This is a genomic window from Methylobacterium sp. J-048, from assembly GCF_022829515.1.
Classification (GTDB): Bacteria; Pseudomonadota; Alphaproteobacteria; order Rhizobiales; family Beijerinckiaceae; genus Methylobacterium.
This window is the reverse complement of the sequence record NZ_JAKSYL010000105.1, coordinates 54833-111169: the sequence shown is the minus strand read 5'-3', so window position 1 is coordinate 111169 and position 56337 is coordinate 54833. Positions and strand designations below refer to the sequence as shown.

At 69.3% G+C, this 56337-nt stretch carries 51 protein-coding genes (2 of these 51 only partly in view); 27 read left to right on the top strand and 24 right to left on the bottom strand.

All coding sequences use genetic code 11. From position 1 onward, the window contains the following. The 4 genes from MKL09_RS08445 to MKL09_RS08430 all read left to right on the top strand — a co-directional run. Positions 1–385, top strand: the 3' portion of a protein-coding gene (locus MKL09_RS08445) for a 3-deoxy-manno-octulosonate cytidylyltransferase (RefSeq protein WP_244019485.1). It extends 359 nt beyond the left edge of the window; the window shows 385 of its 744 coding nt (coding positions 360–744); its start codon lies off the left edge, out of view; it ends in the stop codon at positions 383–385. 12 nt (positions 386–397) lie between these two features. Beyond that, the gene (locus tag MKL09_RS08440; protein ID WP_244019482.1) at positions 398–1255 is read left to right on the top strand and encodes a prephenate dehydratase; all 858 of its coding nucleotides are present in this window, start codon (positions 398–400) and stop codon (positions 1253–1255) included. Between the two features lie 66 nt (positions 1256–1321). Further along, positions 1322–1618, top strand: a complete 297-nt coding sequence (locus MKL09_RS08435) for a BrnT family toxin (protein WP_244019480.1) — start codon at positions 1322–1324, stop codon at positions 1616–1618. Positions 1619–1631: 13 nt separating this feature from the next. After that, positions 1632–1904 (top strand): BrnA antitoxin family protein, encoded by a 273-nt coding sequence (locus MKL09_RS08430; RefSeq protein ID WP_244019478.1) that lies wholly within the window; start codon positions 1632–1634, stop codon positions 1902–1904. Between the two features lie 3 nt (positions 1905–1907). Here the strand turns inward: MKL09_RS08430 and MKL09_RS08425 are convergent, their stop codons facing one another. Then, positions 1908–2633, bottom strand: coding sequence for a tyrosine-protein phosphatase (locus MKL09_RS08425; protein WP_244019476.1), 726 nt, complete (start codon positions 2631–2633; stop codon positions 1908–1910). A gap of 214 nt (positions 2634–2847) precedes the next feature. Here MKL09_RS08425 and MKL09_RS08420 point away from each other — a divergent pair, with 214 nt between their 5' ends. Then, positions 2848–3354 (top strand): GNAT family N-acetyltransferase, encoded by a 507-nt coding sequence (locus MKL09_RS08420; RefSeq protein ID WP_244019474.1) that lies wholly within the window; start codon positions 2848–2850, stop codon positions 3352–3354. Positions 3355–3465: 111 nt separating this feature from the next. After that, complete coding sequence (gene ppa, locus MKL09_RS08415) at positions 3466–3999, top strand: inorganic diphosphatase (protein ID WP_147856529.1); 534 nt, start codon at positions 3466–3468, stop codon at positions 3997–3999. A gap of 44 nt (positions 4000–4043) precedes the next feature. Here ppa and MKL09_RS08410 read toward each other — a convergent pair whose 3' ends face one another. Beyond that, positions 4044–4577 (bottom strand): gamma carbonic anhydrase family protein, encoded by a 534-nt coding sequence (locus MKL09_RS08410; RefSeq protein ID WP_244019472.1) that lies wholly within the window; start codon positions 4575–4577, stop codon positions 4044–4046. 133 nt (positions 4578–4710) lie between these two features. Between MKL09_RS08410 and MKL09_RS08405 the strand changes: the two genes are divergently transcribed. After that, entirely contained in the window at positions 4711–4989 is a 279-nt protein-coding gene (locus MKL09_RS08405) for a hypothetical protein (RefSeq protein ID WP_244019471.1), read from the top strand. Between the two features lie 173 nt (positions 4990–5162). Next, complete coding sequence (locus tag MKL09_RS08400; protein WP_244019470.1) at positions 5163–5348, top strand: hypothetical protein; 186 nt, start codon at positions 5163–5165, stop codon at positions 5346–5348. Between the two features lie 38 nt (positions 5349–5386). On the opposite strand, the gene MKL09_RS08395 is transcribed toward MKL09_RS08400, so the two are convergent. Continuing rightward, a complete protein-coding gene (locus MKL09_RS08395) occupies positions 5387–5551 on the bottom strand; it encodes a hypothetical protein (protein ID WP_244019469.1) in 165 nt (54 codons plus the stop codon). A 313-nt stretch (positions 5552–5864) separates the two neighbouring features. Further along, positions 5865–6383: an META domain-containing protein gene (locus tag MKL09_RS08390; RefSeq protein WP_244019468.1), complete on the bottom strand. Its 519-nt coding sequence runs from the start codon at positions 6381–6383 to the stop codon at positions 5865–5867. A gap of 226 nt (positions 6384–6609) precedes the next feature. Between MKL09_RS08390 and MKL09_RS08385 the strand changes: the two genes are divergently transcribed. The 4 genes from MKL09_RS08385 to MKL09_RS08370 all read left to right on the top strand — a co-directional run bounded on the left by MKL09_RS08385 (position 6610) and on the right by MKL09_RS08370 (position 9261). Then, on the top strand, positions 6610–6933 hold the full coding sequence (locus tag MKL09_RS08385; protein WP_243963539.1) for a multiprotein-bridging factor 1 family protein: 324 nt from the start codon (positions 6610–6612) through the stop codon (positions 6931–6933). Between the two features lie 152 nt (positions 6934–7085). Then, positions 7086–7823, top strand: coding sequence for a PIG-L deacetylase family protein (locus MKL09_RS08380; RefSeq protein ID WP_244019467.1), 738 nt, complete (start codon positions 7086–7088; stop codon positions 7821–7823). Next, positions 7820–8413 carry an SAM-dependent methyltransferase gene (locus MKL09_RS08375; protein ID WP_244019466.1) on the top strand — a complete coding sequence of 198 codons (594 nt, stop codon included), beginning with the start codon at positions 7820–7822 and terminating at the stop codon, positions 8411–8413. Before MKL09_RS08380 ends, MKL09_RS08375 begins: the two co-directional genes overlap by 4 nt. Beyond that, complete coding sequence (locus MKL09_RS08370) at positions 8410–9261, top strand: glycosyltransferase family 2 protein (RefSeq protein ID WP_244019464.1); 852 nt, start codon at positions 8410–8412, stop codon at positions 9259–9261. Before MKL09_RS08375 ends, MKL09_RS08370 begins: the two co-directional genes overlap by 4 nt. Positions 9262–9342: 81 nt before the next feature. Here MKL09_RS08370 and MKL09_RS08365 read toward each other — a convergent pair whose 3' ends face one another. The 8 genes from MKL09_RS08365 to MKL09_RS08330 form a co-directional block, all read right to left on the bottom strand. Next, positions 9343–10314 carry an HpcH/HpaI aldolase/citrate lyase family protein gene (locus MKL09_RS08365; protein WP_244019463.1) on the bottom strand — a complete coding sequence of 324 codons (972 nt, stop codon included), beginning with the start codon at positions 10312–10314 and terminating at the stop codon, positions 9343–9345. Positions 10315–10498: 184 nt separating this feature from the next. Next, positions 10499–13261, bottom strand: a complete 2763-nt coding sequence (locus MKL09_RS08360; protein ID WP_244019461.1) for a phosphoenolpyruvate carboxylase — start codon at positions 13259–13261, stop codon at positions 10499–10501. A 220-nt stretch (positions 13262–13481) separates the two neighbouring features. Beyond that, on the bottom strand, positions 13482–14372 hold the full coding sequence (gene sucD, locus MKL09_RS08355; RefSeq protein ID WP_243963547.1) for a succinate--CoA ligase subunit alpha: 891 nt from the start codon (positions 14370–14372) through the stop codon (positions 13482–13484). 14 nt (positions 14373–14386) lie between these two features. After that, positions 14387–15565: a malate--CoA ligase subunit beta gene (locus MKL09_RS08350; protein WP_243956589.1), complete on the bottom strand. Its 1179-nt coding sequence runs from the start codon at positions 15563–15565 to the stop codon at positions 14387–14389. Between the two features lie 239 nt (positions 15566–15804). Next, positions 15805–16446, bottom strand: a complete 642-nt coding sequence (gene fchA / locus MKL09_RS08345) for a methenyltetrahydrofolate cyclohydrolase (RefSeq protein ID WP_244019459.1) — start codon at positions 16444–16446, stop codon at positions 15805–15807. 12 nt (positions 16447–16458) lie between these two features. After that, positions 16459–17319, bottom strand: a complete 861-nt coding sequence (locus tag MKL09_RS08340; RefSeq protein ID WP_244019457.1) for an NADP-dependent methylenetetrahydromethanopterin/methylenetetrahydrofolate dehydrogenase — start codon at positions 17317–17319, stop codon at positions 16459–16461. A gap of 206 nt (positions 17320–17525) precedes the next feature. Then, the gene (locus MKL09_RS08335; RefSeq protein ID WP_244019456.1) at positions 17526–18470 is read right to left on the bottom strand and encodes a D-2-hydroxyacid dehydrogenase; all 945 of its coding nucleotides are present in this window, start codon (positions 18468–18470) and stop codon (positions 17526–17528) included. Between the two features lie 103 nt (positions 18471–18573). After that, on the bottom strand, positions 18574–19782 hold the full coding sequence (locus MKL09_RS08330; protein WP_243962667.1) for an aminotransferase class V-fold PLP-dependent enzyme: 1209 nt from the start codon (positions 19780–19782) through the stop codon (positions 18574–18576). 535 nt (positions 19783–20317) lie between these two features. Between MKL09_RS08330 and MKL09_RS08325 the strand changes: the two genes are divergently transcribed. From MKL09_RS08325 to MKL09_RS08315, 3 genes are all read left to right on the top strand, one after another. Next, a complete protein-coding gene (locus MKL09_RS08325; protein WP_244019500.1) occupies positions 20318–21133 on the top strand; it encodes a UDP-2,3-diacylglucosamine diphosphatase in 816 nt (271 codons plus the stop codon). 11 nt (positions 21134–21144) lie between these two features. Continuing rightward, positions 21145–22191, top strand: coding sequence for a glycosyltransferase family 4 protein (locus MKL09_RS08320; protein ID WP_244019455.1), 1047 nt, complete (start codon positions 21145–21147; stop codon positions 22189–22191). A gap of 65 nt (positions 22192–22256) precedes the next feature. After that, entirely contained in the window at positions 22257–22871 is a 615-nt protein-coding gene (locus MKL09_RS08315) for a ribonuclease HII (RefSeq protein WP_244019454.1), read from the top strand. Between the two features lie 143 nt (positions 22872–23014). On the opposite strand, the gene MKL09_RS08310 is transcribed toward MKL09_RS08315, so the two are convergent. The 3 genes from MKL09_RS08310 to MKL09_RS08300 form a co-directional block, all read right to left on the bottom strand. Further along, entirely contained in the window at positions 23015–25372 is a 2358-nt protein-coding gene (locus tag MKL09_RS08310) for a membrane-bound PQQ-dependent dehydrogenase, glucose/quinate/shikimate family (protein WP_244019453.1), read from the bottom strand. 813 nt (positions 25373–26185) lie between these two features. Beyond that, a complete protein-coding gene (locus MKL09_RS08305; RefSeq protein WP_244019452.1) occupies positions 26186–28318 on the bottom strand; it encodes a methyl-accepting chemotaxis protein in 2133 nt (710 codons plus the stop codon). A 390-nt stretch (positions 28319–28708) separates the two neighbouring features. Beyond that, positions 28709–29824 (bottom strand): PA0069 family radical SAM protein, encoded by a 1116-nt coding sequence (locus MKL09_RS08300; protein ID WP_244019451.1) that lies wholly within the window; start codon positions 29822–29824, stop codon positions 28709–28711. A 130-nt stretch (positions 29825–29954) separates the two neighbouring features. Between MKL09_RS08300 and MKL09_RS08295 the strand changes: the two genes are divergently transcribed. Then, positions 29955–30485 (top strand): hypothetical protein, encoded by a 531-nt coding sequence (locus tag MKL09_RS08295; protein WP_244019450.1) that lies wholly within the window; start codon positions 29955–29957, stop codon positions 30483–30485. Between the two features lie 138 nt (positions 30486–30623). After that, on the top strand, positions 30624–32078 hold the full coding sequence (locus tag MKL09_RS08290) for an amino acid permease (protein WP_244019448.1): 1455 nt from the start codon (positions 30624–30626) through the stop codon (positions 32076–32078). Here the strand turns inward: MKL09_RS08290 and moaB are convergent. Beyond that, entirely contained in the window at positions 32068–32625 is a 558-nt protein-coding gene (gene moaB, locus MKL09_RS08285; RefSeq protein WP_244019447.1) for a molybdenum cofactor biosynthesis protein B, read from the bottom strand. The two genes, MKL09_RS08290 and moaB, sit on opposite strands and share 11 nt — an antisense overlap. Positions 32626–33512: 887 nt before the next feature. Here moaB and MKL09_RS08280 point away from each other — a divergent pair. From MKL09_RS08280 to MKL09_RS08260, 5 genes are all read left to right on the top strand, one after another. After that, positions 33513–34418: an aspartate/glutamate racemase family protein gene (locus tag MKL09_RS08280; protein ID WP_279605741.1), complete on the top strand. Its 906-nt coding sequence runs from the start codon at positions 33513–33515 to the stop codon at positions 34416–34418. 105 nt (positions 34419–34523) lie between these two features. Beyond that, on the top strand, positions 34524–35171 hold the full coding sequence (gene maiA / locus MKL09_RS08275) for a maleylacetoacetate isomerase (RefSeq protein WP_244019445.1): 648 nt from the start codon (positions 34524–34526) through the stop codon (positions 35169–35171). Positions 35172–35323: 152 nt separating this feature from the next. Continuing rightward, positions 35324–36655 (top strand): NAD(P)/FAD-dependent oxidoreductase, encoded by a 1332-nt coding sequence (locus MKL09_RS08270; protein WP_244019444.1) that lies wholly within the window; start codon positions 35324–35326, stop codon positions 36653–36655. Positions 36656–36707: 52 nt separating this feature from the next. Next, a complete protein-coding gene (locus tag MKL09_RS08265) occupies positions 36708–37019 on the top strand; it encodes an EthD family reductase (protein ID WP_244019443.1) in 312 nt (103 codons plus the stop codon). Then, positions 37016–37318, top strand: coding sequence for a hypothetical protein (locus MKL09_RS08260; protein WP_244019442.1), 303 nt, complete (start codon positions 37016–37018; stop codon positions 37316–37318). The genes MKL09_RS08265 and MKL09_RS08260 overlap by 4 nt, the downstream gene beginning before the upstream one ends. A 7-nt stretch (positions 37319–37325) precedes the next feature. Here MKL09_RS08260 and MKL09_RS08255 read toward each other — a convergent pair whose 3' ends face one another. The 4 genes from MKL09_RS08255 to MKL09_RS08240 all read right to left on the bottom strand — a co-directional run bounded on the left by MKL09_RS08255 (position 37326) and on the right by MKL09_RS08240 (position 43797). Next, positions 37326–40646, bottom strand: coding sequence for a GAF domain-containing hybrid sensor histidine kinase/response regulator (locus MKL09_RS08255; protein ID WP_244019441.1), 3321 nt, complete (start codon positions 40644–40646; stop codon positions 37326–37328). A gap of 80 nt (positions 40647–40726) precedes the next feature. Then, entirely contained in the window at positions 40727–42028 is a 1302-nt protein-coding gene (locus MKL09_RS08250) for an O-antigen ligase family protein (RefSeq protein WP_244019440.1), read from the bottom strand. Between the two features lie 109 nt (positions 42029–42137). Continuing rightward, complete coding sequence (locus tag MKL09_RS08245; protein WP_244019438.1) at positions 42138–42629, bottom strand: hypothetical protein; 492 nt, start codon at positions 42627–42629, stop codon at positions 42138–42140. A gap of 166 nt (positions 42630–42795) precedes the next feature. Continuing rightward, the gene (locus tag MKL09_RS08240; protein ID WP_244019436.1) at positions 42796–43797 is read right to left on the bottom strand and encodes a CobW family GTP-binding protein; all 1002 of its coding nucleotides are present in this window, start codon (positions 43795–43797) and stop codon (positions 42796–42798) included. A gap of 293 nt (positions 43798–44090) precedes the next feature. Between MKL09_RS08240 and MKL09_RS08235 the strand changes: the two genes are divergently transcribed. The 3 genes from MKL09_RS08235 (at position 44091) to MKL09_RS08225 (ending at position 50248) form a co-directional block, all read left to right on the top strand. Beyond that, the gene (locus MKL09_RS08235; RefSeq protein ID WP_244019434.1) at positions 44091–45404 is read left to right on the top strand and encodes an efflux RND transporter periplasmic adaptor subunit; all 1314 of its coding nucleotides are present in this window, start codon (positions 44091–44093) and stop codon (positions 45402–45404) included. 15 nt (positions 45405–45419) lie between these two features. Then, positions 45420–48569 (top strand): efflux RND transporter permease subunit, encoded by a 3150-nt coding sequence (locus MKL09_RS08230; RefSeq protein WP_244019432.1) that lies wholly within the window; start codon positions 45420–45422, stop codon positions 48567–48569. 143 nt (positions 48570–48712) lie between these two features. Then, positions 48713–50248, top strand: a complete 1536-nt coding sequence (locus MKL09_RS08225; protein WP_313901174.1) for an efflux transporter outer membrane subunit — start codon at positions 48713–48715, stop codon at positions 50246–50248. 16 nt (positions 50249–50264) lie between these two features. On the opposite strand, the gene MKL09_RS08220 is transcribed toward MKL09_RS08225, so the two are convergent. The 4 genes from MKL09_RS08220 to MKL09_RS08205 form a co-directional block, all read right to left on the bottom strand. Continuing rightward, on the bottom strand, positions 50265–51056 hold the full coding sequence (locus tag MKL09_RS08220) for a flagellar hook basal-body protein (RefSeq protein ID WP_244019429.1): 792 nt from the start codon (positions 51054–51056) through the stop codon (positions 50265–50267). A gap of 105 nt (positions 51057–51161) precedes the next feature. Continuing rightward, positions 51162–51629, bottom strand: a complete 468-nt coding sequence (locus tag MKL09_RS08215; protein ID WP_244019427.1) for a secondary thiamine-phosphate synthase enzyme YjbQ — start codon at positions 51627–51629, stop codon at positions 51162–51164. Beyond that, complete coding sequence (locus tag MKL09_RS08210; protein WP_244019425.1) at positions 51626–53497, bottom strand: cisplatin damage response ATP-dependent DNA ligase; 1872 nt, start codon at positions 53495–53497, stop codon at positions 51626–51628. Before MKL09_RS08210 ends, MKL09_RS08215 begins: the two co-directional genes overlap by 4 nt. Next, positions 53494–54549 carry a ligase-associated DNA damage response exonuclease gene (locus MKL09_RS08205; RefSeq protein WP_244019423.1) on the bottom strand — a complete coding sequence of 352 codons (1056 nt, stop codon included), beginning with the start codon at positions 54547–54549 and terminating at the stop codon, positions 53494–53496. The genes MKL09_RS08210 and MKL09_RS08205 overlap by 4 nt, the downstream gene beginning before the upstream one ends. A gap of 122 nt (positions 54550–54671) precedes the next feature. Here MKL09_RS08205 and MKL09_RS08200 point away from each other — a divergent pair, with 122 nt between their 5' ends. Continuing rightward, positions 54672–55619 carry a methyltransferase domain-containing protein gene (locus MKL09_RS08200; protein WP_244019421.1) on the top strand — a complete coding sequence of 316 codons (948 nt, stop codon included), beginning with the start codon at positions 54672–54674 and terminating at the stop codon, positions 55617–55619. An 81-nt stretch (positions 55620–55700) separates the two neighbouring features. Next, positions 55701–56337, top strand: the 5' portion of a protein-coding gene (locus tag MKL09_RS08195) for a YoaK family protein (protein ID WP_244019419.1). Its footprint extends 158 nt past the window's final position; only the first 637 of its 795 coding nucleotides appear in the window; its start codon is at positions 55701–55703; the stop codon falls past the right edge of the window.

Genomic DNA, 56337 nt, shown 5'->3' with positions numbered 1-56337 from the left:
CCGCACAGTCGATATCGTCACGCTCTGCGCGCCGATCACCGACGCGCACGAGGCCGACAATCCCAACGTGGTCAAGCTCGTGGGCCATCAGGTCGGCCCGGGCCGCCTGCGGGCGCTCTACTTCACCCGTGCCCGCGCCCCCTGGGGCGAGGGTCCGCTCTGGCACCATATCGGCCTCTACGCCTATCGCCGCACGGCGCTGACCCGCTTCGTCGCCCTGCCCCCCGGAGAACTGGAGACCCGGGAGAAGCTCGAGCAGCTGCGCGCGCTGGAGGCCGGCATGCGCATCGATGCCGTCATCGTCGACGACCTGCCGCTCGGCGTCGACACCCCCGCCGACCTGGAGCGCGCCCGCGCCCTGCTCCAAACCCGCCGCCTGAACTGAACCGCAATCCCGATGACCGACCGCACAATCTCGTACCAGGGCGAGCCCGGGGCCAACTCGCACATCATCTGCGCCGAGGCGTTTCCAGACTGGACGCCCCTGCCCTGCCCGACCTTCGAGGACGCCTTCGCGGCGGTCACGGAGGGCCGGGCGCAGCGGGCGATGATCCCGATCGAGAACTCGATCGCCGGCCGGGTGGCCGATATCCACCACCTGATCCCGACCTCGCCCCTGCACATCGTGGCCGAGCACTTCCTGCCGATCCATTTCCAGCTGATGGTCCTGCCGGGCACCGCCCTGGAGACCGTGCGGACCGTGCACAGCCACGTCCACGCGCTGGGCCAGTGCCGGCGGATCGTGCGGCGCCTGGGCGTGAAGGCCGTGGTCGCCGGCGACACCGCCGGGGCGGCGCGCGAAGTCGCGGAGATCGGCGACCCAAGCCGGGCGGCCTTGGCGCCCGCACTGGCCGCCGAGGTCTACGGCCTCGACATCCTGGAGCGCGACGTCGAGGACGAGGCACACAACACCACCCGGTTCGTGGTGTTCTCCCCCGATCCCGAGCCGGTGGAGGCCGGGACCGGACCCTGCGTGACCAGCTTCGTGTTCCGCGTGCGCAACATCCCGGCCGCCCTCTACAAGGCGCTTGGCGGCTTCGCGACCAACGGCGTCAACATGTCGAAGCTCGAGAGCTACATGATGGACGGCGAGTTCACCGCCACGCAGTTCTACGCGGAGGTGGACGGTCACCCCGAGGATCCGGGCCTCGCCCGGGCGCTGGACGAGCTCGGCTATTTCTCCCGTGAATTGCGGGTGGTCGGCACCTACCCGGCCAATCCGTTCCGCGAGGCGGCGCGGCCGGCGGCGGAATAGCGGGCTTTGCAGTTCAGGCCTGTTATCGCAGCTTGCGGTAACAACAATCCGTAACTACGCTTCGCCATGGGCTATCAATGGGATCCCGAGAAGGATGCAGCCAATCAGGCCAAGCATCTCATCGGATTCCGACAGGCTGCCGATATCTTCCGCGGCTTTCGGCTGACGCGCGAAGACCTGCGACGCGACTACGGCGAACGCCGGTTCATTAGCCTGGGCCTGTACGACGGGGCGGTGTTGCGGGTGGTGTACGTTCAACGTGACGGCGACATCCGCATCATCTCGGCATGGAAGGCGAGCCGCCATGACAGGAAAGTCTACGCCGAAGCGCGTTCGAGAGCGGGCAGCGACCGTCCGGTATGAAGGCTTTGCCGACATGCCCGCGGCGGACCCGTTGAGCCCGGCCTTCAAGGCCCTGGACGATGCCGAGATCGAGCGACGCGCCGCCGCAGATCCCGATGCCGGCCTGATTCCGCCGGGCTTCTGGGACGAGGCCTCGCCGGCGTCCGTCGAGACGAAGGAACAGATCACGCTGCGCCTCGACGCGGACGTGCTGCGGCATTTCCGGAGCGCTGGAAAGGGTTATCAGTCGCGGATCAACGCGGTGCTCAAGAGCTACGTGACGGCGCAGGAGAAGCGGCGGTCGTGAAGGTCACTCTCGCCGCAGCACCCTATCGACGGCCAGATCCGACCAGAACCCCGGCCGAAAATCCCGCTTGAGTGCCTCCGGATCGTAGATCGTCTCGACCCAGGTCAGGAAATCGATGCCCTTGGCCTCGCCCTCCACCCGGTAGCGGGCGAAGAACGCGTCGAGGATGCCGGTCTTGGCGAAGCGGAGATGGCCGTAGCGTGCCGAGAGCTGGCGGGCGGCCTCGGCCACCGGGCGGTTCTCGTGCAGGATCAGGTAGAGGGCCGAGGCGAGCCCGGCCCGGTCGGCGCCCGACTTGCAATGCATCACCGCCGGGTACTGGATACCGGCGAAGAAGTCTTTTGCGGCCAGCAGGGTGGCGCGGTCGGGGGCCTCGCGGGAGCGCAGGACGAACTCCACCAGGGTGAGCCCGTGCCGCTCGCACGCCTCCCGCTGCAGAGGCCAGGAGCCGTGCTCGCGCCCGCCGCGCAGGGAGATGATCGTGCGCACGCCCTCGGCGCGGAAGCGCGCGAGCTGGTGCGGCCCCGGCTGGGCCGAGCGCCAGAGCCGGCCGGTGCCGACCCGGTGGCGGTTGAGATAGGCCAGCCGGAACACGCCGTGATCGATCAGCAGCATGTTCGCCCAGGCCTTCAGCCGGTCGCCGGGCCCGGCGATCGGCCGCTCGAAGCGGGCGATCCGGGCCATGCGGCGCGCGTAGCGCGTCTCGGGCTTGAGGAAGCGGTTGAACACGATCGGGGCTGCCGCGGAATCGGGAGCCGGCTCTAACAGCCGTCCGGAAGCCCGGCAATTCGCCTGTCGGGCCGGCAGCGACTGAGTTTTACCACCCACCACCGGAAAGTTCCAAAAAGCCGGCGCCGATCTTGCCTTCACTCTGCCCGGATCGGGATCGAACCTGGGCGGGCCGCGCGGGTTATCCGACGGTCGACGGGGAAGGCCGAAGCCCATGAGCACGCGCACCACGAGCATCCGCCGGGCTCGCGAGGCCGATCTCGGCAGCCTGTCGACGGTGTTCGATGCCTCGTGGCGCGAAGCCTATCGCGGCATCATCCCCGGCGTGGCCCTGGAGCGTCTGATCGCCGGGCGCGACCGTGCCTGGTGGCGCAGCGCCCTGCGCCGGGGCCGCCCGATCGCCCTGGTCGAGACCGGCGAGCGGGTGGTCGGCTACGCCGCCTACGGGCGAACCCGCAGCCGGGCGCTCGGGACCGAGGCGGAGATCGACGAACTCTACCTGCTGCCGGAATATCAGGGCGTCGGCCTCGGGCGCCGCCTGTTCAAGGCGGTCCGCAACGACCTCGCCGATCACGGCCTCACCCAGCTCGGCGTCTGGAGCCTGGAGGACAATGCCCGGGCCGGCGCGTTCTACGAGGGCCTCGGCGGCCGGGCCGGGCCGCGGGTGCTGGACCGGGTCGCGGGGGTCGCGCTGCCCAAGGTCGGTTACCTGTTCAGCTAACGTTTCTTGGGACTCGTCGCTGGCCTCGCGCCGATACTGATTTGCATCGTGGAGCCGGACATCTAAGAGGTCGGGGAAGCGGTGCAAGCCGCATCCCGGAAGCGATACGCCATGAACATCGACGCCATCCCGCTCGGCAAGAAGCCCCCGCACGACGTCAACGTCATCATCGAGGTGCCGCTGGGCGGCGAGCCGATCAAGTACGAGATGGATAAGGAATCCGGCGCGCTGGTCGTCGACCGGTTCCTCTATACGCCGATGTTCTACCCCGGGAATTACGGCTTCATCCCGCACACCCTGTCCGGCGACGGCGATCCCTGCGACGTGCTGGTGGCCAACACCCGCGCGGTGCTGCCCGGCGCGATCATCAGCGCCCGCCCGGTCGGCGTGATGGTGATGCAGGACGAGGGCGGCGAGGACGAGAAGGTCATCGCGGTGCCCTCCCGCCACCTGACCAAGCGCTACGACCGGGTCGAGAACTACACCGACCTGCCCGATATCACGATCCAGCAGATCCAGCACTTCTTCGAACACTACAAGGATCTTGAGCCCGGCAAGTGGGTGAAGTTCGTCCGCTGGGGCGACAAGGAAGAGGCCCACCGGCTGATCGAGGAAGCGATCGAGCGGGCGAAGAACAAGAAGTAAGGTTTTCAAGCAGGCCGCTCCCATCCCGGAGCGGCCTGTCGCGCTCAGCCGTCGATGCGGCGCAGGCCGGCCTTGTAGCGGCGGGCGTTCTCGACGTAGCGCTGGGCCGCTTGGCGCAGGCCCTCCACCGCCTCGGCGTCGAGGGTGCGCACAGCCTTGGCCGGCGCGCCGACGATCAGGCTGCGGTCGGGAAATTCCTTCCCCTCGGTCACCAGCGCGTTGGCGCCGATCAGGCAACCTCGGCCGATCCTGGCGCCGTTCAGCACCGTCGCGCCCATGCCGATGAGGCTGCCGTCGCCGATGGTGCAGCCATGGACGATGGCGCCGTGGCCTACCGTGACGTCCGTACCGATCACCAGCGGGAAGCCGGGATCGACATGCATGATCACGCCTTCCTGCACATTGGTCCGGTCGCCGATGCGGATCGGCTCGTTGTCGCCGCGCAGAGCCGCGCCGAACCAGATGCCGACATCGAGGCCGAGATGGACCCGGCCGACCACCTGGGCGTCCGGGGCGATCCAGACGCGGTCGGGATCGGCAAGCTGCGGCACGTGATCGTCGAGGGCGTAGAGCGGCATGGCTGGCTTCCGTCCCGAGGCTGATCCGTCGGCGTCGAGGCCGACGATGGGCATCGCCTGTCGCCGGAATGGCACAGGTCCGGCCCGCCTGCCAATGCTAGGCTGAGCCCCCGACCGGACGCGAGGTGCAGGCGTGAAACGGATCACGGCATCGATCGGCCTCGTGGGCCTGCTGCTGGCGCAAACCGCCTCGGCGGCAGATTGGCAGGATCGGCCGCGGGTCGGCGGATTCCGAGCCACCTGCGAGGATCTCGCCACCTTCTGCTTTGCCGATGCCTGCGGGAGCGATCAGATCGAAGCGGCCGAGACCTGCCGGGCGCGCTGCCCGAGCGCCGTGATCCTCGACGTGCTTCCAGCGGCCTGCCGGATCCCGGCTGCCCCGACTGGGCCCGTGCTTCGGCGGCGCGGTTGAGATCTCGAAATGATCCGGTCTGGCCCCGAAGACGGCCCGATCAATCTCTGCGAGAAAAAATCCTCGGTCCTGCGGCAACAAAACGCGGGGCGCAGCATTGAACCTGCTCCAACGGCTCAACAGCAAGCACGTCAACACGGACCGTTGCTCGCACAGGCGCGAGACCGGAAGCCATGAATATGATCAAAGACGATCTGAACCCGCCCCGTGTGGGCTTGAACGCGCATCCTATTCTTTACGGCGTTGCCGCCGGTCTGGCGGCGCTGTTCCCGCCGGTCATGTCCCATGCCCAGGCCGCGACCGATCAGGATCCGGCGCCTGACGCAGACGAGGAGCAGGACTCGCGCGACGGGGAGTGATCCGGCCCCGTCGCGCGGTGCTATCCATCACCCGATCGTCAGGCGGCGAGCCGCGCAATCAGCAGCAGCGTTGCCACGGCCGGCACGGCGGCGGCGAACCAGAGCGCGGGCGCGTGAAACGCGGGCGGCGCGGTGAAGCGCACGGGCCGCGATACGCCGGGGCGCAGACTCTCCTCGCGTCCGAAACCGATCCCGATGGCCATGCACGCCTCCTCGATGCCCGAGGAGAAAAGGCCGGCGGCCCTCAAGAGCGTCTGAATCGGGGGCCGGGTTCGCGCGGCGTGGTGAACCCGTCCTTAAAGCGGCGGCTGCCTGACCACCCCATCCCACCCTCGACCGCATCCTGACGAGCGTCCGCAAAGCGGAAGCCTCGAAGGAGCCCTTCAGGCGTCTTCGACGAACCCTGAAGTCCTCCTTCAGGGCTGCAGCGCGCGCTCTCAAGGTGAGAGGAGAGATGTCGAGGCTTGCGGCGCCCCTAGCCGTCCCGCAACTGGGATCATGCAGTCAACCGAGCGCTCAAAGCGCCCGGTCGAACTTCAGTTCGCCGTTCGGGCTCTTCAGCACCAGCTGGGAGCCGACGAGATCCCACACCGCCGCCGTGCGGAGAGCGACGAAGAAGGCCTGCTCAGTGGCCGCGAGGCCCTTGTCGCAGCTCTTCTTGGTGAGCGCGAGCGGGCCGACCGCGAGGTGCTGGTCCTTCAGCGGGAAGGCGGTGGCCGCGAAGGTGTTGCAGCCGCCGTAGCCGCGGGCGCGGTACTGCTTGTCGATGATGAAGCTCGGTCGGTCGCCACCGGAAAACGGCTTGCCGTTGAGGCTCACCGCCGTCCAGGTCGAATCGAGCGGGAAGATCTTTTCGCTCGCCTTGGTGCCGGGCACGTATTGCGGCTTCTTCTCTTCCTCGCCGCCGGGGCGGCGGTTGCCGCGGCCGAAGCCCGTGGGCGCGCCGCCGCCCATCTGGGCCTGGGCCTGCGTCGCTGCGGTCAGGTCCACGGCCATCACGGCACAGGCCAAGGTGGCGATCAGCACCGCTCTCATCGTTCTGCCCCTCAAACGCGCGCACGGCGCTCAGCTCATCGTCCATCCGGGACGGCGCATGCCGGCCCGACGCCCATGATTCGCGCGTCGAGACCGCCCCGAACCCATACGCCCCCGCGGATGCGACCGAATTTCAGCACAATTATGGTCGCCGCGCATCGTGCGGCGCCCGGAAACGATCGGCGGCCGATATCGTTGTCGATCTTTGCACGGAATGGAGGACGACGTGGCAGGATCAGACGAGGGCGGCCAGGCCGGGGCGAGCGCGCCTGCGATGAGCCCGGCGCAATCGCGGGCGGCCCGGGGGCTGCTCGGCTGGTCCGAGGCGGAGCTCGCCGCCAAGGTCGGCCTCGACGAGCGGTTCGTGCGCGACTTCGAGAGCGGCTACGGCGACCCGCCGAGCGGTCAGATCGAGGCCCTGCGCAGCGCCCTGTGCGCGGCGGGCGCAGTGTTTGACGATGCACCGAATCCCGGCGTCCACTTGGCAGCGCAGGCCACGGCCGACGAGGGCGTCCGGCTCGGCGCGCTCACCACCGAGAACGATCGCTAGCAGGAAGCTCGGCACGCCGCTCATGACGCGTTCAGCCGCCGAGGCCGATAGCTGGGGGGCTCGATCTGCCCGCCGTCCCAGGAGCGATCCGTGACCCTTCTCCTCGACCGCTCGATCCGCACCGGTGCGCAACCCGCGACGGGTGCACGCTGATGCGGGCCGACGCCTTCCTGGCAGCAGCCGACGCGCTCCCGGTAGCGGATTTCGGCCACTTGGTGGAACGGGGCGGCCTCGTGGTGGTGGCGCCCCATCCCGACGACGAGAGCCTGGGCTGCGGCGGCCTGATCGCGGCGGCGCACACCGCCGGTCGGGACGTCCGCCTCGTGGTGGTCAGCGACGGCTGCGGCTCGCACACCCATTCCCAGCTGTACCCGCCGGACAGGCTGCGCAGCCTCCGCGAGGCGGAGACGCTCCGGGCGGTGGCGGTCCTCGGCCTCGCGGCGGAGGCCGTCACCTTCCTGCGCATGCCCGACGCGCATGTGCCGAGCGAGGGCGCCGAGGCCGAGGCAGCGGCCCATGCCGTGGCGCAGGCCGCGACCGCCTGCGAGGCCGGCGCGGTGTTCGTGACCTGGCGGCACGATCCCCATTGCGACCACAAGGCATCGGCTGCCATCGTCGGGCTCGCCCGACCCCAGATGCCCGGCGTTGCGGTCTACGAATACCCGGTCTGGGGCTGGACCCTACCGCCGGAGACCGAGGTCGGGCCGGCGCCGGACGGCCTGCGCCTCGACGTCTCCGCCTACCGCGAGGCCAAGGCCCGGGCGGTCGCGGCCCATGAATCGCAGACCACCGACCTGATCTCCGACGATCCCACGGGCTTTCGGTTGGAGCCCGCGATGATCGACCGGCTCTGCGGACCCTACGAGTGCTTCGTCAGGATCCCCGCATGAGCCGCGCGACCGAGACTTTGCCGGTGGATTACTTCGCCGGCATCTACGCCAGTGACCCGGATCCCTGGCAGTTCACGAGTTCGGCCTACGAACGCGACAAGTACGCGGCGACGCTGGCCTGCCTGCCGCGGCCGCGCTACCGTGCCGCCTTCGAGCCGGCCTGCGCGATCGGAGTGTTCACCCGCGCCCTGTCCGAGCGCTGCGACCGCCTCCTGGCGAGCGACTTGGTGCCGGCCGCCGTGGAGGCCGCCCGGGCCCGCTGCGCCGACCGGCCGACCGTCGAGATCCGCCAGGGCGCCGTGCCGGCGGACTGGCCGGAGGGCCGGTTCGACCTGATCGTGCTGTCCGAGTTCCTGTATTTCCTCGCCCCGCCCGACCTCGCCGAGCTTGTCCAGCGCGTCGGCGGCGCCATCGAGCCCGGCGGCGACATGGTGCTGGTGCACTGGATCGGCGAGACCGACTACCCGCAATCGGGCGACGCGGCCGCCGAGAGCTTCATCGCGCAGGCCGCCCCGTTCGCGCGCCTGTTGCATCAGGACCGGACCGACAAATACCGGCTCGACGTGCTGCGCGCCGGAGCCTCCCTGTGAGCACCACGGTCATCACCCTCAACAAGGGCCGCGGCGCGCATCTCGCGCGATTGCTCGAAGGACTGGGGCGCGGCACGCCGCCCGAGGCCTGCATCGTCGTCGAGATCGGCGGTGATGACGCCCCGCTGCCGGACCTGCCGTTCCCGGTCGCGCGCGTGCCGTTCCCGCGGGACGGCCTGCCGCTGGCTGCCGCGCGCAATGCCGGGCGCCGGGCCGCCCGGACTGACACGCTGATCTTCCTCGATGTCGATTGCATCCCCTCGCGCGGCCTGGTCGCCGGGCTATCGCGGGCGGTGGCCGAGCACGATGCCCTGATCTGCTGCGAGATCGGCTACCTGCCAGCCGGCGCCGTCCAGGATGGCTGGCAGGAGGCCGAGCTCGACCGGCTCGGCCATCCGCACCCGGTGCGGGCCTTCCCGCCCCCCGGCCTAGTGGCGCCGGCACCGCAGCCCGGCCTGTTCTGGTCCCTGGCCTTCGCGGTGCGGGCCGCGACCTACGACCGGACCGGCGGCTTCGACGAATCTTTCTCCGGATACGGGGCGGAGGATACCGACCTGGCGTTCCGGGCCGACGTGGCCGGCGTGCCGATCCTGTTCCTCGGCGGCCCGCGGGCCTACCACCAGCACCATGCGAGCCACGACCCGCCGCTCCAGCATTTTCGCGATATCGTCGCCAACGCCGCCCGCTTCCACGCACGCCACGGCCTCTGGCCGATGGATGGCTGGCTCGACGGCTTTGCCCGCCTCGGCCTGATCGCGGCCGACCGGTCGAACGGGATCGTGGTCCACCGCGACCCGACGCCCGCCGAGATGGCGGCGGCGCGGCTGCCGGATGCGCGGCCGTTCTGAACGGATGGCGTCGCGACCGGTGATTCCGGCCGCGACGCGAACCTGACCCGCCCCTCCCCGCAGAGGGAAAGGCGAAACCCCTCACGCCTTCATCGCATCCGCCTTCTCGATCAGCGCCTCGGCCATGCGGATCGAGGCGATGTCGATCAGGCGGCCGTCGAGGGAGACGGCGCCGCGGCCGGCCTTGGCGGCTTCCTGCATGGCCTCCAGGATGCGCCGAGCCTTGGTGACCTCGGCCTCGGACGGCGTGAACACCTCGTTGGCGAGGTCGATCTGCGAGGGGTGGATCGCCCACTTGCCCTCGAAGCCCAAAGCCGCGCAGCGCTTGGCCGCCGAGCGGTAGCCGTCCGGATCCGAGAAATCGCCGAACGGACCGTCGATCGGGCGCAGGCCGTAGGCGCGGCAGGCCACCAGCATGCGGTTCTGGGCGAACAGCCACGGATCCTGCCAATGGGTCTGGCGATTGCCGGCCTCATCCTTGTCGGTGAGCACCGAGAAGTCCGGGTTCACGCCGCCGATCACCGTGGAGCGGGCGCGGGTCGAGGCGGCGTAGTCGGCGACGCCGAAGGACATCGCCTCCAGGCGCTTCGACGACTGGGCGATCGCCTCGACATTGGCCATGCCGAGGGCGGTCTCGATCAGCACCTCGAAGCCGATCTGCTTGTCGCGCTTCTTGGCCTGCTCGATCTGGGTGACCAGCACGTCGATGGCGTAGACGTCGGCTGGCACGCCGACCTTGGGGATCAGCACCATGTCGAGCCGCGGACAGGCTTCGACGATGTCGACCACGTCCCGGTACATATAGTGGGTGTCGAGACCGTTGATGCGGATCATCATGGTCTTGCTGCCCCAATCCAGGTCGTTGAGCGCCTGGATGATGTTGGTGCGGGCCTTCTCCTTGTCGTCCGGAGCGACCGCGTCCTCGAGATCGAGGAAGATCACGTCGGCGGCCGACGACGCCGACTTCTCCATGAAGGTCGGGTTGGAGCCCGGGACGGCGAGTTCGGAGCGATGCAGGCGCGGCTTGGCCTGCTGGATCAGGGTGAAGCTCATGGGTGTTTCTCTCTCCTGGTAACGGTTCTGGTGCCGCCGTCGGGCTGGACACGCCCGGCGGTGGAAATGGCGCGCGTTAGGCTTCGCGACAGAGCGAGGATCCGTGTTTCAAGCCGATCCACCGGGTCGAGACGCCCGCGCTTTTCTCCCTCCCCCGCAGAGGGGGGAGGGAAAGTTGCCTCCCCTATCCCGTCGAGCCGAAGCCGACCGCGATGCAGTTGATCGACAGGAGCAGGGCGGATTTCACCGCCTCGCGCCGGTCCTCGTCGGTCTCGGCGCGGTAGCGGGCCAGCAGCTCGACCTGCTCGCGACCGACCTGGTTGATGGTCGGCAACCGGCCCTTCAGCCGGTCGCGGAACAGCGGGAAGCGCTCGGCCAGCTCGGTTCCGCCGCTGACCCGCAGCACCATCTCCCGGGTCAACGCGTACTCGGCCTCGATCATCGAGAAGATGCGGTCCCGGACACCCGCGTCGGGGACGAGGCCGGCATAGGCGCGGGCGATGTCGAGATCGACCATGATCAGGGTCTTCTCGACCTCGTCGAGGACCAAGCGGAACACGCGTGATTCCTGGAACAGGCGCTTCAGGGTCGCCTCGCCGTCCCGGCCGCGCACGTCGAGGAAGCTCGCGAGCCCCGAGCCGACCCCGTACCAGCCGGTGACCACGTGCCGGTTCTGCGACCACGCGAACACCCAGGGGATCGCCCGGAGATCCGCGAGCGAGCGGGCGCCGAATCGGCGGGCCGGGCGCGAGCCGATGTTCAGGAGCGCGATCTCGTCCAGCGGGCTCGCCGACTGGAAGTAGTCGACCAGGCCGTCGGTCTGGAGCAGCCGGACGTAGGCGGCCCGCGATGCGCCGGCGAGCGCCTCCAGGGCGTCGTCGTGGCCGACACTCGCCCGCTCGCCGTCGCCCGCCAGCGCATGCTCGAACACCGAGGCGGCGAGCAGCTCCATCTGGTAGGCGGCGGTGCCGCGGTTGGCGTATTTGAATGAGACGACCTCGCCCTGCTCGGTGGTGCGGAACCGGCCGCGGATCGAGCCCGGCGGCTGGGCCATGATGCCCCGGTGGGTCGGGACGCCGCCCCGGCTCACCGAGCCGCCGCGCCCGTGGAAGAACGCGATTCCGACGCCGAGTTCCTGGCCGAGCCGGGTCAGCTTGCTTTGCGCCTTGTACAGCTCCCAATTGGCGGCGACGAAGCCGCCATCCTTGTTGGAATCGGAATAGCCGATCATCACCTCCTGCACCCCGCCCTGCCAGCGGGTCGAGCGGCGCACCACCGGCACGGTGAGGAGCTCGCGCATGATCGCCGGGGCGGCACGCAGGTCGTCGATGGTCTCGAACAGGGGCACGATCGCCAGGGGGCAGATCTCGGGGCGGATGTCGGGGCCGGCGGCGTCGAGGAACACGCCGGCCTCCTTGGCCAGCAGGTAGGCGCCGAGCACGTCCTCCACCGAGCGGGTCATCGACAGGACGAAGGCGCCGAACGCCTCCCGGTCGAGGGTCTCGCGCATCTCGGCGACGAGCGCGAAGGTCGCCAGGGTCTCGCGGGCGGCGTCGGGCAGGTTCTCGAAGGACCGCTCCGGGTCGCGGGGCCGGACCAGCTCGGCGTCGAGCCATTGCCGCCACGCCGCCGAGCCCAGCGCCGGGGGCTCGCCCTCGCCGTTGCGCTGGCGCCAGAGCGCCTGGAGCGTCTCAGTGGTCCGGGTGGTGTTTTCGCGCAGGTCCAGCCGGACCGTCGAGAACCGGAAGATCTCGACCATGCGGCGGACCGGCCGGACCAGGTCGCGGCCGAGCGCGCCGCACTTGGCGTCGTCCAGCCCACGCTCCAGCACGCGCAGGTCCTCGATCAGGCCGTCGGCGCTGGCATAATCCGGCCCGGACGGGTGCTCGCCCTCGTTGCGGGCGATGGTCGCGTCGAGCTTGCGCAGGACGCAGGTGAGATACTGGCGATACGGCTCGCCGGGATTGCGCCGGGCGATGGCCCGGGCCTGGCCGCTCTCGGCGAGCTGGCGGTCGAGTTCCTGGCGGAACGTCTCCGGCAGCGGCAGCGCCCGCTCGGTGAGCGAGAGCGTCCGGCCGAGCTCGCGCACGCCGTCGCGGTAGCGGTTGAGCGAGGCCAGCGCGTTGCGATGCAGGGCCTGCCGGGTAACCGCGGCGGTGACGTAGGGATTGCCGTCCCGGTCGCCGCCGATCCACGAGCCGAACTGGAAGAACGGCGGCACTTGGAACGGCGTGCCGGGATAGGCCTCAGCCAGGGACTCCTCCAGGGTGTCCATGGTCTCGGGCAGCATCTCGAACAGGGTCTCGTCGAAGAAGTGCAGCCCCCAGGCGACCTCCCGCTCGACGGTGGCCTTCTCCAGGTGCAGCTCTCCCGTCATCCAGACCAGCTCGATCTGGTCGCGCAGCTCGTTCATGAGCCCGTTGCGCTCGCGGTCGGTCCAGCGCGGCATCTCCAGCTCGCGCAGCACCAGGTAGATCCGCCGGAATTTTTCCAGCACGGTGACCCGCTTGCCCTCAGTCGGGTGCGCGGTCAGCGTCGGTCGGATGCGCAGGTCGCTGAGCAGCGCCTGGATTTTTTCCGGCGGAATGCCCTGGGCGCGCGCGTCGGCAAACACCTTCGCAAACGAGCCACTCAAGGCCGCCCGCCCCTCCGTGCGCTCGACGTGGCGGCGGCGGCGCATCGCGGCGTTCTGCTCGGCGATCGAGATCAGGTGAAACCAGATGCCCTGCACCTGGAGCGCGCGGGCCAGCATCTCTGGCGAGAACCGCGAGATGTCGGCGGTGCCGTGCAGCACCGCCTCGAGATCGGGATCGTGGCGGCGCGCGACGTCGAGCAGGGCCTGGAACAGGATGTCGAGGGCCTGCTCGGCCGAGGTGCCGGTGATCACCGGCGGCGCGAAGGCGCTGGCCTCGGCAAGGGCAGGCGATGCGTGGAGGGTACGGGTCATGGAGCCACCTCGTGGCGCACGTTTTTGAAGAAGCCGCCGCGATGTCCCCTCCCCCCTCTGCGGGGGAGGGTGGCCCCTGCGTCAGCAGGCGTCGGGAGAGCGGAGCGACGGTGCCGGAGAGGTCGCCGACGGGCCTTGCATCCTGAAGCGTCGCGCTGCCCCTCTCCCGCCCCGCATCCGCGGGGCACCCTCCCCCACAGAGGGGGGAGGGTTGAGACAGCTACGCCGCCCGGGCGAGCACGTCGGCCACGGTCTGGCCGAACGAGCCGGGATCGGGCGCCACGGTGAGGCCGTAGGAGCGCATGATCTCGGCCTTCTCGGCGGCGCTGTCGCCGGCCGCCGAGATGATCGCCCCGGCATGGCCCATGCGACGGCCCTTCGGGGCGGTGAGCCCGGCCACGAACCCGATCACCGGCTTCGACATGTTGTCCCGGATCCAGGCCGAGGCCTCGGCCTCCTGCGGGCCGCCGATCTCGCCGATCATCAGCACCGCGTCGGTATCCGGATCGGTCTCGAACAGGGCGAGGTGATCGAGGAACGACGAGCCGTTGATCGGGTCGCCGCCGATGCCCACCGAGGTCGAGATCCCGAGCCCGAGTTCCTTGAGCTGGGAAGCGGCCTCGTAGCCGAGCGTGCCCGAGCGCGAGATCACCCCGACATTGCCCTGGAGGTAGATGTGGCCGGGCATGATGCCGAGCATCGCCTTGCCGGGCGAGATGATGCCGGCGCAGTTCGGGCCGACCACCATGGTGCGGCGATCCCGCGGGTAGCGCATCAGGTAGCGCTTCACCCGCATCATGTCCTGGGCCGGGATGCCGTCGGTGATCGAGCAGACCAGCCGCAGCCCGGCATCGGCCGCCTCCATGATGGCGTCCGCCGCGAAGGGCGGCGCCACGAAGGTGATCGACGTGGTGGCGCCGGTGGCGGCGACCGCCTCCTTGACGGTGTTGAACACCGGCAGGCCGAGATGGGTGCGGCCGCCCTTGCCGGGGGTGACGCCGCCCACGACGTTGGTGCCGTATTCCAGCATCTCCTTGGCGTGGAAGGTGCCCTTGTCGCCCGTGATGCCCTGGACGATGATCGGGGTGGTCTCGTCGATGAGGATGCTCATGGCGTGGTCTCCCCTCAGCGATTCTTCTTGGCGGCGTCGCAGGCTTCGACTGCCTTGCGCGCCGCGTCCGACAGGGTGTCGGCGGTGATCAGGTCGAGGCCGCTCTCGGCCAGGATCTTCTGGCCGGCCTCGACGTTCGTGCCGGCCAAGCGCACCACCAGGGGCACGTCGATCTTCACCTCCCGGGCGGCCTGGATCACGCCCTCGGCGACCCAGTCGCAGCGGTTGATGCCGGCGAAGATGTTGACCAGGATCGCCTTGACGTTGCGGTCCGAGAGAACCAGCCGGAACGCCGTCGCGACCCGCTCGGGCGAGGCCCCGCCGCCGACATCCAGAAAGTTCGCGGGCTCACCGCCCGCGTGCTTGATCATGTCCATGGTCGCCATGGCGAGGCCAGCGCCGTTGACGATGCAGCCGATCTCACCTTCCAGCCCGATATAGCTGAGGTTGTGCTCGGCGGCCTGCGCCTCGCGGGGATCGCCCTGCGACGGGTCGTGCATGTCGGCGATGCCCGGCCGGCGGAACATCGCGTTGTCGTCGAAGGACATCTTGGCATCGAGAGCCAGCACGCGGTCGTCCTTGGTGACGACCAGCGGGTTGATCTCCAGCATCGTGCCGTCGCAGTCGCGGAACGCCCGGTAGGCGTTCATGATGGTCTTCACCGCGGCCGAGACCTGCTTGATGTTCAGGCCGAGCTGGAAGGCGATCTCCCGGGCCTGGAACTGCTGCAGGCCCACCGCCGGCTCGACCACCACTTGGATCAGCGCCTCGGGCTCGTTAGCGGCGATCTCCTCGATATCCATGCCGCCGCGCTGGCTGGCGATGACGCGCACGCGCTCGGCCTTCCGGTCCAGCACGTAGCCGAGGTAGAGCTCGCGCTCGAACGGGTCGGCGGTCTCGACGTAGACCCGCTGGACCGGCTTGCCCTCGGGCCCGGTCTGCAGGGTGACGAGGCGCTTGCCCAGCAGCTCCTTGGCGGCGTCGCGGACCTCGTTGTAAGTCCGGCACAGCTTGATCCCGCCGGCCTTGCCGCGGGCGCCGGCATGGATCTGCGCCTTCACGGCCCAGAACGAGCCGCCGAGTTCGGTGGCAGCGTAGACTGCCTGGTCCGGGCTGAACGCGATGGCGCCCTTCGGGACCGCGACACCGAAGCTCGCGAGCAGCTCCTTGGCTTGGTACTCGTGGACGTCCATTCGGCGCCTCCTCCGCGGTCGTTGCCGCCGTCTGACGCTGTCTACTTTAGTTGAATGGGAAGATTACGCCCGTCAAATTTTTTGATCTGTCGGTTTAGGTCACCTTTTTCGCGGGTGCGGCAGATTTTGTACCGAATATTGCAATGCAGCATCGCAGAAAAACAGCGAGGCCGGGCGCGCGATGCACCCGGCCTCGATTGTCGATCCATTTGCGTCCGCCGCGGCGGATGCGGGGTGCCTCAGTTCACCTTGGCCTTCACCACCCCATAAACCTTTTCGGTGAGCGCCCCGGCCTCGCCGAGCAGGCTTTCGAGTTCCCGGAGCCGTTCGTCGGCGAACTCCCGGTCCTCGATCCCCTTGGCGTTGACGTAGACGTTGAGCGCCGCGCTGCGCAGGCCGGCATAGGCCGAGAGCACCGCCACGCCGGCATCCGAGACGACGTTGAGGTTGCCCTTCTCGGCGGTGATCACCGCGAGGTCGATGACCGTGCGGCAGGCCCGGCAGCAGGACAGCGGCACGTCGGTGGCCGTCTTCAACGCGGCCTGGATCGCCGCGGCCCGGGCGGACTTCTCGTCATCGGTAGCCTTGGGCAGGCCGTAGGCGCCCATCACGGCGTCGAAGGCCTGGACATCCTCGCCGATCATGCCGGTGAGCACGACCCGCAGGCCCTCGGACCGGGCGAGCACGTCCTTCAGCTCGGCCTCGACCTCCACGTACTTCTTCTTGCCGATGGTCAGGTTGCAGACCATCGACACCAGGGCCGCGCCCATGGCGCCGGAGATCGCCGCCGCGCCGCCGCCGCCGGGGGTCGGGGCGGCGCTCGCCAGCTCCGTCAGAAACTTATCGATGCTGTCGGTCTCGGGGGGACGTGTGTCGGTCACCGGCGCCTCCCCTCAGGCCATGGACTTGGCGAGCGCGTAGATCTCCTCGGCATCGAGCACCTGCTCGGTGCTCTCGAAGAGCTGGCCGACGCAGGCCCGGTGCAGCTTGAGCTTCAGGCCGCCGATGCCGAGCGCGCCGAACGCTTTCTTGCCGTTGCGGTCCTTGCCCTTGTCCATCACCTCGATGCCGCCGATCCCGGTCGGGGGCTGGGCGTTGTAGTCCGCGACGATCTCGACCGCCGGGTCCTGGGCCCAGGCGGCCTCCGGCAGCAGCTCGACGCCGATGGCGCCGGCCGTGAAGATGAGGTTCTTGCCCTTCACCAGGGCGATGCGCGAGGCCTCGTCCGGCGTCGCGGCGGCCTTCACCGAGACCTTGAAGCGGGCGTTGATCGCGTCGGCGGCGGCCTGGGTCTTGTCGAGCGCGCGGCCCGCGATGGTCACGTCGGCGCCCTCGCCGGCCAGCAGCGCGGCAGAGCGCATGCCCACCGGGCCGGTGCCCGCCAGCACGACGGCACTCTTGCCCTGGAGCGAGCCCGCGGCCTTAGCCACCAGGGCGACGCCGGCGGCGGCCGTGGTGTTGGACCCGTTGGAATCCAGCATGCACGAGACCCGGAACGGGCCGAAGAACCGCTTCTTGACCGCGGCGAACAGCTCCTCGCCGGCCGCCATGCTGCCGCCGCCGACGAAGATCGCCGTCGACTTCTTCTCGGAGCCGCCGCGGGTGTAGATCGTGCCGTCGACCAGCGCGCCGACATTGTCCGGATTCACGCCGCCGTAGCCGGTGATGTGGTCGGCGCCGCCGTCGTAACCGACTACCGTGTCGAACACGTTCGGCATCGCATCGGTGTCGAACAGGAACAGCAGCTTTTTCATTTCTTTTTTGATCCTTGTGTCGCGCCTGGCGGCGCTGTCGCTGATTGTCGTTGGCGCCGTGGCGCCGATGGGCGCGCCTCTCCTCCCTCTTGCGGGGAGGAGCCGGAGGTGGGGGTGGTTCCGGAAGGACCGGAGCGTTGCCGTCTGCACCACCCCTAACCCCTCCCCGCAAGGGGGAGGGGAACGCGCCCTCCAAAATCCCGCCGCTAACCCTCGACCACGTTCTGCGGCTTGCCGGCGACGAACGCCTCGACGTTGTCGACGAGCTGGTCGGCGAGGATCTGCATCGCCTCCTTGCTGGCCCAGGCCACGTGCGGGGTGACGATCAGGTTCGGCAGATCGGCCTCGCACAGGATGTTGCCGTCCTTGGGCGGCTCCTGCGCGACCACGTCGAAGCCCGCGCCCGCGATGGTGCCGTCCTTGAGCGCGGCCAGCAGCGCCGCCTCGTCCACCAGCCCGCCCCGGGCGGTATTGATCAGGATGGCGCTCTTCTTCATCCGCTTGAGCTCGGCGGCGCCGATCATCCCCTTGGTGTCCGGGGTCAGCGGCACGTGCAGCGTGATCACGTCGGATTGCGTCAGGATCGTCTCGAAATCGACCAGGCCGTCCTGCGGGAACACGTCGTAGGCCAGGACCTTCATGCCCAGCGCCTCGGCACGCTTGCCGATCGACTTGCCGAGCGCCCCGTAGCCGACGATGCCCAGCGTCGAGCCGGCGATGTCGTAGATCGGGTAGTCGAAGTAGCAGAACTGCGTGGACTTGGCCCAATCGCCGCGCCGCACCGAGTTGGCGTAGGGCACGATCGCCCGGCGCAGCGCGAACATCAGCCCGACGACGTGCTCGGGCACGGTGTTGAACGCATAGTTGCGGATGTTGACGACCGTGATGCCCTGCGCCTTGGCCTGGGCCTTGTCGACCACGTCGGTGCCGGTGGCGGCCACCGCGATCAGCTTCAGGTCGGGGAGTTGCTTCAGGGTCTCGGCCCGCATCGGGACCTTGTTGATCAGCGCGATCTCGGCGCCCTGGAGCCGGGCGACCGTGTCCTCCGGCGTCCAGGTCGAGTCGTGCTCGACATACTCGTGCGGGAAGCTGAACGGCCGGACCGTCGCGTCGAGGGACTCACGGTCCAGGAACACGATTTTCTTCGTCATGGATCCCCTCTCGGGCGACGGGCGGTTTCCTCGGGATTCTTTTTGTTATTTGCCTGCCGAGGCGGGAGCGGCAAGCGGCTCCCGCCTCGGTGGTCCGCGCGATTTACGCCTTGTGCAGCGGATTCTCGCGCAGGTAGCTCGACGCAGCGGCGACGCCGGAGCCGGGCGTTACCTTCACGCCGCAATCGATGAGCGCCATCTCGGCGCCCGCGATGCCGCCGAGCAGCGACAGCTCGTTGAGGTCGCCGAGATGGCCGATGCGGAACACCTTGCCGGCGACTTTCGACAGGCCGGTACCCAGCGAGAGGTTGTAGCGCTCGTAGGCGTGGCTGATCACCTTGGCGGCGTCGACCCCCTCCGGCACCACGATCGCCGTGACCGTGTCGGAGTTCCACTTGGGCTCCTTGGCGCAGGGCTTGAGGCCCCAGGCCGCCACCGCCTGACGGGTCGCCTCGGCGAGCACGTGATGGCGGTGGTAGATGTTCTCCAGCCCCTCCTCCTTCACGATCGTCAGGGCTTCGCGCAGGCCGTAGAGCAGCGGCAGGGCCGGCGTGTACGGGAAGTAGCCGGTGGCGTTGGCGGCGAGCTGGTCCTTCCAGGCGAAGTAGGCGTGGCCGAGCCGGTCGTTGCGGCCGGTGCCGCCCTCGGCGATCTTCAGCGCCTTGGGGCTGATGCAGATCAGGCCGAGGCCGGCGGGCAGCATGAAGCCCTTCTGCGAGCCCGCGATGGCGCAGTCGACGCCCCACTCGTCCATCTTGAACGGCAGCGAGCCGATGGACGAGATGCCATCCACGAACAGCAGCGCCGGGTGGCCGGCGGCGTCGAGCGCCTTGCGGACCGCGCCGATATCGCTGGTGACGCCGGTGGCGGTCTCGTTGTGGACCACCATCACGGCCTTGATCGCGTGGTCCTTGTCGGCCCGGAGCGCCTCCTCGATCTTCTGCGGATCTGCGCCGGCGCCCCACTCCTCCTCCTGGACGATCACGTCGAGGCCGAGGCGCTGGGCCATGTCGACCCAGAGATGGCTGAACTGGCCGTAGCGGGCGGTGAGCACCTTGTCGCCGCGGCACAGGGTGTTGGACAGGGCCGATTCCCAGATGCCGGTGCCCGAGGACGGGAACAGGATGATCGTCCCGGCGGTCGAGCCGAACACGATCTTGGAATCCTGGAGCAGCGGCTTCACCAGCTCGGGGAAGCTCGGCGAGCGGTGATCCTCGGACGGCACGTGCATCGCGCGCAGGACGCGATCCGGGATGTTCGTCGGACCCGGGATGAAGAGATGGTTGCGACCGGGGCGCCGGGTTGCGGCCATGGTGTTTCCTCCAAAAAATCTGTTGCGCGCGGGCGGACCCGCGCCGGTTCATTCGAGCGCCTTGGCGGCTGTGCCGGGCATCCTGCGAGGGGCGACGGCAGCCGCGGCGCTGGCCGCGGATCCTCGAACGCCATCCGCATCATCCGTGGATCGGGGGGCTCAGCGGAGCGGCAGGCGGCCTCGTGCCGCTCGCGTCGCGGCGCGCCCCCGCGCGCCGGTCGCCTCCGAAATGCCGTCCCGTTCTACGGTGCCTCGTCTCAAGGCACCCTGGCCGCCTTCCAGTACGCATCCGGCCCGGCTCATGCCGAGCCACCGGTTCCTGGTATTATGAGGCGGCGAAGCTGGGAAGCAAAACCGGAAAAACTTCGGGATCGTGGCAAAAAAATTTTTTGTGCGGCGCAACGTCAGCTATTCGCGCTTGAGGACTTTCCCCGCACTGCACCAAGACACCCCACAGCGATCGGGGCCCGCGTCATCAAACTGAGACGTGATCGCGCTCTGGATCCCGGCACCGTTCGACCGCCGGGAGGATGACGTGGCCGAGGATGAGGAGATGCCGGTCCGGGTCCGGACGCTGTTCCTGTCCGACCTGCATCTCGGCACGCGCGGCTGCCAGGCCGGCATGCTGCTGTCGTTCCTGAAGGATTACGACGCCGACACGATCTACCTGGTCGGGGATATCGTCGACGGCTGGCAGCTGCGCTCGGGCTGGTACTGGCCTCAGGAGCACAACGACGTCGTGCAGAAGCTCCTGCGCAAGGTGCGCAAGGGCACCCGGATCGTCTACCTGCCCGGCAACCACGACGAGTTCCTGCGCGACTATGTCGGCACCAATTTCGGCGGCATCGAGATCGCCGAGACCGCGATCCACGAGGCCGCCGACGGCCGGCGCTATCTGGTGATCCACGGCGACCAGTTCGACATGGTGGTGCGCCACTCGCCCTGGCTCGCACATCTCGGCGACGGCGCCTACACGCTGGCCTTGACCCTCAACACCGTGATCAACCGGGTCCGGCGGCGGGTCGGCCTGTCCTACTGGTCGCTCTCGGCCTGGGCGAAGTTGCGGGTGAAGAACGCCGTCAGCTTCATCGGCCGGTTCGAGACGATCCTGGCCGAGGAAGCGCGCCGCCAGGGCGCGAACGGGGTGATCTGCGGCCATATCCACCACGCCGCCGACCGGGCGATCGGCGACCTGCGCTACCTCAACACCGGCGACTGGGTCGAATCCTGCACCGGTCTGATCGAGCATTACGACGGCCGGATCGAGGTGCTGCACTATCCGAGCATCCTGCGGGCCCGCGAGGCCGAGGCCGCGCCGCGGGCGGTGCCGGGCCGGCGCGCGGTGGCGTGAGGATCGGCTCGGTGAAGCTCCTGATCGCCAGCGATGCCTGGCACCCGCAGGTCAACGGCGTGGTGCGCTCCCTGGAGCAGATGGTCCGCCGCGCCCCCGAGCACGGCTTCGATACGGCCCTTCTGTCGGTGGCCGATTTCCGCTCGCTGCCGCTGCCGGGCTACTCGGAGATCCGCTTGGCCTTAGCCGGGCGGGACCGGGTGGCGGAGCGCTGGGCCAAGGAGCGGCCGAGCCATGTCCACATCGCCACCGAGGGGCCGATCGGCTTCGCCGCCCGGCGGCACTGCCTGGCCAACGGGCTGCCCTTCACGACGAGCTACCACACCCGGTTTCCCGAATACCTCGCGGCCCGGCTGCCGGTGCCGGAGGCGTGGTCCTACGCGTATCTCCGCCGCTTCCACGGCGCCGCCCGGGGCACGATGGTCAGCACCACCTCCCTCCAGGCGGAACTGGAGGCCAGGGGATTCACCCACCTGATGCGCTGGACCCGCGGGGTCGACACCGAGCGGTTCCGGCCGGCCGCCCCCGGCGAGCTGCCGCCGGCGGATCTCGCCGGGCTGCCGCGGCCGCTGTTCCTGTATGTCGGGCGGCTCGCCGTCGAGAAGAACCTCGCGGCCTTCCTCAGCCTCGACCTGCCCGGCACGAAGATCGTGGTCGGCGATGGGCCGGACCGGGCGCGGCTCCAGGCGCTGGCTCCGGACGCGCGCTTCCTCGGCACGCGGACGGGGGCGGCGCTCGCCTCCGTCTACGCCGCCTGCGATGCCTTCGTGTTCCCGAGCCTGACCGACACGTTCGGCATCGTCCTCCTGGAAGCCATGGCCTGCGGCCTGCCGATCGCCGCCTTCCCGGTGCCGGGCCCCAACGACGTGCTGAGCGGGACCCGGGTCGGCATCCTGGACCAGGACCTGCGTGCGGCGGCGCTGGCGGCGCTTCGCCTGTCCCGGCCCGAGTGCAGGCAGGAGGCCCTGCGCCGCGGCTGGGATGTGAGCGCCGACCAGTTCTTCGGCAACATCATCGAGGCGCATGGCGGCGAGCGCGGGACCCGGAACGCCGCCTGAACCGTGACGGCGGCCCCGCGGGATGGCAGGACGGCACCATCGTACCTGTTCAGAAACCGCCGCCCGTGAAGCGAACAACACCCGCCCTCACCCCGCCCTTCGACCCGACCCGGGCCGCCGAATACCCGGCGGTGATCGGCTGCGACGAGGTCGGCCGCGGCGCCTTGTGCGGACCGGTGGTGGTCGCGGCGGTCTGGTTCGACCCGACCGCGATCCCCCCTGACCTGCTGGCCGCGCTCGACGACAGCAAGCGCGTGCCCGAACCGATCCGCGCGCGGCTAGCGCCGCTGATCCGGGCCCATGCCCGCGTCGCCGTGGCGGCGGGCTCCCGGGCGCTGATCGACCGGATCAACATCCGCGCCGCGACCCTCGACGCCATGCTGCGGGCGGTGTCCCGCCTCGGAATCGCGGCGCCGGTCCTGGTCGACGGCCGGGACGCCCTGCCCGGTCTGCCGGGCCGGGCGGTGATCGGCGGCGACGGGCTGGTGCCGCAGATCGCCGCCGCCTCGATCGTCGCCAAGGTGTTTCGCGACGACCTCATGCGCCGCCTCGCCGAGCGCCATCCGGGCTACGGCTGGGAGCGCAACGTCGGCTACGGCACGGCGCTCCATCGAGCCGGCCTGACCACACTCGGCCGAAGCCCCCACCACCGCCTCAGCTTCACCCGCGGGTTCGGGTAGGTTTCAAAAGGTCGAGACCTTTTGCGGGTGCAGGGCAGCGCCCTGCTGTCGGGCTTCGACCGATGCATCCAGGGGCTCCGCCCCTGAACCCCGCCAAAGGGCTTGCCCTTTGGGAACCCCAGTTTTGCCGTCTTCGAGCCGGATCACTTCGATCCAGCTTCGGGCGGCAGCGCGTAGGCGACCACGTAGTCGCCGCGGTCGGGCGATTGGCGGGCGCCGCCGGCGGTGATCACGATGTATTGCCGGCCGGTCTTGGGCGACCGGTAGGTCATCGGTGCGCCCTGGCTACCCACCGGCAGGCGGCCCTTCCAGATCTCGCGGCCGGTCGCGGCCTCGAACGCCCGCAGGTAGTAATCCTGCGTTCCGGCGAAGAAGATCAGGCCCGAGCCGGTCACCAGCGAGCCGCCGAGCGAGGGCAACCCGATCGGGATCGGCAGGTGCATCTTGATCCCCAGCGGCCCGGTATCCTCCACCGTGCCGAGCGGGACCTGCCAGGCGATGCGCCGCGCCTTCAGGTCGATGGCCGTCAGCGTGCCGAAGGGCGGCTTCTGGCACGGGATGTTCAGCGCCGACACGAAGCGGTTGCGGACGGAGACGTAGGGCGTGCCGCGCATCGACGACATGCCCATCTCGGTGCCGGTGGCCTTGCCGGTCTCGACCTGCTCCCGCGCGATCAGCCGGTTCCACAGGCCCAGCCGCATGTCGTTCACGATCAGGTAGTCCCGGGTCATGTCGATCGCGGTGCTGCCCCAGTTCATGCCGCCGAGCGAGCCCGGCATCTGGAGGGCGGTGTCGAAGCCCGGCGGGGTGAAGGTCCCCTCGTGGCGCATGCCCTTGAACTGGATCCGGCACAGGAGCTGGTCGAACGGCGTCGCGCCCCACATGTCGGCTTCGGTCAGGGTCTCGGTGCCGATCGACGGCATGTCCGAGAACGGCTGCGTCGGCGCATAATGCTCGCCCGGCACGCTGCCCTGCGGCACGGGCCGCTCGGTGACCGGCGCGATCGGCGCCCCGGTCGCGCGGTTCAGCAGGAAGATCTGGCTATGCTTGGTCGCCGCGATCAGCCCCGGCAGGGTGCCGCCCTGCCCGTCCGGCACGTCGTAGAGGGCCGGCTGGGCCGGTACGTCGAAGTCCCACAGGTCCTTGTGCACCAGCTGGACGTGCCAGCGCGGCCGGCCGGTCGCGGCGTCGAGCGCGAAGATCGACGAGTTGGTGGCGTCGTCCTCCGCAGTCCGGTGACCGCCGACGAAGTCGGGCGTCGCGTTGCCGGTCGGCGCGTAGATCAGGCCCAGGCCCGCATCGTAGGCCATGCTGGTCCAGACGTTGGGCGTGCCGCGCGTATAGGTCTCGCCGGGCGGCGGCAGGCGCGTGGTCGCCGGGTTGCCCGGATCCCAGGCCCAGCGCAGGTCGCCGCTGGCGACATCGTAGGCCCGAACCACGCCGCCGGGCTCCCCGGTCTCGATATTGTCGGCGACCCGGCCGCCGACCACCACGAGATCGCCGGCGATCAGCGGGGCGGCGGTCTGGGTGTAGTAGCCGGGCTTGATCTCGCCCATGTCGGTCTTGAGGTCGACCGTGCCGCCGTCGCCGAAATCGGTGCAGGGCTGGCCGGTGGCGGCGTCCAGCGCGATCAGGCGCGCGTCGATCGTCGCCAGCAGCAGGCGGCGGGGGCAGACCTTGTCACCGGCTGAAGCGCCCGCGTCGTGATAGCCGAGCCCGCGGCACCGCTGCCATTGCGGGGCGCTCGCCTTCGGGTCGTAGCGCCAGCGCTGGGTGCCGGTATCGGCGTCGAGGGCGATGACGATGTCGTTCGGCGTACAGACATAGACGGTGTCGCCGATCTGCAGCGGCGTGGTCTGGTCCTCGGCGCCAAAGCCGTTGCTGATGGCGATGTCGCCGGTGCGGAAGGTCCAGGCCGGCTGGAGATTGGCGACGTTGGTGGCGTCGATCTGCGTCAGACCGGCGAAGTGGGTGCCGCCGTTGGTGTTGCCCCAGGCCGCCCAATCGACCTGCGGCGCCGCCTGGGTCGCCGGATGCACCGCCGGGATCTCGGTCGCGGCGATGATCGGCACCGGCTGGAACGCCCGCAGCGTGGTCGCCACCAGGGCGAGCGCCAGCGCGATAGCGATGCCGAGGGAAGCCCGGCGCCACACGCTGCCGCCGGATCGATCGAGCAACGGGGCGAACAGGGCGACCACGCAGGCAAGCACCGCCAGGGCGAACAGCCGCGACACCAGCGGCCAGAACGCGAACCCGACCTCCCAGACCGCCCAGATTCCGGTCAGGACGAAGGCTGCCCCGTAGAGCAGCGCCCCCGCGCGTCGCCGCTGGGCGACCAGCACACCCGAGATCAGCATCGCGGCGCCCATGACCGCGAAATACAAGCTCCCGCCGAGCCAAGCCAAATAAATACCGCCGGCAGCCAATGCTAAACCGATCAGAACCAGCACGATCCCGAGCAGGATCAGCACGACATCGGCAAGCGTTTTGGTTCGATGCATCGGACAACCTCAACCGTGCGATATGGGCGCCTCTTTATCTTGAGTCTCGCTTCGGTCAACGACATTTTTCTATGTTTTTACCATGCATCATTTTGCAGGGTGTCGATTATTTATTTTTATTCTGCTGTGGGTCTGCGATTTTGCGTTCGATCCATTGCATAGCGGGGCCAGGCTCTATCATCGCCGCGGGACGACGCTCTGGTTTCCCGATGGGATCAGGTCGAGAAGGAAACGACCGAACGCGAACACGCCCGAAGCCAGCACACGACAGGCGACACGGGCTTGCACGGCGGGCACGGTCACCCTCATCGCCCGCAGATGGTGCGGGCTCCGGTGCGGGCTGCGAGGTTCACACGTCTCAGGGCGAGGCGCGGGTCCCCTCGCCCCGCGTGCGGGGAGAGGCCCGCACGGACCTCGTCGTCCGTGCGGGAAGCGAGAGGCGAAGCCGGAGCGGCGGTGAGGGCGCGGCTCAGAGTGAGGCGCGCGTTCTGAACCGCCCCCTCACCCTCGGCTACCGCCTCGCTCCGGCGACATCTCAAGTCGGGCTTGCCCGACTTGGGCAACAAAGATCGGATCTTGGACAAGCCCGAGATCCGTGGTCGCCGGAGCCCTCTCCCGGCACGCGGGGCGAAGGGATACCCGCATCAACGCCTGAGCCGAAGCGCAGGCCGCCGCGCAAAAGGGCCGATCCTTGAACATCGTAGCTCCTGCGGGAGACGGGACGCGTCGAGCCCAGCAAGAGCGATGACGCCCCGAACACGACTCGCCCGCAGGCCGGCACGATCGAGCGGCATCGCGAAAAACGATCCGCGCTCAAGCGGCCCGCACGGTGGTGAGGAAGCGATCGACCTCGGCGGCGAGCTGCTCGGACTGGCGCGACAACCCGGTGGCGGACGCCAGAACCTGCTCGGCCGCCGCGCCGGTCTGCTCGGCGGCCTGGGCCACGCCGGCGATGTTGCCGGTGACTTCCTGCGTGCCGGCCGTCGCCTGGGTGACGTTGCGGACGATCTCGCGAGTCGCCGCCCCCTGCTGCTCCACCGCTGTGGCGATCGTGGTCGCGACCGTGTTGATCTCCCGGATGCGGCCGGTGATCGTGCCGATCGCGCCCACCGCTTCGCCCGTCACGCCCTGGATCCGGCCGATCTGGCTGGCGATCTCTTCCGTCGCCTTGGCGGTCTGCCCGGCCAACTCTTTGACCTCGGTCGCCACCACGGCGAAGCCCCGGCCTGCCTCGCCGGCGCGGGCCGCCTCGATCGTCGCATTGAGCGCCAGCAGGTTGGTCTGGGCCGCGATCGACGCGATCAGTTGCACCACATCGCCGACCCGGGCGGCGGCGGCGCTCAGTTCGGACACGAGGGCGGCGGTCTGGTCGGACTCGCCCACCGCCCGCTGGGCGAGGATGGTCGAATCCTGCACCTGCCGGCCGATCTCCTCGACGGAGCTGCCGAGCTGCTCGGCGGCGCTCGCCACGGTGTTGACGTTGGAGGCCGATTGCTCGGCCGCCGCCGCCACCGTGCCGGATTGGCTGGCGGTCTCCTGGGCGCTCGCGGTCATCTGCCAGGCGGTGGCCTGCAACTCGGTGGCGGCGGACGAGACCTGGGTGACGATGCCGGACACTGCGGCCTCGAAGGCCTCCGCCATCTGCCGCGTGACCGCCCGGCGCTGCGCCTCGGCATTGCGGCGCGCCTCGTCCGCCTCGGTTTCGAGCTGGCGAGTCCGGAGCAGGTTGTCCTTGAACACCTGGACGGCGGCGGCCATGGCGCCGATCTCGTCCCGACGCTCCTGGGCCGGGACCGCGACGGTGGCGTCGCCGGCCGCCAGCGCGCGCATGGCCTGGGTCATGCGGCGGATCGGCCTGAGCACCCGGCGGACCACCACCAGCATGCCGGCGCCGGTCAGCAGGATCGCGGCGGCGAGGAACAGCGCGGTCCGCAGCAGGGTGGCCTGCGCCTCCGCGGTCAGCGCCTGGGCGCGGTCGACCAGGGCGACGAGGGCCGCGCTCGCTAGGTCGGCGATCGTGTTCACCTCCGCAGTCTGGCGGGTGCGCAACGCGTCGATGGACAGGCCGGTCGGTCGGCCCTGCGTGAGCGCTTCCGTGGCGGCTTGGCGGCGCGCCGTCGCCTCGCCTTCGAAATTGTCGACCTTGGCCTTGCGGAAGGCGGCCTGGACCGTGTCCGACGTCTCGTCGGCGGCAGCCCGGACCACGCCGTCCCAGGCGGCGGCCAAGCGGCCGCGTTCCTCGGATGCCGCGACGATATCGGCCTGCGACCAGGGGGTGCCGGCGGCGACAGCGAGCTCGATGCGCACGACCACGCCGCCGGCCAGAGCCCGCGACAACCACGCCGCGCGCTTGAGGTCGAGGTAATGGGCCAGGCTCGCGTCGCCGCGCGGGATCACGGCGTCGACCGCGTCGTTCGCCGCCATCAACGCATCGAGCAGCGTCTGAGATGCCTCCGCGAAGGCCGGCAGCGTGCCGGCGGATCGCTGCGGCCCCGGCACCGCCAGAGCGGCATCGATCTGCGAGCGCAGCGCGAGCAGGGTTACGTAGGCGCGCTGGGCCGCCTCGGCCTTCGCCAGAACCGACGGCGCGTCGACCTCGCGGGCCAGGGTCACGAGGCGATCGACACCGCCCGCGAGGGTCGCGCGCTGGGTGGCGATCAGCTCCGCATCCTTGGCGGGAATGGACTCGGCGGCCTTCAGGGCCTGGAGCGTGCGGCCGCGCTCCATACGGATGGCGAGCAGATCCTTGAGAAACGTCCGGCTCGCCTCGGTCAACGCCACCACGCGGTGGCTCCGGTCCGCCTGCACCTGGGCGTCACGCAGGGTCGAGACCCCCGAGGCAATCAGCATGACGCTCATCGAGAACAGGGTCGCACACAAGATCTTACCGATCGTCAGGGTCGTGAGCTCGAATCCAGCGAACGTTAAGGGGTGCCCACGCGACATTGGAGTCGACTCCGTCAAAACTGAGTTTTTAGGTTGCTCTGTCGATTTGATCTAGAACAAATTCAAGACATTTTTCAGAAAAATATTCTCTCGCGTCGAGTTATAGCGTTTGTAACGCATATTTATGACGACGAATATGAATACACGACCGCCGCTCAAGATTGATTTGCTTAAAATCATTGAACTACATCCTGACATGTGGGGATTCAGGGCGAGGCTGCGATCTAAATCCGGGGCGCCCAGATCTGATCCTCATCGCCATTCGAGTGTCATGAACGGCGCCTGGTCATCCGGGGCGGAGCGCGACAAACGCATCCCAGCTGCGCGAGTCATGCAGGATTGCCGATCCACATCGGGGCGAGAGGCGCCATCGGCGCAGCTTCGCTGGCCTCAGAACAGCGCGAGCTGCGCCCCCGGCTTGCGGAACGCCCCGCGGTTCAACGCCATCCGCCCGAACGCGAAACCGAGCCGGCCGCCGGCGAGACGCACCCGCTGGCTGATCATCTCGGCATAGGCCCCCTCCCCGCGGAAGCGATGGCCGAACCGGGGATCGTTCTCGCGCCCGCCCCTTGCCTGCGCCAGCAGCGCGAAGGCCCGGGCCCGGCGCTCGGGGTAGTGCTCGGCGAACCAGTCGGCCACGAGGTCGGCGACCTCGCCGGGCAGGCGCAGCAGGGCGTGGCCGATGCGGCTGGCCCCGTGCTCCCGGGCCTGCGCCAGGATCGATTCGATCTCGTGATCGGTCAGGCCCGGGATGATCGGCGAGACGTTGACCATCACGGGCACGCCGGCCTCGGACAGGCGCCGCATCGCGGAGAGCCGCTTTTCCGGCCGCGGCGCCCGTGGATCGAGCAGCCGGGCGAGGCGCGGGTCCAGCGTCGGCAGAGAGACTGCCACGAGCACGAGGTTGTCCGCGGCCATCTCGGCCAGGATGTCGAGGTCGCGCAGCACGAGGTCGGACTTGGTGGTGATGCCGACGGGGTGGCGCGCTTCCTGGAGCACCTCCAGCACCGCACGGGTGATTCGGTGCTCGCGCTCCACCGGCTGGTACGGATCGGTGGCTGTCCCCAGGGCGATCGTCTCCGGCGCGTAGCCCGCGGCGGCGATCTCCCGCGCCAGGAGCTTGGCCGCGTCGGGCTTGGCGAAGATCCGCGATTCGAAATCGAGCCCCGGCGACAGCCCGAGCCAGGCATGGGTCGGGCGCGCGTAGCAGTAGATGCAGCCGTGCTCGCAGCCCCGATACGGGTTGACCGACCGGTCGAACGGGATGTCCGGCGAGGTGTTGCGGGCAATGATCCGCGCGGCGCGCTCCAGCGTGACCTGCGTGCGCAGGGGAGCAGGCGCATCGGTTTCCCAATCGGGGTCCTGAAACACCTCGCGCCTGGCCGCTTCGTAACGGCTCGTAGGGTTGGCGGTAGCGCCGCGGCCGCGCCGGGCCTCCGGGGGCAGCATGCTCGAACCGAGCCGCACGGGCGCCGCGGGGCTGGAGCCGTTCCGAATCTCAGCCATCGCGCCCCGCCCCGTGTTTCACCTGGAACATAGCGCGAACAAGAGATCCGCCAACGCCTCAATTTCAGGCAAACGCCGCCGAGCCCGGTCGAGACATCGCGCCCTGGTTTACCGCTGCGCAAAATCGTCTATGGGCGCGCACATGCTCTCCGCGGTGACCTACCTGGCCGACCCGGCCGATCCGGATGCGATCGATCGCCTGGCCGACACGCTCAGCGTGCTGGTGTCGGGCGTGGCCGGCGGCCTGGTCGGCGACGCCGTGATCGTGACCGGCCGAGAGAGCGAGGCGGCGGCCGCCATCGCGGACGCGACGGGGGCGGTGCTGGTGCTTCACCGGGGCGGGAACCCCTACGGGGCGGGCGCCGCGGAGGCCCGGCGGGACTGGGTGCTGTGCCTGGAGGCGGGCGATGTCCCGGCCGAGGGCTGGATCCGGACCCTCGACCGCTTCGTCGGCACCGCCCGGCCGGAGACCGGGCTCGGCCGCCTGCACCGCCCGGCCGCGGGCTGGAGCGGCCGCCTCGTCGGCCGGATCGAGGCCTTCCTGGGCGCCAGGCAGGCGCGGGCCGGCGACGTGGTGCGGCGGGAGGCGCTGCGGGCCGGCGCCGTGTTCGCGCCGCGCCTCAAGGTCCGGCCGCTGATTGCCCGGATCGACAGGCCCTGATCGACAGAATGTCGCAACTCGACTGAGTGATATCGACTGAATATCCGCCGAAATTTCTGGCGTGATGGCAGGAAACTTGCTGAATTGGAGGTTGTAGCCGAGCGCCGCTCCCGTGGCGCGGCGAGGAAGGATACGCTGATGGACTCCTCGGGCCTGATGGGGCGGAAGTCCGTCGACGACATCCTGAAGAGTGGCGAGGGCGAGGAACAGCTCTCGAAATCGCTCGGCGCGCTCTCGATCACCGCCATGGGCATCGGGGCGATCATCGGCGCCGGCATCTTCGTGCTCACCGGCACGGCAGCCGCACAATATGCCGGGCCCGGCATCATGCTGTCCTTCGTGCTCGGCGGCATCGCCTGCGCGTTCGTCGGGCTGTGCTATTCCGAGATGGCCGCGCTGATCCCCGTGGCCGGGTCGAGCTACACCTACACCTACGCGACGCTCGGCGAGTTCTTCGCCTGGCTGATCGGCTGGGACCTGATCCTCGAATACGCCATGGGCGCGGCCACGGTGGCGGTGGGCTGGTCGGGGTACGTCACGAGCCTCTTGAAGGATGTTGGCATAGTGATCCCGGCCCGGTTCGCGCACGCGCCGGGCACGGCGATCGACGGCGGCGGCACCGCCCTGTTCAACCTGCCGGCCGTGGTGATCGTGGCCCTGATCACGCTCCTGCTGATCCGCGGCACCAAGGAATCGGCGCGGTTCAACAACATTATGGTGGCGGTCAAGCTCACCGTGGTGGTCGCCTTCATCGCCCTCGGCTGGGGCCATGTCGACACGGCGCATTGGAGCCCGCTGATCCCGCCGAACGAGGGCAGCTTCGGGCAATACGGCTACAGCGGCATCCTGCGCGGGGCCGGCGTGGTGTTCTTCGCCTTCATCGGCTTCGACGCGGTCTCCACCGCCGCCCAGGAGGCGCGCAAGCCGCAGAAGGACATGCCGATCGGCATCCTCGGCTCGCTGATCGTGTGCACGATCCTGTACGTGCTCGTGGCCGCGGTCCTGACCGGGCTGGTGCCCTACAAGGACCTGAACGTCCCCGATCCGATCGCCAAGGGCGTCGACGCGATCGGCATCGGCTGGTTCGCCGTGCTGATCAAGCTCGGGGCGATCACCGGCCTGACCACGGTGATCCTGGTGCTGCTCTACGGCCAGAGCCGGATCTTCTTCACCATGGCCAATGACGGGCTGCTGCCGAAGCTGTTCGCCCATGTCCACCCGACCTACCAGACGCCCTATCGCAGCCAGATGCTGATCGGGGCCGTGGTCGCCGTGGTGGCGGCTCTGGTGCCGATCAACATCCTCGGTGAGATGGTCAGTATTGGGACACTGGCGGCCTTCATCCTGGTCTGCGGCTCGGTGATCTATCTGCGACGGAGCGAACGCCACATGAAGCGCCCGTTCCGGGTGCCGGCGGTGCCGGTGGTGCCGATCCTCGGCATCCTGTTCTGCCTGCTGCTGATGGCCGGGCTGCCCCTCGATACCTGGCTGCGCCTCGTGATCTGGATGGCGATCGGCCTGGTCGTTTATTTTTTCTACGGCCGCAAGCACTCGGTCCTGCGCCGCAAGGACGGCAACGCGGTCACGCCGTGATGCTGGCGCCCCGCCGGAGGTGCTCGTCGAGCCGCGGCATGATCTCGACGAAGTTGCAGGGCCGGTGCCGGTAATCGAGCTGCTGGGCCAGGATGCCGTCCCAGGCATCCCGGCACGCCCCGGGCGAGCCCGGGAGCACGAACACGTAGGTCGCCTGCGCGACCCCGGCGGTGGCCCGGGATTGCAGGGTCGAGGTGCCGATCTTGTCGTACGAGATCCGGTGGAACACCGCGGAAAAGCCGTCCATCCGCTTCTCGAACAGCGGCTCCAGCGCCTCCGGAGTCACGTCGCGACCGGTGAAGCCGGTGCCGCCGGTGCTGATCACCACGTCGACCGCCGGATCGCGCAACCACGCCTCGACCTGCGTGCGGATCGCCGGGACCTCGTCCGGCACGATCGCCCGCGCCGCCAGCCGGTGGCCGGCCTCGGTGAGGCGCTGGCTCAGGGTGTCGCCCGAGCGGTCGTCCGCGATCCGGCGGGTATCCGAGACGGTGAGCACCGCGATCCCGAGGGGGATGAAGCGGCGTAGCTCAGGCTGATCGGCCATCGTGAGGGCTCTCCAAGACAGACCCGGGATATGGGTCGGCGGCCCTCCTTTGTCGCCCCCTCGGGCTGTCGCCCCGGCCCCGGGTCCCGTCGAGACAGGCGGGTCGTGGAGCCGAACCGGGACCGGATCTCCGACGCCGTCCGACCGGTTCCGCGACCCTCCCCGAAGGCTGGTCTCAGGCCGCCCTCTCGGACACCGCAACGACGTGTACCGGACCAGACGCGCTGACATCCCGGAACATGGGCGGCGCGACACCTGAAAAGATCTCTTTAAAATGAAAATATCATATTCAAATCGACATCCGATAAATGATCACAAGATTGTGAAATGCCCGGAAAAAGCGAAACTATTTCACGAAAAATGACACGAGAATTATATCGAGTTGTGACGCGACGCCATCTCTCGCATTCGCTCCCTACAAAGAACGTGCCACTCCGAAAGACCTGGATATCTAACCTGATCTCCCACGGGAGACATAATCAGAAATAAATTCTTTGATTTTTTTCGACCTTGGACCATTGTGAGCAGGCCGCAGCCGCCCAATGCGCTACGGCTCATCGTGGGAAGAGCCGGTTAGCAGTCTTCCGTGCGTCAGCAAGCCTTCGAGGCCGTAGCACGGCCTCGAAACGACAGCTCGACAGAGAGTTTTACGCGCGACTCAAAGCCGGAACTTCGGTCCAGCATTGGAGATATCGAGCTCGGAGCGCCGGCATTCCGGTCGCGGATCATAGGCGAATTCACGTCCGGCACCGCTTCCGTGCTTTGCAAGCCTCTCTATCGTCATCGACCCGATACGATCGATGCACCGCACCTGTTCCAGCGTATCCAGGCGCCATTCACCCTGGATGACAGTTCAGTCGTGATGACGCTGAAAAGGGGAGCGCAAAATGACTGCCGCCTTACGAAAATTGGGCGTCCTCGGCGGACTAAGCCGATCTTCAACGATCGGATATCACGAGATGATCAATCGTGAGGTGCTGTATTTAACCCGCAACCACCGCGCCGCGGACATCGTCATGTGGAGCTTCGATCCGGACACGATCGTTCATCTTCTGTCAGAAGACGGGTGGTCCTCGATCGCTCATCGGATCGAGGAGGCCACCGCCAACCTTCTCCGCGAGGGCATCGACGGACTGATGATCGCCAGTGATACGCTTCACTGCGCCCTGGAGCGGGAAGCGATTCATTTCGGCGTGCCGGTGATCCAGCTCCGCGATGCGGTGGCCGACGAGATCCGGCGTCTGTCCCTGAAGACGATCGGTTTCATCGGGACCTCGGTGACGATGCGCAGCCCCTATTATCGGGACCTCATCCAAGGATCGCGCGGAATCGACGTCGTGCTTCCGAATGAGAGCCTGTGGGTCAATATCGATTATTCGATCTGCAATCGAATCTACAATGGCGAGGGAACGGCACTCGAAGCCGAAACCTACATGCAGATCCTGTCCGACTTTGAAGCGCAGAACGTCGACGGGATCGTCGTCGCCTCGCCGGAAATCGCCCTGGCGTTCAACAAGCCGAAACCGGTTCCTGTGTTGCACACGGCCAGGATCCATGCGGCGGCGGCGGCGAGATGGTGCGTCGCCGACCGTGGGGTCGTGCAGCCCACGGTACCGTTATACGACGAACGACGGCCCGAGCCGGCGGGATCGCGCGTCGAAGCCTCCAACGCCCCGTCGAGGATCGCGGTGCGGATGCGCTATCCCGACAACTTCCCCTACTCTCGCAAGGGCAAGGGCAAGGCCGCCGCTCCGGCGCCGGCATCCGTCGGAAAGCAGTCGCCTCGCTCGTAGCGGCGTGACGCCCTCCCGGCCATCGCGGCTTGCCGCGGGCGACGAACTGCGATGTCCTCGCGCGCGTCACGCGCACCGAAGACACCGCAGGTCGGAACCTCTCTCATGCACATGTACGGCAACTGGCGCTCGGCCGCCGCCTTCCGGGTCCGGATCGCCCTGAAGCTGAAGGGCCTCGCCTACGAGGAGACCTTCATCGACCTCGATGCGGGCGACCAGCACAAGCCGGAGTTCCGCAGGATCAATCCGCAGGGCGCGGTGCCGGCCCTGTTCGACGGCGACGGGCCGCCGCTGACCCAGTCCCTGGCGATCCTCGACTACCTGGAAGAGACGCGGGGCGGCGTGCGCCTGCTGCCCGAGGAGCCCCGGGCGCGGGCCCGGGCGCGCTCGCTGGCCCAGGTCGTCGCTTGCGACACGCACCCGCTCTACGTGCCGCGGGTGCGCACCTTCCTGATGGAGGAATACGGGCTGCCCCGGGAGCGGATGCTCGCTTTCCTCTGCAACGCCTTCGAGACCGGGCTGAAGACCCTCGAGACCCGGCTTTCCACCGAGCCGGGGACCGGCCGCTTCTGCCAGGGCGACGCGGTAAGCCACGCCGACCTGTGCCTCGTCAGCCTCTGGGTCGGGACCGGCATCTTCGGGGTCGACACGGCCGCCTACCCGACGGTCGCCCGGATCGCCGAGGCCTGCCTCGCCCTCCCGGAAGTCGCCGAGGCGCATCCCCTGCGCCAGCCCGGAGCCCCCGCCGCCTGAGGCACGCCGCGTGCGTGCACCGGTCGCGCGTGCGCGGATGCGGGCGTGCTCGGATCGGACGTGCTCTTGGCGGGTAGATGTGGCAAGCGGGCGTCCGAGGCGTTTAATCCGGCCGGGGCGCCAAGTCCGGCCCGTGGGGAGAAAGGGTGTCGATGGTACCCGACGATAACGAGTCCGGCCTGCATCGCGTCGTCGTGGTCGGCGGCGGGGCCGCGGGGCTCCAGTTGGTGACGAAGCTCGGCGACAAGCTGGGGCGCGGCAAGCGGGCGCACATCACCCTGGTCGACCGCGCCCGCACGCATATCTGGAAGCCGCTGCTGCACGAGGTCGCGGCCGGCAGCCTCGATATCGGCCACCACGCCGTCGATTACCTGCACCACGCCCACATGCACGGGTTCCGCTACCGAATCGGCAGCATGACCGGGCTCGACCGGGAGGCGCGCACGATCCGGCTCGCGGCGAGCCACGATCCCGAGGGGCGTGAGGTCACGCCGGAGCGCTCGGTCCCCTACGACACCCTGGTGATGGCGGTGGGCTCGACCACCAACGATTTCGGGACGCCGGGCGTCGCCGAGCACGCCATCGCGCTGGACACCCAGGACCAGGCGGTGCGCTTCCACCAGCGCCTCGTCAACGCATCCCTGCGGGCCCATACCCAGGCCGGGCCGGTCCGTCCGGGCCAGCTCCACGTCACGGTGATCGGCGCCGGCGCCACCGGCACCGAGCTCGCCGCCGAGCTGCACCGGACCTTCCGGCACGTGGTCGCCACCGGCCTCGATCGGATCGATCCCAGCAAGGACATCCGCATCACCCTGGTCGAGGCGGCCGAGCGGATCCTGCCGGCGGTGCCGCAGCGGCTCTCGGTGGAGGTGATGCAGCTCCTGAACAAGATCGGGGTCGATGTCCGCGTGAAGGCGCGGGTGACCGAGGTGCGGGCCGACGGCGTGCAGCTCGCCGACGGCACCTTCATCCCGTCGGAACTGGTAGTCTGGGCGGCGGGCGTGAAGGCGCCGCCGTTCCTGCAGGGCATCGGCGGTCTCGAGACCACGCGGACCAACCAGCTGGTGGTCGCCCCGACCCTGCAGACCACCCGCGACGCCGACATCTTCGCGATGGGCGACTGCGCCTACCTGGTCGAGGCCGGCTCGGACAGGCCGGTGCCGCCCCGGGCCCAGGCCGCCCACCAGCAGGCCAGCCACCTGATCGGCCAGATCCAGGCCAAGATCGACGGCAAGCCCCTGAAGCCGTTCAAGTACAAGGATTTCGGCTCGCTGGTGTCGCTCGGCGAGTACTCGACGGTGGGCAGCCTCATGGGCTTCGTCCGGGGCAAGAACATGCTGATCGCCGGGCTGTTCGCCCGGATGATGTATCGCTCGCTCTACAAGATGCACGAGCGGGCGCTCCACGGCACCGTCAAGACCGCGCTCGACGCGCTAGCCCGGGCGCTCACCCGCCGCACCGAATCGCGGGTGAAGTTACACTGAGGTTCCACCGGCACCCCGGCGACCTGGGGGCCGCAACAGGGAGGATGAAGCTATGATCCTGGTCAGCGTGATGTACCCGGCCGGCCCGAATTTCGACATGGCCTATTATCTCGGGCACCACATGCCGCTGGTGCGCGAGCGCTGGTCGTCGCTGGGCCTCCACGACGCCAAGGTGGTCAAGGGCGCGGGCACTCCGGATGGCGGTGCGGCCCCGTTCCAGGTGATGGCGCTGCTGACGTTCGAATCGGCCGACGCGTTCAAGAAGGCCGTGGCGGCCCACGGCGAGGAGATCTTCGCCGACATCCCGAACTTCACCGCGGCCCAGGCCCAGGTGCAGATCAACGACTTCGCGGAGAGCCCGTGATCGACATCGTCAAAGCGGTCCAGCAGGCCGATCCGAGCCTCGGCACCTACGTGGTCGTGCTGCGCGCCGATGCCCGCGCCCTCGACGGGCCCGAGCGTCTCACCCCCGACGCGCTGGCCTGGATCGAGGCGAACGCCCCCGGCGGCCGCCTCGCCCGGGTGCGGGTCCTGCTCGCGCCCTATCCGGGGGCGGTGCCGTCCGAGCGCGATGTGACGGTGGCAGCCTTCGCGGATGCCCGCCAGCTCGCCGCCTTCGCGACCACCTGGACCGGCGATCCGCTCCCGGAGGAGGAGCCGTAAAGCCGGGTCAGGCCGCCCGCAGCTGGCGGATCGCCCGCAGCGTCGTGGCCCGCTGCACCTCCAGGCGCCGGATCAGCGGCACGAGGTCGGCGCCCGCATGGGCGGCGGCCTCGACCTCGCGGCACAGGCTCGACAGGCCGACGAAGCCGAGGAGCCCGGCCGCCGCCACCATGGCGTGAGCGTCGTGGGCGATCTGGAGGCGGTCGGTCTCGCTCGGCCGGAACCGCTCGGACAGCTCGTTGGCGAGCATATCCAGCAGCGCGCCGACCTGGTCCGTGCCGAAACTTGTCTCCATGTCGGTGAGCACCGTCGCGTCGAGCACCCCCGGATCGACCGGCACGGTCCGCAGCGGCGCCTCCTGGCGCGCCGGCCGGCGGGCGCCGGGGGCGGTCCAGCGGCTGATCGTGGCGAACAGGTCGGCCCGGCGGAACGGCTTGCCGACATGGTCGTCCATCCCGGCCTCACGCAATTCTGCGACCTGCGCCGGCAGAACGTTGGCGGTCATCGCCACGATCGGGACATCGCAGGCCGGCGGCGCCAGGGCGCGGATCCGCCGCGTGGCGGTGAGCCCGTCGACGCCGGGCATCTGCACGTCCATCAGCACGAGGTCGTAGGGGCGTCCCTCGGCGACCGACAGGCCCACGGCCGTGATCGCCGCGCCGCCGTCTCCCGCCACCTCGACGCTGTAGCCCTGCGATTCGAGCACGGCGCAGGCGAGCTCCTGGTTGAGCGGCACGTCCTCGACCAGGAGCAGGCGCAGCGACGGCCCGGACGGGAGCGCCCGGGATGCCTTGGCCGGCGGCGGCGAGGCCGCTGCCTCGAGGCGAAGCGCGTCGACGGCATCGGTGCCGCGAGGCAGGACCAGGCGGAACCAGAACGTCGAGCCTTCCCCTTCCTGGCTCTCCATGCCGATCTCGCCGCCCATGAGCGTGACGAGATGCCGGGAGATCGCCAGCCCGAGGCCGGTGCCGCCGAAGCGGCGGCTGATCGAGCCGTCGACCTGACTGAAGCGCTTGAACAGGCGCTCCTGCTGCGCCGGCGCGATGCCGATACCGGTATCGGTCACCGCGAAGCGGACCACGTCGCCGGGCCCGCCATCGGGCGCGACGCCCTCGCCCTCCCGCTGCACCGTGACGGTGACCGAGCCTTCGGGGGTGAACTTCACGGCGTTGTTGAGCAGGTTGAGCAGCACCTGCCGCAGGCGGCCCGGATCGCCGACCACGACGCCCGGGAGCGCCGGGTCGATCTGCGCCTCGATCCGCAGGCTGCTCCGGAGCGCGCTGCCCCGGACGATCGAGACCGTGCTGTCCACGATCGCAACCAGCGGAAAGCCGACCGGGTCGAGGGTCAGCTCGCCGGCCTCGATCTTGGAAAAATCGAGGATGTCGTTGACCACGGTGAGCAGGGCCGCTCCCGAGCTGTGGATCAGCTCCAGGCGGCGCCGGTCCTCGTCCCGGATCGTGCTCTCGTCGAGGAGCAGGTCGGCGTAGCCGAGGATGCCGTTGAGCGGCGTGCGGATCTCGTGGCTCATCGCGGCCAGGAACTCGCTCTTGGCCGCGCTCGCCCGTTCGGCTTCCGCCCGCGCCGCCTCCGCGTCCCGGGTCGCGTCCCGCAGGGCCGCCTCGGCCGCCTTGCGCTCGGTGATGTCGAGATGGAGCCCGACCATGCGCTGCGGCTGGCCCTCGGGGCCGAACTGCGTGCGCCCGCGCGCGTAGATCCAGCGCTCGCCGACCCGGAACTCGGCGACGAAGGCGGAGGAGGTTTCCACCGCCTGCCGGATCGCGTTCCAGACATCGCCGGCATCCTCGGGATGCACGAGCGCCGTCCAGGCCGCCGCGGCCATCGTGTGCGCCCGGCCGGTATCGGGCAGGCCGTGCATGCGCGCGCTCTCGAGGCTCAGGGTGGCGAGCCCGGTGCGCATGTCCCAGTCCCAGGTGCCGGCATCGGCCGCATCGAGGGCGATCCCTAAGAGCCCGCGCGCCTCCTCGACGGCGAGCCGCGCCGTGACGATGTCGTCGACATCGAGCGCGGTGCCGAGCCATTCCACCACGGCGCCGTCGGCCGGGTCGAGATAGATCGGGATCAGCGAGATCTTGTGCCACCGGTAGGCGCCGTCGTGCCGCCGGATCCGCCACTGGCCACCATAGCCGATCCCGGTCGCGATCGCCTCGTGCCAGGCCGCCTCCATGGCGGCGGCATCCTCCGGGTGGTTGCGGGCGAGGCGCTCCGCCCGGTCCAGCCCGATCGGCCCGTAATAGGCGTGGAACTGCGCGTTGGCATAGGTCGCCTGCCCGTCGCCGACCCGCATGGTCCAGATCAGCAGCGGCAGGGTCTCGGCGAGGCCGCGGTAGCGCAATTCGCTGCGGCGGACCTCGTCCTCGGCGCGCCGACGCTCGGTCACGTCGATCAGCACGCCGATCAGGCCGGTCACAGGGTTCTTTCCGCGGCAGACGCCGCGCACGACCACGTCGCGGACCTCGCCGTCGGGCCGCAGCAGCCGTGCCTCGAAGTCGAAGCTCGCGCCGCGGGCGATGGCGTCCGTGACGATCCCCTCGAGCCGCTCCCGGTCGTCGGGGTGATAAATCTGCGAGAACTCGGAAAGGGCCGGCGCCGGCCCCAGAGGGTCGCGGCCGGCGATCTCGTAGAGGCTCCTGGACCAGACCGGCTGCCCGTCGGCGAGGTCCACGCGCCAATTGCCGACGCTGGCGAGCTGCTCGGCCATGGTGAGCTGGTGGTTGGCCGCCGCCTGGGCCTCGGACCGGGCGTTGATCTCGCGGTGCTGCTCCCGGATCAGGGCCTCGCGGATCGCAGCCTGCGCCATCTCGTGGCTGCGCCGCAGATCGGCCTCGCTCAATCGCAGGTGGGCGATCACGATCTCGGCGAGGTCGTGGAACGCTTCCTGGTCCGCCTCCGAAAGCCCGTCCCGGGGCTCCGGGTCGATCAGGCAGAACGTGCCGATCCGGAGTCCCGGCGCCAGGCTCAGGGGGATGCCGGCATAGAACCGGATCCCGCCTGGGGTCGCTACCAGGGCGAGATCGCGAAACCGCGGATCGGCCCGGGCATCGGGCACGATCAGCATGGCGTCGCTGCGGATCGTGTGCTGGCAGAGACTTTGATCCCGCGGAATCGTCGTCGGCACGTCGGCGCAGGGCGTCTTGAGCCATTGCTGGGTGTCGTCGAGGAACCCGACGAAGGCGCTGCGCACGCCGAACAGGCGGCGGGCGGTGCGGCACACGGCATCGAAATGCGGCTCTGTCGGCGTGCCGACGATGCCGAGGGCGTTCAAGGCCGCGAGCCGCGTCGCCTCATCGTCCGGGTGTGCTTTCACCGACCGTCTCCGGGCGCGAATATGCCGTTCGGCAATCGCCAGCGTCCTCGCAGGAGCGATGACCCGGCTGCGAGCGCGTTTCAAGCGGGCCTGGCGCCGCGCGCGATCACCTTGCCAGCACGCGGGCTGCCGATGTCGCCGATCCGGGGCATGCGCAGCCGCGCGGCTTCGAGCGCCCAGACCATGCCGAGCATCATGTAGACGTGGCGCCACTTCTCGATGTCGATCTGGAACGCCTGCAGGAAGAACATCAGGAGCGCCGGCCAGACGATCTGGGCATGCGCCCGGACCGGCGAGGGCCGCACCAGCAGGCGGAAGCCGACGAAGCTCGTGGCCAGCACCAAGCCGACGAACACGACGCCGCCGAGCCAGCCGCCATTGGCAAACGAGCCGATATAGGAATTGTGCGGCTCGAGCCCGAAGACTAGCCGCCAATGCATCGGCCCCATGCCGAACGGGCGCTCCAGCAGCATCGCGAGGCCCCGGACCTGATTGCCGAAGCGGCCGGTCTCGCCCTGGTCGTAGTCCTGGGCCAGGGCCGCCCGGGTCTCGAACATCGTGTGGACGTGCTCGACCGACAGGAGGCCGATCACCGCGATGGTGCCGAGCACCAGTGTCGCCAGCGTCAGGAGCACGATGCGGCGGCGCAGCCGGACGGAGCCGCTGCCGGCATAGACCGAGCCGACCATCAGCAGCACGGCCACCACGCTACCGCCCCAGGACCCGCGCGAGAACGACAGGAAGATGCCGGCCATGATGATCAGCAGGCCGGCCAGCGACAGCAGCGGGCGCCGGGCCGAGCCGGTGAGCAGCCCGTGCATCAGGTAGAGGGCACCCAAAGTCAGGAACGAGCCGAACACGTTCGGGTCCTGGAAGGTGCCCGAGGCCCGGTCGTACTTGTAGAACAGGTCCTCGATGCCGAGCCATTGCAGGTAGCCGACGATGCCGAGCGCCGCCGAGAACACGCAGCTCGCCGTGTAGGCCTTGAGCGCCAGCTCCATCCGGGCGTGCGTGTCCTCCGAGAAGAACATCGCGAAGAACACGCAGGTGATCACAAGGTAGATTAGCTGGATCGTCCAGGTGACCGGGAACTCCTCGTTCAGGTACGGGAACAGGGCGACGACGATCGCCCCCAGGTAGATCAGCAGCAGCGCCAGCAGCGGCACCGCCCCCCGGTGCAGGCGCACGCCGAGGCAGAGCCACAGCAGGATCGTCGGGATCGCCACCGCGTCGTAGGGCGAGGTTTCCGAGAACGCGAAGCAGGCGAAGAAGATGAAGGCGGCAAACAGCGCCTTGGCCAGCCCCCGGACGACGCCGAGAAGCGGGATTCCGACGGCGAATCCCGACGGGATCGGGATTGCGGGTGCTGCGGTGTGAGCCATGGATACGCGGACTCCGCGGGCCCGTTACGCAGGCCCGCACGTCCGGAGTCCATGACATCCAATGGTTGAGAATAGGCTTCGCGGCAGGCAGCGTGGTGCGCGGGTGTCGTCAGCCCTTCAGCCGCTTGTTGCAGACCGAGTAGTAGCCGCCGCCCTTCTGGATCCACTTCGCGTCGCCCAGCGTCCCGGCGGACTTGGCCGCGTTGTAGCTGTCGAGGCAGGTATGCATTCGCGCCTTGCCGGCGGATTCGCTCGCGTATTTCGGATCGACGGCGGACGGATATGCGGCGGTGCCAGCGGCCGGTGCGGCGGCGGTGGGCCTCGCCGCCGGGGCGGCCGGCGCGGGAGCCGGAGCGGGAGCAGCGGTCTTGGTCGCCCCCGGCGCCACCGGGTTCGGCACCGTGTTGGCCGTCGTGCCGGACGCATCGGCACCGCACTCCGCCTTGCGGAAGTCGTTCCACTTCTGGCCGTTGAGCGTCCCGGCCTGCTTGGCCGCCTGATACTTGGTCGAGCAATCCTTGGCGGACAGGGCCGCGGCCGGCGTGACGAGCGCGCCGGCGCCGCAAGCAAGCATCGTAGCGGCCAGAAGCAGGCGTACCATGGCGAATTCCCCCCAAGTCGGTATCGAGCCGTGCCGATACGCTATATCGAGGAAGAACGCTCCGATAGTCGGTCGTTATACACGCGCCCCGGCAAGCCGGGCCGCCGACGGCGCGCGACCGAGACGCGTCGGCGGCAGGATCCCGGTTCGGCCGGGCGGCCCCGGGTCAGATCCGGCAGGCTTCGAAGCCCTCGCGGATCGCCGCCGGGTCGAGGTTGCGGCCGATGAACACCACCCGGGAGACCCGCTTCTCGTCCGCACGCCAATCCCCCTGGACGTCGCCGTCGAGGATCATGTGCACGCCCTGGAAGACGAAGCGCTTGGGCTCGTTCGGGAAGGCGACGATGCCCTTGCAGCGCAGGATGTCGGGTCCCTGGACCTGGGTGAGGTTCGAGATCCAGGGCATGAACTTCTCCGGATCGACCTCGCCGTCGATCTTCGCCGAGATCGACTGGATTTCGGAATCATGATGGTGGTGGTGTCCCGCCTCCAGGAATTCCGGCTCCACCTCGAGGATGCGGTCGAGGTCGAAGGCGTTGCGCTCGAGCACGGCCTCCAGGGGCACCGCGCAGTTCTGGGTGCGGTGGAGCTTGGCCAGCGGATTGATGCCGCGGATCTCGGCCTCGACCCGGTCGAGGTCTTCCGGCGAGACGAGGTCGCTCTTGTTGAGCAGGATCACGTCCGCGAAGGCGATCTGGTTCTTGGCCTCCGGGGCATCCTTCAGGCGGTCGGACAGCCACTTGGCATCGGCCACCGTCACCACGGCGTCGAGGCGGGCGGCGTCGCCGACATCCTGGTCGACGAAGAAGGTCTGGGCGACCGGGGCCGGGTCGGCGAGCCCCGTAGTTTCGACGATGATCGCGTCGAACTTGCCCCGGCGCTTCACCAGGCCGTCCATGATCCGGATCAGGTCGCCGCGCACCGTGCAGCAGACGCAGCCGTTGTTCATCTCGAACACTTCCTCGTCCGCGCCGACGACGAGGTCGTTGTCGATGCCGATCTCGCCGAACTCGTTGACGATCACGGCGTAGCGCTTGCCATGGTTTTCCGTGAGGATCCGGTTGAGCAAGGTGGTCTTGCCGGCGCCGAGATAGCCGGTGAGCACGGTCACCGGGATCTTGCCGGCGGTCGAACCCGATGGGGCGGAAGCAGAACTCATGTCGGTCATGGCGGATTCTTCGATCGGATCTGCGGGATGGGTCGGGCTGGCTGCCCGCGAGCGTTGTCATATTGTAACAATATCCCGGCGAAGGAAGATCGAGCCACACGGTTTCGCGACCTGCCCCCCCGATCGATTGCGGATCAGCCAAGCTTTGCTCTAGGCACGTGGTGCAGTCTGGGTCCGCCCGGACGGCACGCCTCGACAAGCGACTCCGATCACCATGAAACGGCCGGGGTCTGGGCGGAAACGTGCCCTGTCAGCCATCCCGGACCTTCGCCCGGCCCTAGAAGACCAACCGCATGGACGCCCGCAACCCGCTGGAACAGGATGACGCCGTCGCCGCGTCCGCGCGCGGGCGCCGCGCGCCCTGGCTCCTGATCGCCCTCGTGCTGCTCGCGGTCGCGGGCGGCGTGGCGCTCGCCGTGTCGGACCGCGCCCGCGAGGCCGCGTCGGGCGTCGTCGCCGGGCTGTTCGGATCGGGCAACCCCGATGCGGGGATCGAGGCCGAGAAGGCCGGCGCGGTCGAGCGGGTCTTCCGTCCGACCAAGGAGCAGCGCGCCGCCTTCGAGATCCTGCCGGTGGCGACCCAGGTGTTCCGTCCCGAGGGCTCCGCGGAAGGGCGCATTGCCCTCAACGACGACGACAACGTGCCGGTGGTCTCGCCCTATGCGGGCCGGGTGACCAAGGTGCTGGCCCGGGCGGGCGACGACGTGAAGGCCGGCGACGTGCTGCTGACGCTGGAGGCCACCGACATGGTCCAGGCGCAGAACGACTACCAGGCGGCCCTGAACAACCTCCAGAAGCAGCAGGCCCTGCTGAAGCTCGACCAGACCATCGCGGCGCGCCAGCAGGAGCTGTTCCAGGCCCACGCGGTGGCGCTGAAGGATTACCAGTCGGCGCAGAACGACGTCATCGCCGCCCAGAGCGATCTCAAGACCGCGGAAGCGTCCCTCGACGCCGTGAAGAACCGTCTGCGGCTGCTCGGCAAGTCCGACGCCGAGATCGCCGCCTACGAGAAGAACGGCCGCCTCAGCCCGGAGACCCAGATCCGGGCGCCGATCGCCGGCACCATCGTCCAGCGGAAAGTGGGCACCGGGCAGTTCCTCTCCGCCTCCAGCGACCCGGTCTTCGTGATCGGCGACCTGTCCACGGTCTGGCTCGTCGCCAACGTGCGCGAAAGCGAGATCCCGAAGATCCGCATCGGCCAGGAGGTCGAGGCGAAGGTGGCGGGCTTCGGCGCGCGGGTGTTCAAGGCCCGGGTGAACTACATGGCCGCGAGCCTGGACCCGGCCACCCGCCGGCTCGCCGTGCGCAGCGAGGTCGACAATCCCGACCGCGTGTTGCGGCCGGAGATGTTTGCCACCTACACGATCATCACCGGCAAGGGCGAGCCGTCGCCCAGCGTGCCGGTCGCCGCGATCGTGTACGAGGGCGACCGCACCCATGTCTGGGTGGCCCGCCAGGACGGCGCCGTGGAGGCGCGCGACATCAAGCTCGGCGTCATCAACGGCGACAACGCGCAGGTCGTCGACGGCCTGCACGCGGGCGAGCAGATCGTGACCCGGGGGGCCCTGTTCATCGACCGGGCGGCCACCGGCGACAAGGCATCCTGAGCGGGAATCCGGGCGATGAACAGCCTGATCGTCTTCTCGCTGCGCCAGCGCGTGCTGGTGGTGCTGCTGTTCGTGGTGATGCTCGGCATCGGCTACGGCGCCTATACCCAGCTCAACATCGAGGCCTATCCCGACCCGGTGCCGCCGCTGGTCGACGTGATCACCCAGAATCCGGGGCAATCCGCCGACGAGATCGAGCGCTACATCACCATCCCCCTGGAGGTGGCGCTCGCCGGCATCCCCAACGCCCAGGTGGTGCGGACGATCTCGCTGTTCGGCCTGTCCGACGTGAAGGTCCAGTTCAACTACGAGTACACGTACGAGCAGGCGCTGCAGCGGGTGCTCAACCGCCTGTCGCAGGCCCCGAGCCTGCCGAACGGCGCCACGCCGCAGATCTCGCCGACGAGCCCGGTGGGCGAGATCATGCGCTACAAGCTGGTCGGCCCGGCGGGCTACTCGCCCATGGACATGAAGACCCTGCAGGACTGGGTGCTGCAGCGCCGGTTCAAGGCGATCCCCGGCGTCACCGACGTGACCGCCTTCGGCGGCAAGGCCAAGGAATACGAGGTCGCGGTCGACCTGAACCGCCTCCAGGCCCAGGGCCTGACCCTGGTCCAGCTGACGACCGCGCTGAACAACGCCTCGATCAACGTCGGCGGGCAGACGCTGAATGTCGGCCAGCAATCCGCGGTGGTGCGCGGCATCGGCCTGATCCGCGACATGGACGACATCAAGGACACGATGATCAGCCTCGTCAACGGCACGCCGGTGCTGGTGCGGGACGTGGCGGAGGTCCGCGTGTCGAACGCGCCCCGGCTCGGGATCGTCGGCCACGACGACCAGCCCGACGTGGTCGAGGGCATCGTGCTCATGAGCCGCGGCGGCCAGAGCCTGCCGACCCTGGAGCGCGTCGAGGCCGAGATCGACAAGATCAACAGCTCGACGATCCTGCCCCCCGACGTGAAGATCGAGCGGATCTACGACCGGTCGGGCCTGATCCACACCACGACCCATACGGTGATGCACAACCTCGTCTTCGGGGTGGTGCTGGTGTTCATCGTGCAGTGGCTGTTCCTGGGATCGCTCACCAGCGCGATCATCGTGGCGGCCACGATCCCGTTCGCGCTCGGCTTCGCGATCCTGATCCTGGTGGTGCGGGGCGATTCGGCCAACCTGCTGTCGCTCGGCGCCATCGATTTCGGCCTGATCGTCGACGCCACGGTGATCATGGTCGAGAACGTGTTCCGGCACCTCGCCGAGCCCGAGCATTCCGAGGGCCAGAAGCCGCCGGGGGGCCTGGAGGGCCGGCTCGGCATCATCGCCATCGCCGGCGTCGAGGTGAACCGGGCGATCTTCTTCTCGGCGATCATCATCATCGTCGGCTTCCTGCCGCTGTTCACGATGAGCGGCGTCGAGGGCCACATCTTCGGCCCGATGGCCAAGACCTACGCCTACGCGCTGGTCGGCGGCCTGCTCGCCACCTTCACGGTCTCGCCGGCCCTCTCGGCGCTGATCCTGCCCCGGAAGCTCGAGGAGCGGGACACCCTGATCGTGCGGGTCCTGCGCGCCGGGCACGAGCGCATCCTGGCCTTCGGCCTGAAGAACCGGGTGCTGGCGCTCTCGGTGATGCTGGTGGTGCTGCTGGCCTCCGGGCTGGCGGCACGCAACCTCGGCCTGGAATTCCTGCCGCGGCTCGAAGAGGGCAACCTCTACGTGCGCGGCACCATGCCGTCATCGATCTCGCTGGAGGCCGGCAACGCCTATGTCCAGCGCCTGCGCAAGATCTTCCAGGAGGTCCCGGAGGTCGTCACGGTGATCTCGCACCAGGGCCGGCCCAACGACGGCACCGACGCCACCGGGTTCTTCAACGTCGAGATCCTGGCGCCGTTGAAGCCGATCGACCAGTGGCGCAAGGGCCTCGACAAGGACACGCTGATCCACGACCTGAACAAGAAGCTCGAAGCGGAGTTTCCCGGGATCGAGTTCAACTTCTCGCAATATATCGAGGACAACGTCCAGGAGGCGGCCTCGGGCGTGAAGGGCGAGAACTCGGTCAAGATCTACGGCAGCGACCTCGCCCAGCTCACCAAGACCGCCAACGCCGCCAAGGCGGCGCTGGCCACGGTGCCGGGCATCACCGACCTGGCGGTGTTCGAATCCCTCGGCCAGCCGACCGTGCGGATCGACGTCGACCGCCACAAGGCCGCCCGCTACGGCCTGTCGATCGGCGACGTGAACACCACGATCCAGGCGGCGATCGGCGGCCAGACTGCGGGCGACCTCTACGAGTACGGCTCCGACCGGCACTTCTCGATGCGGGTGCGGCTGGCCAAGGAGTACCGCTCGTCGCTGGCCGGCATCCGCAACATCGCGGTCGGCGCCCAGAACCCCAACGGTGGCGTGATCCAGGTGCCGCTCTCCGAGATCGCCGACGTCGACCTCGTCTCGGGCGCCTCGTTCATCTACCGCGAGGACCAGGAGCGCTACATTCCGGTGAAGTTCTCCGTGCGCGGGCGCGACCTCGGCAGCGCGGTGATCGAGGCCCAGCGCAAGGTCGCCGAGGCCGTGGACCTGCCGCCGGGCTACCGGATGGAGTGGGTCGGGCAGTTCACCAACCTCAAGGACGCCGCGACCCGGCTCAGCCTGGTCGTGCCGGTGACCCTGCTGCTGATCGCGCTCCTGCTGTTCATCAACTTCTCGTCGGTGGCGGACATGTTGCTGACGCTCTCGGTGATCCCGATGGCGATGATCGGCGGCATCTTCGCCCTGTCGTTCACCGGCACGCCGTTCTCGATCTCGGCGGCGATCGGCTTCATCGCGCTGTTCGGCATCTCGACCATGGAGGGCGTGATCCTCCTGGCCTACTACAACCAGCTCCTCGACGAGGGCTGGCAGCGCAAGGACGCGGTGTGGAACGCCGCGATCGTGCGGATGCGCCCGGTGATGATGACCTGCGTGGCCGCCTGCGTCGGCCTGCTGCCGGCGGCGGTGTCCACCGGCATCGGCTCGCAGGTGCAGAAGCCGCTGGCCCTGGTGGTGGTCGGCGGCATCATCCTGGCCCCGAACCTGATCCTGGTCGTGGTGCCGGTGCTGATCTCGCTGTTTTCCCGGCGCCGACCGAACCCGAATGCGCGGGCGCGGACGGAGCATCGGGCCGCGGCATGAGCCGGATCGGGGCGGCGCGAGCCGGGGGACGACACGTGACCGGAACACCACAGCGCCGGTCCGGCGCGCGGGATCGCGCCGCCGTCGGATTGACTTGGCCGTGCGCCCGGACCCTCTACCGAGGGAGGGGTTTCGGGGGCATGATGGTGGAGTTGGCGCCGAAGCGGTGCGGTCGTGCGGCTGCCGTGCTGGCGGCGGCTCTGTCCCTGTCGGCCTGCGCGGTCGGCCCGAACTACGTGCCGCCCGAGGCGCCGCCGGTCGGGCGCTACACCAAGGAACCGCTCAAGAACCCCTCGGCCGCCGACAATATCCGCACCCGGCAGGGCGGCTCGGCGGATCAGAGCTTCGTCTCCGGGGCCGACATTCCCGGCCAGTGGTGGACCCTGTTCCACTCCAAGGCGCTGAACCAGCTGGTCGAGCAGGCGCTCGCCAACAATCCGACCCTGGAGGCGGCGCAGGCCTCGCTGCGGATCGCGCAGCAGAACGTCCTCGCCCAGAAGGGCACGCTGTATCCGAGCCTGACCGCGACCCCGCAGGCGCAGGGCGTCTTGGCGCCGGGCCTCGACCTGCAATCGCCGCTCAACAACCAGACCAACTATCTCTACAGCCTCTACACGCCGCAGGCGGTGGTCTCGTACAATCCCGACGTGTTCGGCGGGAACCGGCGCCAGATCGAGTCCCTGGAGGCCACCACCGAGAACCAGCGCTTCCAGCTGGAGGCGGCCTATCTCAGCCTGACCGGGAACGTCGTCGCCGCCGCCATCCAGGAGGCGGCCCTACGGGCGCAGATCGACGCCACCCGCAAGGTAATCCAGGCGCAGACCGAAGTGCTGCAGCTGTTCAACAAGCAGCTCTCGCTCGGCCAGATCGCCGGGGCCGACGTGGTCCAGCAGCAGGCCGCGCTCGCCCTGTCGCAGCAATTGCTGCCGCCGCTCGAGAAGCAGCTGGCGCAGCAGCGCAACCTGCTCACCGCGCTGGCCGGGCGGCTCCCGTCCGACGAGGTTTCGGAGACCTTCCAGCTCTCGGCGCTGCGCCTGCCGACCAAGCTGCCGGTGAGCCTGCCCTCGCGCCTCGTGCAGCAGCGCCCCGACGTGAAGGCAGCCGAGTCCCTGGTCCAGCAGGCGAGCGCCAGCGTCGGCGTCGCCGTGGCCAACCGCCTGCCGCAATTCAGCCTGACCGCCACGGGCGGCTCCAGCGCGGTGCGGATCGCCCAGGTTGCCAATCCCGGGGCGGCGTTCTTCACGATCATCGGCCAGGCGACCGCGCCGATCTTCGACGCCGGCACCCTGTTCCGGCGCCAGCGGGCGGCGGAGGAGACGCTGACCCAGGCGCAGGCGCAGTACAAGGCGACGGTGATCACCGCCTTCCAGAACGTCGCCGACGCCCTGCGGGCGCTGCAGGCCGACGCCAAGGCGGTGGCCGCCGCCGATGCCGCAGTCAGCGCCACCAACCAGAGCCTCGGGCTGATCCGCAAGCAGTACACGGCCGGCGCCGTCACCTCGACCCAGGTGCTGATCGCCCAGCAGGGCTACTTGTCGGCCCTGGTTACCTCGGCCGGCGCCCGCGCCACCCAGTACGGCGACAGCGCGGCTTTGTTCGTGGCGCTCGGCGGCGGCTGGTGGAACCGCAACGACGTGGCCCCGCCCCCGCCCGAGACGGACCCGCTGAAGTTCCTGTGAGGCGCGCCGTCGGGCCTCACACATCCATCGCGATGGCGTCCTGCAGCATCTGATCGGCGGCGCTCATGACCTTGGTGTTGGCCGTGTAGGCCTGCTGGGTCTCGATCATCTTGGAGAACTGATCCGAGATGCCGGCATTCGACTGCTCCACCGACCCGGCGGTGACGGTCGCGCCGTCGAGCCCGAAGCTCGGCGTCCCGGATCGGCCGTTGGCCACGTAGGTGCCGCCGTCGAGGGAGGTCAGGTTGTCCTGGCCGCCGAACTGCGCCAGCGTCAGCGATCCGAGCGCCTGCGTGCTGCCATCCGCGGCCGTGCCGGTGAGCGTGCCCGCGGGCGAGACCGCGAGGCTCGCCAGGGTGTTGGTCCCGGTGGGAACCTGGACCGGCGCGGTCGCCGACGGGCCGGCGAACAGGTAATAGCCCGCGCCGTTGACCAGGTAGCCGCTCGAATCCGCGGCGAAGTCGCCGCGCCGCGTATAGCCGGTCTCGCCGGTGAAGCTCGGGCTCTGCGGCGTGCCGGTGTTCGACCGGACCACGAAGTAGCCGTTCCCCGAAATGGCGAGGTTGGTCGAGACTCCGGTGGACTGGATCGTCCCCTGGATCCCGAGGGTGTCGCGCGTGCTGGTCGAGACGCCGCCGCTCGATTGCGCCTTGGCCGTGGTCTGGGCCAGCATGTCGGCGAAGCTCGTCTCCGTGGTCTTGAACCCCGCCGTCTGGGTGTTGGCGATGTTCCCGGAGATGTTGTTGAGCGCGAAGGACTGCGCCGAGGCGCCGGCCACCGAATTCGAGAGCGCGTCAAACAAGCCCATCGGGGTCTCCATTCCCGAGACCGGCCGAAAGCACCGATCCTATACCGGCCTATAGAGGCGCAGCATGGTTAACCAACGGTGTGTCAGCGAATGTTGCCGTCCGGCTCACGCCCCGATCACGTTCAAAATAATCTCCCGCCGGTGCGGCCGGTCGCGGTGCTCGATCAGGTAGATCCCCTGCCAGGTGCCCAGGGCCATGCGGCCCTCGACCAGCGGGATGCTCAGGGCGGAATTCGTGACCAGCGTGCGGATATGGGCCGGCATGTCGTCCGGCCCCTCGGCACCGTGGACGTAAGGGGCGCCACGCGGGGCGAAGCCGTCGAGCGCGGTCATGAGGTCGGTCTGTACGTCCGGGTCGGCATTCTCCTGGATCGTCAGCGAGGCCGAGGTGTGCCGGCAGAACACCGTGACGAGCCCATCCCGGATCCCGCTGCCGCGCACGAACCCGGACACCGCGCCGGTGAAATCCGTAAAACCCTGTCCCTGGGTCGCGATGGTCAGGCGGCCGCTCGCGTGGCGCTCGACCACGCCGGAGGCCAGCGGTTCCACCGGACCGATCTTGCCCTGCCTCATGCATCCGTCTCCGTCAGCGTAGCCCCCGGCGCGATCTCGCGCTCGCCGCGGGCCAGGATCCGCTCCAGCACGTCGATCCGGTCGGCCTCCGCGGGGGGCTTGTCCCAGCGGATCCGGCTGACCCGGGGGAAGCGCATCGCCACCCCGGACTTGTGCCGGGTCGAGCGTTGCACGCCCTCGAAGGCGATTTCCAACACCAGGCCGGCCTCGTGCCCATGGGTGACCTCGCGCACCGGCCCGAACCGCTTGCTGGTATTGTTGCGGACATAGCGGTCGAGCTTGGCGAGCTCGGCATCGGTGAAGCCATGATAGGCCTTGCCCACCGGGACCAGCTCGTCGCCGCCCTCCGGCGCCTCCCGCCAGACCCCGAACGTGTAATCCGAGTAGAACGACGAGCGCTTCCCGTGGCCGCGCTGGGCGTACATCATCACGGCGTCGACGATGTGCGGCTCGCGCTTCCACTTCCACCACGGGCCCTTGGGGCGGCCCGGCAGGTAGGGGCTGTTGAGGCGCTTGAGCATCACGCCCTCGATCGCGTCCGCGTCCTCGCCGGCACCCACGGAGGCCGGATCGGCGCGGGCGGCGGCGAGCGCCTCCCAATCCGCGAACGGGACCACGGGGGAGATGTCGATCCGGGCGTGGTCGAGGCGGGTGACCAGGGCTTCCAGCTTCTCCCGACGGGTCGCGAACGGCTCGGCCCGCAGGTCGTCGCCGTCGAGCGTCAGGAGGTCGTAGGCCCGGACATGGGCGGGGAAGTCCTCCAGGAGCTTTCCCGTCACGGCCTTCCGGTTCAGGCGCTGCTGCAGGACGTTGAAGCTCTGGACCCGGCGCTCGCGCAGGATCAGCAGCTCGCCGTCGAGCGTCCCCGTGAAGCCGATCGCCTCGGCGAGATCCGGGAACGCCCCGGTGATGTCCTCGCCGGTGCGGGAATAGACCTTGGCGACCTGGGCGCCGGCCCGGTCGCGCCCGCCGACGAGTTGGACGCGGATGCCGTCCCATTTCCACTCCGCGGAAAAAGCCTCCGGCTCGAGCTTCTCGAGATCGGCCTCCTCCTCGATCGGATGTGACAGCATCGGCGGCCGGAACGGGGCCGGGTTCAGGGTCTCGGGCCGCTCGGCCCGGCCCTCGACCCAGGCGAACAGGGTCTCGAACGGCGGCGTCAGCCCATGCCAGACTTCTTCGACCGCATCCGCTTCGTGGCCGCCGAGGGCGCCGACCGCGGTCTTGGCGAGCCGCGCCGAGACGCCGACGCGCAGATTGCCGGTGACGAGCTTCAGCAGCGCCCAGCGCCCGGTCTCGTCGAGGGCGTCGAGCCATTCGGCGAGGTGGCGGGGCAGATCTTTTTTGGGGATAGTGCTGAGGGTTTCGACGACCTCGGCTAGGCTCGGCGGCGGCGGATTGTTGTGGCCGATCCCCACACGCGCATCCCCTCCCCCCTCTGCGGGGGAGGGTGGGCCGGCCGTCAGGCCGGGTCGGGAGAGGGGAGCGACGGTGCCGGACGAGTCGCGACGGGCCTCATATTCTGAATCGTCGCGCTGCCCCTCTCCCCCCCTGCTGCGCAGGGTACCCTCCCCCGCAGAGGGGGGAGGGACAGGTGTGGTGGGCCAGATCAGCGCCGTGGTCTCGGCGAGATCGCCGACGTAGTTGTGCGACAGCCGGAACAGCACCGGGTCGATGCGCTCCTCCACCAGGCCGCGGATCAGGGCCGGCTTGGCCTCGCGAAAATTCAGCGTGCCGGTCATGGCGCCCAGCGCGTAGCCCCGCTCCGGATCCGGCGTGCGCGCGAAGAAATCCTGGAGCAGGCGCAGCTTGGCGTTGCGGCGAGGCTCGTAGGCGAGGCGGTCGAGGAGATGGGCGAAGTCGTTCACGCGGCCACCTCCGGCTCCGCGGCGTCGGTCGGGGCCGGCTCCGCCTCGCCGTCGTCACCGTAGCCCAGCAGGTGCAGCGGCTTCGCCTTGATCCCTTGCGTCCCGCACCAATGCACCAGCGCGTCCTCCTGGCCGTGCGTCACCCAGACCTCGCCGGCGCCGGTGTCCTGGATGGTCCGGCACAGGTCCGGCCAGTCGGAATGGTCGGAGATCACCAGCGGCAGCTCGACGCCTTTCTGGCGGGCGCGGGCGCGGACCCGCATCCAGCCCGAGGCGAAGCAGGTCACCGGATCGGGGAATTTTCGCGACCACAGGTCCTGCATGGCCGAAGGCGGGCAGATCACGATGGCGCCGTGCAGGTCCTTGCGGTCGGCGGCCACGACCTTCGGGGTGTCGCCCAGGGGAATGCCCTCGCGCTTGTACAGCTCCGTCAGCTTCTCCATCGCCCCGTGCAGGTGGATCGGCCGGTCCCAGCCCTCCTCGCGCAGCAGCGCCATCACCCGCTGCGCCTTCCCAAGCGCGTAGGCGCCGACGATGTGGGCGCGCTCCGGGAAGAGGGCCACCGAGGCCATGAGCTTGCGGACCTCGTCGCGGGTATCCGGATGGGTGAACACCGGCAGGCCGAAGGTCGCCTCGGTGATGAACACGTCGCAGGGCACCACCTCGAAGGGCAGGCAGGTCGGGTCCGGCGCCCGCTTGTAGTCGCCCGAGACCACGACGCGGACGCCGTCCCGCTCGATAGCGATCTGGGCCGAGCCGAGGACGTGGCCGGCGGGGGCGTAGCGTACCGTGACGTCGCCGACGCGCAGAGCCTCGCCGAGCCGGGCCTCCTGGCGCTGGCGGCAGAAATCCTCGCCGTAGCGCACCGCCATGATCCGCAGGGTCTCGGGCGTCGCCAGCACATGGCCGTGGCCGGCCCGGGCGTGGTCGGCATGGCCGTGGGTGATCAGCGCCCGCTCCACCGGCCAGGTCGGATCGACGTGGAAGCCGCCGAGCGGGCAGTAGAGGCCTTCGCGGGTCAGGGTGAGGAGGTCGCTCGCGCGTGTCGGCATCGGGCCCGTTGCTGCCGGTGGAATCCGCCGGTGGCCCCGGTATATAGAGCGCTCTCCGCCGAGATGGCCGCCGGTTCGGCGCGAGAGAGCGCGCCATTTCGGTGCCCCGACCCGGCAGACGCATGGCCACGCAACACAGTTCCGGCGATCTCCTCGCCGACCGCCGTTATCGCTACGCGGAGGCCTGCCTGATCGATGGCGATCATGCCGGCGCGGCGGAGCTGGCCGAGCAGGCGCTGGAGATCGCCCCCCGTTACGTTCCCGCCTGGCTGATCCTCGGCCGCGCCCGGGAGGGACTGGCCGCCCAGGGCGGCGACCCGCTGCTGCGCGCGGCCGCGACCCGGGCCTTTGCCTGCGCCCTCGACATCGACCCGGAGGATACGCTGGGCGCGCGGGCGCATCTCGCCCATCTCGGCGTCGATGACAGCCTGCCGCCCCTATCGCCCGCTTATGTCCGGGCCCTGTTCGACGGCTACGCCCCGAGCTTCGAGCGCCACCTCGTGGACGGGCTGGGCTATGTCGGCCCGGATCTGGTGCGCGCCGCATTGCCGTCCGCGCCGGCGCGGTTCGCGGCGGTGCTGGACCTGGGCTGCGGCACCGGCCTCGTGGGGGCGGCGATCCGCGACCGGGCCGCCCACCTCACCGGGGTCGATCTCTCGCCCGGGATGCTGCATGTGGCGCGGGCCAAATCCCATGCGGGCCGGCCGCTCTACGACCGCTTGGCCGAGGGCGACCTCGTCGCCTTCCTGGGGGGCGAGCCGCCGAGCTCCGCCGATCTGTGCGTCGCCGCGGACGTGCTGATCTACGTGGCGGACCTGACCCCGGTCCTGGAACGGGTCGCCCGCGTGCTGCGGCCCGGCGGCCACGCGGTCTTCACGGTGCAGTCCCATGACGGCGACGGCAGCGTCCTGGGGGCCGACGGGCGCTACGCCCACGCGGATTCCCGCATCGCCGCGGTGGCATCCGGCGCCGGCCTCGCGATTGCGTTGCTGGAAGCGGCCCATGTGCGGTGCGAAGGCGGCCGGGCGGTGCCGGGCCGGGTCGTCGTGCTGCATCGCACACCGCGTTGATGCGCCCGGCATGAAACTGCCTGGCTATTCGTCCATTGTCTGTCGGCTGCCCGGGGTGCAGCGATGGGATCGGGGATAGGCATGGCGGATGTCAGTGGCGGGAATGATGGGCGCGCACCCGAGCGCAAGCCCGACCCGCCAGCGGACCGCTCCTTCCCGGCGGATCCCCGAACGCGCATCTTCTTCGCCATCGCGCTGGCGACGCTGGCTGGCTGCGCCGATTCCATCGGCTTCCTGGAATTCTCGCAGCTGTTCATGTCGTTCATGTCGGGCAACACGACACGCTTCGGCGTGGCCGTGTCCAACGGTGACTGGGAGAACGTCACCCGCGTCGCCAGCACCATCAGCCTGTTCTGCTTCGGCGCTTTTCTCGGCACGCTGATCGCCGCTTGGGTCGGACGCTGGCGGCTGGCCGTACTGCTGACGCTCCAGGCGCTGCTTCTGGCGGGCGGGCTGCTGATGCCCTGGGGCAGCTTCGCCTACCCGCTGCACGCCTATCCGATCGTGTTGGCGCTGGGGCTCCAGAACGCGACCCTGCAGGACGAGGGCGGCCGCTCTCTGGCGTTGACCTACGTCACCGGCGCGGTGGTGCGCTTCGGTACCGGCTGCGCCAACCTGCTGCTCGGCACGGTGGCCCCGTCGTTCTGGATCCAGGCGCCGCTCTGGGCCGGCCTCAGCACCGGCGCGGTGATCGGTGGCCTGCTCGACATCCGCTACG

Excerpts from the sequence above, each read along its gene's own strand:
- MKL09_RS08440 (WP_244019482.1), top strand. The coding sequence starts at position 398 with ATGACCGACCGCACAATCTCGTACCAGGGCGAGCCCGGGGCCAACTCG.
- MKL09_RS08435 (WP_244019480.1), top strand. The coding sequence starts at position 1,322 with ATGGGCTATCAATGGGATCCCGAGAAGGATGCAGCCAATCAGGCCAAG.
- MKL09_RS08430 (WP_244019478.1), top strand. The coding sequence starts at position 1,632 with ATGCCCGCGGCGGACCCGTTGAGCCCGGCCTTCAAGGCCCTGGACGAT.
- MKL09_RS08420 (WP_244019474.1), top strand. The coding sequence starts at position 2,848 with ATGAGCACGCGCACCACGAGCATCCGCCGGGCTCGCGAGGCCGATCTC.
- ppa (WP_147856529.1), top strand. The coding sequence starts at position 3,466 with ATGAACATCGACGCCATCCCGCTCGGCAAGAAGCCCCCGCACGACGTC.
- MKL09_RS08410 (WP_244019472.1), bottom strand. The coding sequence starts at position 4,577 with ATGCCGCTCTACGCCCTCGACGATCACGTGCCGCAGCTTGCCGATCCC.
- MKL09_RS08400 (WP_244019470.1), top strand. The coding sequence starts at position 5,163 with ATGAATATGATCAAAGACGATCTGAACCCGCCCCGTGTGGGCTTGAAC.
- MKL09_RS08395 (WP_244019469.1), bottom strand. The coding sequence starts at position 5,551 with ATGGCCATCGGGATCGGTTTCGGACGCGAGGAGAGTCTGCGCCCCGGC.
- MKL09_RS08390 (WP_244019468.1), bottom strand. The coding sequence starts at position 6,383 with ATGAGAGCGGTGCTGATCGCCACCTTGGCCTGTGCCGTGATGGCCGTG.
- MKL09_RS08380 (WP_244019467.1), top strand. The coding sequence starts at position 7,086 with ATGCGGGCCGACGCCTTCCTGGCAGCAGCCGACGCGCTCCCGGTAGCG.
- MKL09_RS08375 (WP_244019466.1), top strand. The coding sequence starts at position 7,820 with ATGAGCCGCGCGACCGAGACTTTGCCGGTGGATTACTTCGCCGGCATC.
- MKL09_RS08365 (WP_244019463.1), bottom strand. The coding sequence starts at position 10,314 with ATGAGCTTCACCCTGATCCAGCAGGCCAAGCCGCGCCTGCATCGCTCC.
- MKL09_RS08360 (WP_244019461.1), bottom strand. The coding sequence starts at position 13,261 with ATGACCCGTACCCTCCACGCATCGCCTGCCCTTGCCGAGGCCAGCGCC.
- sucD (WP_243963547.1), bottom strand. The coding sequence starts at position 14,372 with ATGAGCATCCTCATCGACGAGACCACCCCGATCATCGTCCAGGGCATC.
- MKL09_RS08350 (WP_243956589.1), bottom strand. The coding sequence starts at position 15,565 with ATGGACGTCCACGAGTACCAAGCCAAGGAGCTGCTCGCGAGCTTCGGT.
- MKL09_RS08340 (WP_244019457.1), bottom strand. The coding sequence starts at position 17,319 with ATGAAAAAGCTGCTGTTCCTGTTCGACACCGATGCGATGCCGAACGTG.
- MKL09_RS08335 (WP_244019456.1), bottom strand. The coding sequence starts at position 18,470 with ATGACGAAGAAAATCGTGTTCCTGGACCGTGAGTCCCTCGACGCGACG.
- MKL09_RS08330 (WP_243962667.1), bottom strand. The coding sequence starts at position 19,782 with ATGGCCGCAACCCGGCGCCCCGGTCGCAACCATCTCTTCATCCCGGGT.
- MKL09_RS08310 (WP_244019453.1), bottom strand. The coding sequence starts at position 25,372 with ATGCATCGAACCAAAACGCTTGCCGATGTCGTGCTGATCCTGCTCGGG.
- MKL09_RS08305 (WP_244019452.1), bottom strand. The coding sequence starts at position 28,318 with ATGTCGCGTGGGCACCCCTTAACGTTCGCTGGATTCGAGCTCACGACC.
- MKL09_RS08300 (WP_244019451.1), bottom strand. The coding sequence starts at position 29,824 with ATGGCTGAGATTCGGAACGGCTCCAGCCCCGCGGCGCCCGTGCGGCTC.
- MKL09_RS08295 (WP_244019450.1), top strand. The coding sequence starts at position 29,955 with ATGGGCGCGCACATGCTCTCCGCGGTGACCTACCTGGCCGACCCGGCC.
- MKL09_RS08290 (WP_244019448.1), top strand. The coding sequence starts at position 30,624 with ATGGACTCCTCGGGCCTGATGGGGCGGAAGTCCGTCGACGACATCCTG.
- moaB (WP_244019447.1), bottom strand. The coding sequence starts at position 32,625 with ATGGCCGATCAGCCTGAGCTACGCCGCTTCATCCCCCTCGGGATCGCG.
- MKL09_RS08280 (WP_279605741.1), top strand. The coding sequence starts at position 33,513 with ATGACTGCCGCCTTACGAAAATTGGGCGTCCTCGGCGGACTAAGCCGA.
- maiA (WP_244019445.1), top strand. The coding sequence starts at position 34,524 with ATGCACATGTACGGCAACTGGCGCTCGGCCGCCGCCTTCCGGGTCCGG.
- MKL09_RS08270 (WP_244019444.1), top strand. The coding sequence starts at position 35,324 with ATGGTACCCGACGATAACGAGTCCGGCCTGCATCGCGTCGTCGTGGTC.
- MKL09_RS08265 (WP_244019443.1), top strand. The coding sequence starts at position 36,708 with ATGATCCTGGTCAGCGTGATGTACCCGGCCGGCCCGAATTTCGACATG.
- MKL09_RS08250 (WP_244019440.1), bottom strand. The coding sequence starts at position 42,028 with ATGGCTCACACCGCAGCACCCGCAATCCCGATCCCGTCGGGATTCGCC.
- MKL09_RS08245 (WP_244019438.1), bottom strand. The coding sequence starts at position 42,629 with ATGGTACGCCTGCTTCTGGCCGCTACGATGCTTGCTTGCGGCGCCGGC.
- MKL09_RS08240 (WP_244019436.1), bottom strand. The coding sequence starts at position 43,797 with ATGACCGACATGAGTTCTGCTTCCGCCCCATCGGGTTCGACCGCCGGC.
- MKL09_RS08235 (WP_244019434.1), top strand. The coding sequence starts at position 44,091 with ATGGACGCCCGCAACCCGCTGGAACAGGATGACGCCGTCGCCGCGTCC.
- MKL09_RS08230 (WP_244019432.1), top strand. The coding sequence starts at position 45,420 with ATGAACAGCCTGATCGTCTTCTCGCTGCGCCAGCGCGTGCTGGTGGTG.
- MKL09_RS08225 (WP_313901174.1), top strand. The coding sequence starts at position 48,713 with ATGGTGGAGTTGGCGCCGAAGCGGTGCGGTCGTGCGGCTGCCGTGCTG.
- MKL09_RS08220 (WP_244019429.1), bottom strand. The coding sequence starts at position 51,056 with ATGGGCTTGTTTGACGCGCTCTCGAATTCGGTGGCCGGCGCCTCGGCG.
- MKL09_RS08215 (WP_244019427.1), bottom strand. The coding sequence starts at position 51,629 with ATGAGGCAGGGCAAGATCGGTCCGGTGGAACCGCTGGCCTCCGGCGTG.
- MKL09_RS08205 (WP_244019423.1), bottom strand. The coding sequence starts at position 54,549 with ATGCCGACACGCGCGAGCGACCTCCTCACCCTGACCCGCGAAGGCCTC.
- MKL09_RS08200 (WP_244019421.1), top strand. The coding sequence starts at position 54,672 with ATGGCCACGCAACACAGTTCCGGCGATCTCCTCGCCGACCGCCGTTAT.